The organism is Acinetobacter sp. BMW17, from assembly GCF_001592855.1.
Taxonomy (GTDB): Bacteria; Pseudomonadota; Gammaproteobacteria; order Pseudomonadales; family Moraxellaceae; genus Acinetobacter; species Acinetobacter johnsonii.
This window is the reverse complement of sequence record NZ_LSOD01000038.1, coordinates 1-56,758: the sequence shown is the minus strand read 5'-3', so window position 1 is coordinate 56,758 and position 56,758 is coordinate 1. Positions and strand designations below refer to the sequence as shown.

Here is a 56,758-nt window from a genome sequence, read left to right as displayed (position 1 = left end):
AATTGGTTGTACGATAGATTTTAGGTGTGGGCTTATTCATTTGCGAATTATATTGCCGAATAAGACTTTATCGGTAGGTTTGTGCAACAAAGCCAGTTTTAGAACATGATCTTAATCCGAAGAAAGCTTTAATAAAAAGAGACTATAAAAAATGCAATTACCATTCTTTTGGGTGGTTTCTCTATTTTCAAAGTTTGATAACGTGCTCTACCAAGCAATGCAACTGTGTGAGATGGGTCAGTATTTTTCAGTATGCCTAAATTGGAATTGGTTGTTGATTTTTACTCTTACACAGTGGTTTTGCTGATGAAAATTAAGCTTAGGGATAAGAAGAGAATGAATTATAAGACATTGAAATTATCAAAAGATTTGCAAGGTCATCTTATAGCAGCCTTCATGTTGCATGTTTAGCGGCAGCAGTCACTCGGGTTAATCCATTCAAAATACCAAATGGCTTGGGTCTTCAGCAGACGTCATGCAATGAATGGAATGAAACTCTCGAATCTCTTTTCGCAGAATGACTTGTGTACATGGTTTTGTACAGTTGTGAATTTGTGCCTGAACGCTGAAAAAAATGAGGACTCTAAAAATGCGAATGATACCAATATAAGCTGAATCTCCGCCTTTAAGAAACCTGCAAGTGCAGGGACAAACCTATCGCTATCACGTGATGATCAAACCCACTGGGGCACAGTGCAACTTAGACTGTAGTTATTGCTTCTATTTGCATAAACAAGACATGTTACAGCAACCAAAAGTTCCGCGTATGTCTGAGTCGATGCTTGAGTTACATATTAAGCAATATATCGAAGCGCAAACGGGCAATGAAGTGGTTTTCAGTTGGCAGGGTGGTGAGCCTACACTTATGGGGTTGGAGTTTTTTCAGCGGGTGGTTGAACTGCAAAAAAAATATGCGAAACCGCAGCAACGTATTGAAAACGATTTACAAACCAATGGCACCTTACTGGATGAAGACAGGTGTGTATTTTTAAAACAGCATGATTTTTTGGTGGGTTTATCCATAGATGGGCCTGCTGAGTTACATGATATCCATCGCTATAACAAAGGTGGAAAACCGACGCATGCCAAAGTCATGCAGGCTGCCGCGTTATTGCACCAGTATCAAGTCCCCTTTAATGCCTTATGTGTGGTGAACCGTGATAATTCGAAACGGCCGTTAGAGGTTTATCGTTTTATCCGAGACCAAGTTCAACCACGCATGATTCAACTGATTCCAGGAATGGAAAGTGCCCAGTTTCAGCAGACAGCACCAGGCCATTGGAATCCTCAAGATTTACCTAAATTGGGTAGTTCAGCAGCACAACCGGGAAGCTCAGATTCTGTGGTAACAGACTGGTCGATTGCTGCCGATGATTGGGGCATATTCCTTTCAACTGTGTGGAAAGAATGGTTACAGAAAGACTTTGGGCAGGTCTTTATCGACCAGTTTGAAAACATGGTTTCCATGATGTTTGGCTATGGGGCGCAGAAATGTGTGTCGGGTCAAGTTTGCGGAAAATCATTGGCGGTCGAACACAATGGCGACCTTTTCTCTTGTGATCATTTTGTTTATCCCGAATATAAATTGGGCAACATTTACGAGATTCACCAAGGCGATTTAGTTTTTTCTGAGCGACAAAAGAAATTTGCATATGCCAAATCCAAGTCATTGCCAGAATACTGCCAAAAATGTCCATATCTTCAATATTGCTGGGGCGATTGTCCAAAAGACCGTTTTCTCAAAACCCCAGATGGAGAGGCAGGTTTGCATTACCTTTGCACAGGCTTAAAACGGTTTTTTCATACGGCACTTTTATCTAAAAATGAAATTGCTAAACGGATACGGCCGCATTAGAAAGCTGTTGTCATTGGTCTTTAGAAAAACATTTTTCTAAAAACTAAATGTGTAAGGCACTGATATGGTTTTGCGTTTAGTGCCAATTGGGTTTGAAACAAGGATGAAAATTCGTTTTATACGAATTTGTTTAAGGAAAATACCATGCAAAAAACTTAATTTCTCGCTCTTTAGCCTTGGTAGGTGGAGCATTTCAACAGCACTTATGTCAAAGCGGCCTCAGAAGATGATTTATATGGCAGTGGTATGGTTACACGATATGCAAGTCGGTCAACTATTGGACGGGCAAATCAACAGAGAGTATGCGAGATAATTTTCTGTACTATCATGCATTGATTTTACGTGCAGTTCGTATTAATCAATGGAAAGTTCATTTTGAAACCAGTAAAAATTATTACGACCCATATCAAAAGCAAAAATTTCCAGTGATGTACAACCTTCGCCAAGACCCATTTGATAGTATCAGAGACCGTTCAGACATTATTCAAACCAAGCAATGGATTTCTGAACCCTTACAGGCATTACTGGGTTCACACATTAAATCTTTGATGGATTATCCACCTGTGCAAAAGGCTGCAACACTTGATTTTAGCGAGCTAATTAAGAATATGCAGACCCAAAAGCAGTAAGCTCTGGTAAAGGTGGCCGAAGTGATTCGGCTACCTTTTTGATGTTTGGATGAAATTTATGCTGTGATATTTAAATAAACAATTTAAATCATTCAGAATGTTGCGAGTGTCTATTCCAAGGATTTGGTGAGTTTAAAGTTGAACTCAGGTTGATCCAGTACTTGGCCTTTATCGCCACGCATTTCAATAAATTGCGCACCAATATAATAAATACGGCTGTCGCCTGATGAGTCGAGCTGTATCAGTTGATCAGAGCCATTCACAAATTGAAATGAGCCTTTCACTTCATTGACATAATTATTATTCGATTTGCCTAAAAATTTTTGTTTCAGCACAAAATGATGATCTAAGGTCAGTTCAAGTTCAGTGTCGATCCCAGAACAATCGTGACAGGGCAGAACCCCTTGATATGTGCCTACCCAATCTAAGGCATTTGCTGTGTCTGGTGTATCCATCACGGTTGCGCTAGCACTGTCGTCCAGAGATGCCGTGACATTGTGATCTGGTGGAGGATTGTTTTCATTTGGCTTTGAGCATGCAGTTAACATGGTGAAAGATAGGCATAGTGCTAAAACAGTCTTTTGCATATACAGCACCCGATATTATTCATTGTTTAGTTTTACCTTACAGTAGTGCTGGAGATGAAACTGTGAAGATCTGTGAGTGCGTCTGTATCTTCAATAAAGAATACTATTCACGTATTTTTACCTTTAATCTCAAAGAGCCTGTTTTTTCTTGAAATATTTGGAATTAAATAAAATATACGTTTATAGATTAATTGTTGTTTTATTGAGCGTCTCGCCGTGTATTTGATCAGCAGCATTGCTAGAATCGGCGCGGATTTTCAGTAATGTGGTATTTTTTGTGTTCGAAAAGCTTGCAGAACAAAGTTTAGCCTTAATGGGGTGGCAGATTGATAATCATTGGGATTTGAATATCGATCAATGTGTGATGATTGCAGCACCACATACCAGCAATTGGGATGCGCTGTACGCTCGTTTGGCATTAAAAGCCTTAGGTGTGCATGTCCGTATCACTATCAAAGACAGCTATATGAAGCTACCATTTGGGCCATTTGTTCGTGCAATGGGCGGGATAGGTATTGACCGTCGTCCGAAGCATGAAGGTGAACCACGTCCAAGTATGGTGCAACTCATGAGTGATCTTTTTAAAGAACACCCTAAGTTGGTGATGTTGGTCACCCCTGAAGGGACACGTGCCAAGCAGGAACAGTGGAAAACAGGTTTTTACCATGTTGCAGTTAGTGCAGGTGTTCCAATTGCGTTGGCCTATATGGACTATGCGAAGAAAAAAACTGGAGTGGGTAAAATTATTTATCCTACTGGTGACTATGAAAAAGATATGGCTGAAATTATGGCATTTTATGCGCAAATTTCTGCTAAATTTCCTCAAGATTTCAGTGTCGATACTCGCTATCACAACGACTCAACTGTGTCTTAATTTCAAATTTAAGTCATATTAAATTAAAAAAGACAGCTTTCGAGCTGTCTTTTTTATTGCTAACTGTATTCAAGGGTTTTGCTGGGGATTGGGTAAAACCCCACCTAGTGACTGGCATGCGGCCGTATAACTTTGTAGCTGTGTTTCAATCACTTCGGGCAGGGGAAGGTCAAAAATTTGATCACCGTGTTGATAGCTTTCTACATAGGATTGGGCTTTTTGTTTGCTGCTGGCAAGCACTTGTTCATGATAACTGGTCATACTGCTGTGGTCTGCCTGATCGCGCTCTATATTTTGACAGTCAAAAGATTGGAGAAGTTTTTCGGCTTGTTTTATTTCTTTGGATGAGCTTATGGAGCAAGCACTGATAAAGCAAAGACTCAGTAGTGCAAGAGGCAGTTTCATATATGGTGAGCGGCGGGTTTAAAGGTGCGCTTATTGTATAAAGATTTGTGAAGTTGGAGAAAGCCTAGTAGAGCTAAGTTGTTTAAAGATGAGCCTATTTTGACACAAAATACACAATTGCTGACCCAAGCCATTGCCAAAGTGCAGAGTCAGGTTTTATAGCACTACAGAAAGCGATAGCTGATACATAGAAAACAGCCTGAACTAAACAATAAACCCAGTACCGTATGTTTGAACTGCCGCTCAGAAATTTTATAAAACAATTGCGCGCCGAGCATGGCCGGTAGACTCACACTCAAAAGTAAGATGCCCATATAGGGTAAATGTTGCAAGTTTAAATTTCCGCGGAGCAGATAGGTGAGTAGGGTGAATAGCTGAATGGCGAAATTGAAATGCCTTAAAATTGAGCGCTGTTGCTCTTTAGGAAGGTTTTTTAACATGACCCAAGCTGAAGGCAGTGAGCCACAAAAGCCTCCTAACCCACCCAATATACCCCCAAGAAAACCAATACTGCTATCAGCATATTTTCCAGAGTTTTGAATAAGGCGAATTTGGGGATTAAGTAGCATTAATGGACACCAAAGAATCAGAAAGATCCCTAGAACCAGTTTAAAGGTATGTGCTTGAATAATGTCTAACAGATAGGTTCCCAATGGAACGCCAATCAGACCTGCAAGGATATAAGGTGCAACGAGGCTTTTATCAAGTTTAAAGGCAGATTCTGACTTTAAGGAAATCAGGTGGCTCCAGACTGAGGCAAAAACCACCAATGGCGCTGCGAGCTGAGGTGCCAAGATCCAGACCCAAAATGACATGGCGATTAAGGCAAATGCAAAGCCCGTGAGTCCCTGTACAAAACCCGCCACCATTGCACCTAAGATAAAGATCAACCAAGTCATATGCGATATATTTAAAATTTTAGCGAGTGTACGATTTTTCGTTTGGTGTACATAGTTTCTAGACGTGAAAAATGACTGAAGTCTTAGCTTGATTTTGAATATGTATATTGATCTTCATACATAGCGTAGCTCAGAACCACACTAATATGCACTAAGAGCAATTTCTTTCGTGATGGTGTAAATCAAAAGGGCGTAAAAGTGTCTAGATTATGGGGAAACCACCACTTTCTTTTGATATAAACCTGCACGTACAGTCCCAGCTTTGGTGCTCTTCACTTGCACCCACGATGCTGGAAGTTTTAATAGATTCAAATCCCGATCGGCTTCTACATAAATATAGCCATTATTTTGAATCAGTGGATCCGCCAAGAGGGCCAGTTCTTCCCATAGCTCTAGGCTGTACGGAGGGTCTAAAAAGACCAAATCAAACTGTTCATTTAAGGTGAGTAATGTTTGCTGTGCAGTCGCTACTTTTAACTGGGCACGGGACTTAGGAACTTTAAGGAGTTCCAAGTTTTGCGTTAAAAACTGTGCTTGACTGCGGTCAGGTTCAATCATTACTACCTTTGATGCACCACGAGATAAGGCTTCAAATGCCAATGCACCCGAACCTGCACAAATATCCAAAACATTGGTATTTTGCACATCCCACATGAGCCAATTAAACAAAGTTTCACGTACGCGATCGGGCGTAGGGCGTAAACCTTCAATACTGGCAAAAGGCAGTTGGCGACGTTTCCAGTCCCCTCCAATGATGCGGAGTTGATTTTTCATAATTAGTCTGACTCCACAGATGCAGAAGGTGGTGTAGCTGAACGGCTGGTATTTGCTGCCGTTGATGCGGATGCTGTATTTAAAGTACTGGTTGGTGCTGCCGTACTTGTCCCAGTTGTGGTCGCTGGTGGAGTGCTACCACTTGGTAATTCACCCGGTTTAATCCCCGCTGTCATTAGACCACCACTAATTTGATGGTTTTGTGGACGAATTGGATTTTTATGACGAGTGAGCAGCCAGTAGTCTAAGATCGGACGAGCCAGTTGTGCGGCAGAACCACCATGACGACCATTTTCCCACACCACTGCAATCGCAATTTCAGGGTTTTCCGCAGGTGCAAAGCCCACGAATAAACCGTGGTCTAACTGACGTTCGGTCAATAGGGCTTCATTGTAGCGTTTGCCTTGGGCAATACTTTTGACCTGTGCAGTACCAGTTTTACCTGCAATTTTATACATTGGGGTGCGAATACCACGTCCAGTCCCTGTTTCAATGACATCGACCATGGCATCACGCATTTGTATCCAGTCTTGATCTGTGCCATTGAACTGGATTCTACCATCAGGTGCATTTAAGTCTTTATGTGGTTTCGCACCTTTACTGGTTTGTAAAACATGCGGAATCACATGTGAACCATGGTTAGCGGTAATGGCGGTTGCCATGGCCAATTGCAGCGGTGTTGCAGTAAAAGCGCCTTGTCCAATACTCACTGAAATGGTTTCACCTTTGAGCCATTTGGCATCTCGGGTACGCATTTTCCATTCAGGGTTCGGGTAAAGGCCTGTACTTTCACTTGGTAAATCCACGCCAGTTTTTTCACCAAAGCCAAACTGCCGCATCCATGTGTTCATTTTTTCAATGCCCATACGGAATGACAGAATGTAGAAGAAGGTATCACAAGAGACCACTTGAGATTTATGCAAGTTGACTACGCCGTGGCCTGATTTTTTCCAGTCGCGGAATTTATGCGAATCGCCCGGAAGTGTGAAATAGCCGTGATCGGAAATGGCCGTGCCCCAATCAATTAAGCCATAATGAATGCCACCTAAACCAAACATCGGTTTAATGGTTGAGCCGGGCGGGTAAGCGCCTTGCACAGCACGGTTATATAGTGGTTGATCGAGGTTATCGCGTAAACCACTATAGTCGGTATGACTAATCCCCGTGACAAACAGGTTAGGGTTAAAACTTGGACTTGAGACCAAGGCCAGAATTTCACCTGTACGTGGATCCATCGCCACGATTGCACCACGACGACCTGCAAGCTGCTCTGAGGCAACCGTCTGCAAGCCATAATCGAGTGAAAGATATAAGTCATTACCACGAACGGGTTCTTTGCGACCTAAATGGCGCAACACGTTACCGTGCGCATCGGCTTCGACCGACTCATTTCCTGGCACACCATGTAGCAAATCTTCATAGGAGTTTTCTACCCCAATTTTACCAATCAGGTTAGTGCCCGCATACAAATCTTTATTGATGCTTTTTAATTCTTTATCGTTAATTCTACCCACATAACCAATCACATGGGCAAATAGTTCACCATGTGGATAGTAGCGCGTCATCTGGGTTTCAATATTGACCCCAGGGAATTGATATTTAACTTCGCTAAAGCGAGCAATATCGTTTTCATTGAGATTAAGTTTAATTGAAACGCGTTCAGTTTTACGTGAGGCTTTAATACGACTGTTAAAGCGCTCAATATCATCTGGAGTGAGTTCTAAGATTGGCGTTAAACGTTCAATTGTGGCATCAATATCCGTCACATCCGCTCGACTCATAGTTGCGGTAAAGACAGGATAGTTGTCCGCCAACAGCACACCATTGCGGTCATAAATATAACCACGCGCAGGGGCTAAAGGTTGTAGGCGGATACGGTTTTGATCGGATGCGGTTGAAAACTCATCAAATTGCACCAGCTGCAAATAGGCATAGCGAGTGACTAAAATCAGCAAGAAGAAAACCACAATACCCATGGAGATAAATGTACGATTTCGAAAAATGCGCTTTTCTTGTTGGACATTTTTTAAAGGAAAGTGCTGTTTCATACCAAATCGACTTAAACACATGGATAAAGAGGAAAATACCTGCGCGCTATTCTAACGCATGTCACACTGTTTTGATATTTGTTATCGCTGCTTCTGCTTTTCATTTTTGCCTAAATTTTGACTTTATAGACATCAAAAATATAAATTGCTGTATATAAGTGTTTTATAAATTCTGCTACAGTCAAAATCCTGTAAAAAGGGACCAATTACTAAAATAACATTACGGATAATGGTGACAATAATGACAAGAATTTATCCAGTGTTGGCACTTGTTGCCTGTGCAAACGTAGCCTACGCTCAAGATAATTCCTTTTTGCCAGATGCAAAAATTCCTGCTGGCAGTGCTCAAACGTGGAATGTAGGGGCTGGTGTAACGCAGAAATTACTGCACACCAATCTGGAATGGGTGAATCCTTATGGCATTGCATACGCAAAAGCTGGGGTGTTTATCAATAATGATTACCCTGTAGGTGGTCAACTGGGTTTTAGATTTCCAGTTCATTTTACCGGTAAAGATAAAAATGGTTATTATCTCGGTGTTTATGCGGGGCATATTGACAGTAAGAAAGTGGATGGCGAGTACGAATCTCGCCTTGGTGGTGGTGTAGATCTTGCTTATGTGTTACTGAGTCCTGAACGAATCAGCACTTTCAGTGTGGGGATTGGTGCAGGGGAAAAACTCGAAGCCAAATCGGGCTATGTGGTTGCAGAAACTGAACCGAGACTACAATTTTCCTATACTCTAAGTTTCGGTTTATAGACACAATATCTTTTTTAAAACGCTATATAATTCAGTTAATAAAATTAAATATGGAAGTTATGCATGCTTGAGTACGTCAATCAGTTGTGGCAAACCTTTTTGAATCGACCCGATTTTTGGGCTGTACTCAGCATTATTCCTGTGACTGCTTTTGTGACTTGGGCGCACGTTTGGATGGCCCTGAAAATGGTCTTTTACCCGATTACATTTTGGGGTTTTCATATTGGGCCTTTGCCTGTGGGGTGGCAGGGCATTGTGCCTAGAAAAGCGGGGCGTATTTCAGGCATCATTACGGATAACACCTTATCTAAGCTTGGTTCTTTGCGTGAATTTTTAGATGCAATGGATCCTGAGGATATGGCGCGGATCATTGGTGAGCAAGTTGGTTTTGAACTTGAGCACCTGATTGATGAAGTCATGATAGACCGCAATGCAGTACTTTGGGAAAACTTACCTTATTCGATTAAGCGTCGAATTTATGCACAGGCACACAAACAGCTTCCGGCTGTGCTCAGAGAATTAGTGACCGAACTGACCATGAACGTCGAGTCACTTGTGGATATGCGCGATATGGTGGTCAGCCAAATGGAAGGTGACCGCAGACTGATGGTGCGTATGTTCTTGAAAGTGGGTCAGAAAGAAATCAACTTTATTTGGCATATTAGTGCCCTCATCGGGATGTTCTTTGGTATCTTTCAAATGATTGTTTGGTTTGTGGTGCCATGGCATTGGACGGTCCCATTTTGGGCGGCGGTATGGGGCTTCTTAACTAACTGGATTGCAATTTGGATGGTGTTTAATCCAATTGAGCCACACTATGTTCGATATCTGCAACTGACTGAATTAACAAAAGATCGTAAGTTTCCATGGATTAAGCCTGTGATTCCACGCATTGGGACTTATAATGTGCAAGGCGCTTTCATGAAGCGCCAAGAAGAAGTGTCTGATGTGTTTGCAAGTGTAGTCACAGAAGACCTGATTACGTTAAAATCCATCATGACTGAAATGATGTATGGCAATAAAAAAGACAAGACCCGTCGTATTGTCAAACGTCATATTAATGAAATCATGGAAACACCATTGGTGAGAACGTCTTTGCAACTGTCTTTAGGTCCACGTGAATACGCAAAACTGAAGACGGACTTGATTGATCGTTCAATTGAAATTACGATGGTGCCTGTATGCGACCCAGCGTTCAATGCGAGCCGTGCACAGAAAATCTATAAAATGTTTAGAGACCGTATTCGAGAGCTAACGCCGAAAGAATTTCAAAACTTATTACGTCCTGCATTTCAGGAAGACGAATGGATTTTGATTTTATTGGGTGGGGTAACTGGCTTCATTGCGGGTACAATACATTTGTTTGTAGCTTTCTTATAATTAGATGCTAAAAATATGTCGAATTTGTCGGCATGTATAAAGTGTCAAATATATTGTTTAAATGAGGATGTTTTTTTATGCGCATTATCTTACTCGGACCACCTGGAGCAGGTAAAGGTACACAAGCTCAGTTGATCTGTAAGCGCTACAATGTCCCACAAATTTCAACCGGTGATATGCTCCGTGCTGCAATTCGTGAAGGAACTGAACTCGGTCTACAAGCTAAAAGCGTGATGGACAATGGTGGTCTTGTATCTGATGAACTGATCATTGGTTTAGTGAAAGAACGTATTGCGCAACCTGACTGTGTAAATGGCTGTATCTTTGATGGTTTCCCTCGTACCATTCCTCAAGCCGAAGCGCTTGAAAATGAAGGCATCAACATTGATCACGTGATTGAAATTGATGTACCTGACGAAGAAATCGTACAACGTCTTTCTGGTCGCCGTCAGCACCCTGCATCGGGCCGTGTTTATCACATCGTTTACAACCCACCTAAAGTGGAAGGTAAGGACGACGAAACTGGTGAAGAGCTGGTACAACGTCCTGATGACCAAGAAGCAACGATTCGTAAGCGTTTAGGTTCATACCACACTGAAACTGAACAGTTGGTTGGTTTCTACCAAGGTCGCGCAGCGTCTGGTGAAAATGCACCAACCTATGACAAGCTGAATGGCTTACGTCCAATTGACGAAGTACAAGCAGATTTGTTCGCGATTCTTGATCAAGACAAATAATTGCATGTTTTAAACATGGCAATGTTTTGACATTGAAAGAGCTCTAAGTCATATTAGGGCTCTTTTTCTTGATCCTCTAAAAATGGAGTTGCGTGTGGCACAAGTTGGAATCATTGTTTTAATTATTGTTGCTGCGGCGGTATTAGTAGGTTTGTTTTATATCAGCGTAAAAATGCTACGCGATGTCAGTAAACAAGAAAAAATGTCGAAAAAGCAGCCAGAACGTCAGTTGCATCCGAAGTTGCAGCAAGACTTAAAAGATAAATCTAGCCAAAAATAAAAAAATGAACTTTAGTGTTCAGCTTCTATCGTCTTTGTGGCAATACGTGCTGCACCAAATTCAAAACGATCTGGCCAGTTACACACATCTGAAACGATGCACTCATGGCATTTCGGTTTGCGCGCGATACAGCAGTATCGACCATGTAAAATGAGCCAATGATGCGAGTCAACAATAAATTCTTTCGGTATGACTTTCACTAAACGGTGTTCGACTTCAAGCACATTTTTGCCGACCGCTAAACCTGTACGATTGCCTAAACGAAAAATATGCGTATCGACCGCCATCGTCGGTTGTCCAAAAGCAGTATTTAACACCACATTGGCTGTTTTTCGCCCTACACCGGGTAAAGCTTCTAAATCGGCACGGTTGTTTGGCACGATGCTGTTATGTTTTTCAACCAGTATCTTACAGGCTTTAATGACATTTTCGGCCTTCGCATTATATAAGCCTATGGTTTTAATATAGGTTTTTAAACCATCTACCCCTAAGGCATAAATAGTTTCAGGTGTATTGGCAACAGGAAAGAGTTTATCCGTGGCTTTGTTGACACTCACATCCGTCGCCTGAGCAGACAAGGTCACAGCCACCAACAGCTCAAAAGGACTCGAATAATTCAATTCAGTTTTGGGGTTTGGACGTTGTGCGCGTAAACGTTCAAAAAAGATTTGGATTTGCTTTTTGGTCATGTTTTTTACGGGTTTTCCGCTTGTCGTTAGCATGTTTTAAGCTCCCTGTAACAGATTAAGCTGTTGGGTTAAATCATCTAACAACAGACGTTTTTTCGTATCTTCACGCACGCTGAGCTGCTTTTCTAGTTTTTTGATTTGTACACGTAATTTCGCCAGCTCAATGGTGGATTTTGCATCGAGCTTTGCTGCCATTTCTGGTTCTTTTTCAATGATCTGAATATCAGGTACAGCATCGTTCTGTGCTGAAAACTGGGCAAATAAAGCCGTATTAATTTCCGCACGAACCACTGGACCTTTACGGTGTAGGCGCTGTTTTTCTACACGTTGAATATGCGCGTAATAGCGTTGTCTTAAATCATCTTGCTCAGCTTTGCGTAAGATTTCCGTTGGTATGCCGTCTACATCTGGAATAAGGTCAATACAGTCGACAGGACAAGGTGGGATACACAGTTCACAGCCTGTACACAGGTCACTCAAAATGCTGTGCATAAGTTTACCCGAGCCAATAATGGCATCTACAGGACAGGCACTAATACATTTGGTACAACCAATGCATTCATCTTCACGAATGATTGCTTTCATTCTCTGTGGGCGGCCATCGGCTTGAATAGGCCAAATACTTTCTTCTGCAATTAATTCTGGCCTGTTTAGCAACTGAGCCAATGCATCGGCTACAGGCTGCCCGCCGGGTACACATTTATTGGCTGCTTCACCTTCGCTGATGGCTTGGGCATAAGGCAGACATCCATCACGATGTCCGCAGAGTCCACATTGGGTTTGGGGAAGGAGGGCATCGATATTTTGGATCAGGGAAATGTGCGAATTCATGCGTAAACCAATCCTGCAACTGAATTTGCAGAGATATTAGGAGAAATAGGTAGATCACTGAATTTTACCATGTTTTTTTTGAATAATCCTGTGTTCTAAAACGGTTCATTAACTGCATTATTTTTGAGCAAAAAATGATTTTAAACCTGTGTTTTCATTGGTGTTTTTTTATAACCAGTTTTGAGGTATGTTTTATATAAATAATTGTTATATAAATGATAAATATGTTTTTTTATAGAAATGTGTTGTGAATTGTTGGTAAAAGATATTTAATTGTTTGCGCCAAAATTTAACATTGTTTATAAAATTTGACCAATTTTGATCCATTTTCTGCTGAGGATTAAGCGTTGAAATATAACAGCCTTAATGAGTTTTTAGATTACGTGAAAACACGTGATGAACATCAACCCGAATTTCTACAAGCGGTAGAGGAAGTCATGACCAGCCTTTGGCCGTTCATTGAAAAAAATCCTCGTTATGCAGACCACGGTTTGCTGGAGCGTTTGGTTGAGCCAGAGCGTGCGATTCAATTCCGCGTTTCATGGGTGGATGATCAAGGTCAAACGCATGTAAATCGTGCTTTCCGTGTTCAATACAACTCGGCGATTGGTCCATTTAAAGGCGGTATGCGTTTTCACCCATCGGTAAATCTCTCGATCCTAAAATTTTTAGGCTTTGAGCAAACCTTTAAAAATGCGTTAACGACACTACCAATGGGTGGTGGTAAAGGCGGTTCAGACTTCGATCCTAAGGGGAAGTCTGAAGGCGAAATTATGCGTTTCTGCCAAGCGCTAATGATTGAGCTATACCGTCACCTAGGTTCAAATACGGATATCCCTGCGGGTGATATTGGTGTGGGTGGCCGTGAAGTGGGCTATATGGCTGGCATGATGAAGAAGCTGAGCAATGACACTTCATCTGTGTTTACGGGTAAAGGTTTAACCTTTGGTGGTTCTTTGGCGCGTCCTGAAGCAACGGGCTACGGCACAGTGTATTTTGCTGAAGAAATGCTGAAAACCCGTGGCGACTGCTTCCAAGGCAAAACAGTCACGATTTCTGGTTCTGGTAACGTAGCACAGTACGCAGCTGAAAAAGCAATGTACCTAGGTGCGAAAGTCGTTTCATTGTCTGACTCTGCGGGTACAGTATATGTGAAAGCAGGCTTTACCGATGCTTTACTGGCTGAAGTGATGGAACTGAAAAATGTGAAGCGTGGTCGTATTTCTGAGTTTGCGTCTAAGCATGGCTTTGAATACTTAGAGGGTCAGCGTCCATGGTCTATTCCATGTGATATCGCATTGCCATGCGCAACTCAAAATGAGTTAGATCAGGCGGATGCTGAAGTGCTCCTTGCAAATGGAGTAATTTGTGTCGCTGAAGGGGCAAACATGCCTTCTACCTTAGATGCAGTCGAAAAATTCGTTGAAGCGAAAATTTTATACGCACCAGGTAAAGCATCCAATGCGGGTGGTGTTGCGACCTCTGGCCTAGAAATGTCACAAAATGCTTTGCGTTTGGGTTGGACTTTTGAAGAAGTCGATGAGCGCTTACATGCGATCATGAAAGAAATTCACCGTAACTGTGTGAAATACGGTACACAAGCAGATGGTACTGTGAACTATGTAAATGGTGCGAACATTGCAGGCTTTGTAAAAGTTGCAGATGCAATGCTTGCTCAAGGCGTATTCTAAGTTTTGTACACTTAGAAAAATCCCAATAAAAAAAACCGAGGCTTGAGGCCTCGGTTTTTTTCTAGGTCATTGAACGATTACAATGAACCTTTTACCGCTTCACGTTCAATAATCATGTCTTGAACATAAGCATATTTTGATTGGTCAGCCGCAGGGTTGGCAATTTCAAAACGTTTAACACGCACGATTTGACGCTCTTTAGGGTTATGAGTGAAGCCATCGATATGATTATAGAATAACGTCCAGTCTTTATCGACCTGTGTTTTTACGCCATTTTCAGCATATTTAATTTCACGAACTTGTAGGCATTCCATACGGGCAACACCTGCAGAACATGTTTTGGTTTCTGGTGAAATTTCTAAGAAAACAGTTTCAGCTTGGCTTTGATATTTTGATTCAGCAGTTTGCTTACCAGTGAATACAATTTTTTCACCCTTTGCCGATACCACGGTCAGTGTTGGTGCATCAGGATCATTTAGGTTTAAAACAAACGGTGCTTTACGGTTGTCAAATAAATCTGCTGCGATGCCTTCCTGAGCCATGGCTTTTGGTTCACATGCCATTTGAGTCGCCATCAGGTTACCCGTCACGATTTGATTATTCTCAATTTTCCAACTAGTCCCCATACCGTTACAACTAGTTGAAATGCCTAAGCGACCTGCTTGTTTGTCAAAGTTTAAAACCAATGGCTTAGGCGCATCTGCGGTGTTCGCACTCCAATGGTAGTTTGCGAGTGTTTGATCTGCATTTTGTTGTTGTAGTACAGACACAGCCAAATCTCCTACTTTTTGAATATCAGATGATTGGCAAGCAGCCAGTGCGAGTGGGAAAAGGGCAATCGCTAAATATTTTAATTTCATGGGTTACAATTTCTTGATTTAAAATAACAAGATACATGATATCCGATGTTGTTTTTAAAAGAATGGATACATTCAGTTCTTTTGGGTTTCAAAATGTATCCATAAATATTTTTTTGTTAATATATAAGTAAAATTTATACATTAGTCGAAACGGTAAATGTCCATGCCCAGTGCACCCATGGTAAAACTGCTATGCACAATATTAAAACGATGCCCTGTACCCATCGCAAAGAATATTGGGGCAAAGTGTTCTAACGTTGGGTGGTTACGACGGACAAAAGGAATCGATTCCCAGTCTAAAATAGCGTCAAAGTCCTGATGGCTAAGTTTCGCGACCACATGATTACGAAACGTCGACGCCCACTCAGGTACCGCTTGTGACTGACCATGCCAAGACAACTCGGCTAAGTTATGGGTAATACTCCCTGAGCCAATGAGCAAGACCTGCTGCTCGCGTAGTGGCGCAAGGGTTTGTCCAATTTTATAAATCTCCTCTGCCGACAGATTCATCGGGAGTGAAATTTCCACCACAGGGATGTCTGCATCTGGATACATATGGAGTAAAGGCATCCAAACGCCATGATCACGCGGACGGGTACTGTTTGCATGAGCTGAAAAACCCGCTTCTGCCAATAAATGTAGAATTTCTTCGGCTAAAACAGGCTGACCGGGTGCTGGGTAGCGAATGTCATAAAGCTCAGCAGGAAAGCCTCGAAAGTCATGCCATGTCTCTGGACGTACTCCAGTACTTACTTCAAGTGAGTTACTTTCCCAGTGGGCGGACATAATCACAATTGCTTGTGGTGTCGGTAAGTTTAGGCCCAAACGATGTAACGCAGGCCCAACTTGCTCTGGATTCAACGCAAGCATGGGTGAGCCATGAGAAATGAATAAGCCGGGTAGCGTTTGTAAGTTCATTGTGAAAGCCTAATAGGAGAAGATGAAAAGAATTTTGTCAGATTCTTATCATCTGTGTAATGGGGGAAATATCAACGTATTGTTCCAAAAAAAGAACAATACTTGAGCTTAACCTGCACGATGATAAGGGTGATTATGGTTAATACTCATAGCTCGGTAGAGTTGTTCAATCAGCATCACGCGAACCATCGGGTGAGGTAAGGTCAGTTTGGATAAAGACCAATGCCAAGCAGCTGCTTTACGTACTGCTTCAGAGTGACCGTCAGGCCCACCAATTGCCAGTACAATATCATTGCCCTCAAGCATCCACCCTTTCATGGTTTCTGCCAGTTTTTCGGTGCTAAACTCACGACCACCGACTTCTAAAGCAATCAGCACTTCGTTGCCTTTCATTGCATTTAAAATGCTATCACCTTCAATTTGACGGTATTTTAAAATATCTGCTTCTGAATCATTTTTACCGCGCTTTGCCATTGGCAGTTCAATAATCTGCGTTTGCACAAAGGGTTGAATACGTTTGAAATAATCTTCAAAACCAGTCAGTACCCATGCAGGCATTTTTTGACCAATGGTCAGAATACGGATTTTCATAATGGGTCATGTATAAGGAGACGAACCATTATAACGGTGAAAGCGAGGCTTTGCAGTGAGACGAAACAAAATGCAATTGAATTCACTGAACTAATGTTGCTTAATTCAACAGATGAGAGGAATAAGAAATACTTGGAATAATAACAATGTGGCTCAAAACTTTAAAAAAACAGGCTTTTTTGTTGATTGTTGTACTGGGTACTTTCACAGGGCAGGTATTTGCAAGCAACGCCAAAATGGCTGATGAACAAAACCTACAAGTCTATTTGGAGCAAGTGATTGGTCAGGGCAAAGCACGTAACTATAAAAACCTTGATGAACTGAACCGTGTCTCTGCATGGATCAAAGAACAAATGCGCTTATTGGGCGTTCCGTGTCACTATCAAAACTTTACGGCCAATCAGCAAATTTACCGAAATGTAGTGTGTAGTTTAAACGTCGGACGGGCAGACCGCGTGATTGTTGGGGCACATTATGACGTCTTTGGCGATCAAGATGGTGCAGATGACAATGCCTCTGGCGTTGCAGGGATAATTGAAACGGCGCGTATTTTGGCAGAGCAAAAGTCTAAACTGCCTAACAATGTGGACTTCGTGTTCTATAGTTTAGAAGAACCACCGTTTTCTAAAACTGAACAAATGGGCAGCTATGTGCATGCGAAATCGGTTCAGTCACAAAAAGATAAGATTAAAGGTGTGTATATTTTAGAAATGATCGGCTTCTTTAGCGAACAACCCATCCAAAGCTATCCTGTGGGCTTAAAGTGGATTTATCCAACCCATGGTAATTTTATTGCGACAGTGAGTAACGTGAGCTCACGTGACTTAGGCGCAGGCTATTGTACAGCGATGCAGCAACTTGATCAGTTGGAATGTCAGCGTTTGGTTGCTCCAAGCTTTGCCAACGCTTTTGATTTTTCAGATCATTTGAATTATTGGGAGTTTGATATCCCCGCAGTCATGATTACCGATACCGCATTTTATCGAAATGGTCACTACCATACCAAAGCAGACCGCTTAGCGACGTTGAATTTGACCAAAATGGCGAATGTGATCGATGGGCTGGTACAGCATTTATTGAAACCTTAATGTATTTTGAGCAATAAAAAACGCAGTTCCCAAGTAGCGAGAACTGCGATAAAAGGTCATCCGTCTGGAGAATCAGATGACCATGCAATTTCAAATTATCAATAAAAAGAAACATACAGCGCGTATCTGTTCTTATTATTTATATCGGGCTTTTTATCGATTTTTCAAGTCTGATGGATGATAGAGGAAAAGGTTTTATACAAAAATTCAAACCAACTAAGCGAAAATGGGTAGATTCATTTCACCTCATGGAATGTAGGCCAATCATATTTCCTTCGCTATCAAAGGCCAGCACAATAAAACCATATTCACCAATGGCCGTTTTTGCTTCATGAATTTTTCCACCAGACTCAACAAGTCGGCTCGCTTCATTCGCACAATCGTCACATGAAAAATAGATTAAGGTACTGTTTCCTCCTGCGGATAGGCCTGGCATTTTCACCAGTGCACCTGAAGCACCATAGGCTTGCATGTCTGAGGGGAAAGCCCACATTTGCAGTGAATTATCATCTGCTGGTGGGGTTAATTCAGTTAATTGAATATTAAAAACAGATTCATAAAATTGTTTGGCACGAGATAAATCATCCACATAAATTTCAAACCAGCCAATCGGGTTTTTCATTTTAGTTGTCCTACATGTATCCCTTGATCAAATTATTGTAGGAAATAAAAGCATAAAGATGTGTGGTGTTATCTACAGTAAATTGTAATAAAAAAGAGAGCCGAAGCTCTCTTTTTTACGATGCCGAATTAGTGGCGTGCAGCTTTTTTGCCTTCATCGACCGCTTTCACTATTGGTGCTTTGACCAAAGGCTCAGGCATAGAGGTCAACGCCAGTGGTAAAATCTCATCAATCGATTTCACCGCTTTAATCTCTAAACCTTCTTTGACATTGTCAGGGATTTCAGATAAATCACGGACGTTGTCTTGAGGAATGAAGACCAGCTTAATTCCACCACGGTGTGCAGCCAGTAGTTTCTCTTTCAAGCCACCAATGCGCATTGCACGACCACCGAGACTGGTTTCACCTGTCATGGCAATATCAGGGCGAATTGGGATGCCTGTGAAAGCAGAAACCAATGCAGTTGTTAACGCTAAACCAGCAGAAGGGCCATCTTTTGGTGTTGCACCTTCTGGTAAGTGAACGTGAACATCTGTTTCTTCAAAGCGGGTCGATTCGATACCTAATTCATCTGCACGAGTACGCACGACAGTCATAGCAGCGGTAATCGATTCTTTCATTACATCACCGAGTGAACCCGTGGTAATGAATTTACCTTTACCTTTGACTGCTGCAACTTCAATGGTCAACAACTCACCACCGACTGAAGTCCACGCCAAACCGTTCACGCGACCGACTTGAGCTTCATCTTCCGCCATACCAAAGTCAAATTTATGTGGACCTAAGTAGTCTGGAAGATTGGCCGAAGTCACATCAACTTGCAGGTTTTTCGCCTTCTTGCTGACCGCTTCTTTTACCACTTTACGGGCAATTTTAGAGACTTCACGCTCTAAGCTACGCACACCGGCTTCACGTGTATAACGTTGTACGATGTCACGAATCGCTTCTTCATGAACAGTCAATTCTTTCGCACGTAAACCATTGTTCTTCATTGCTTTCGGAACAAGGTAACGCTCAGCAATATTGACTTTTTCATCTTCGGTATAACCTGGTAGACGAATCACTTCCATACGGTCAAGCAAGGCTTCTGGAATATTCATGCTGTTGGCAGTACAAATGAACATCACTTCAGACAAGTCCAGATCAAGATCTAAATAGTGATCGTTAAACTTGCTGTTCTGTGATGGATCAAGTACTTCAAGCAACGCAGAAGCAGGGTCGCCACGGTAGTCTTGTGCCATCTTGTCGATTTCGTCGAGCAAGAACAATGGGTTCTTCACGCCAACTTTCGTTAAAGACTGCACAATTTTACCCGGCATCGCACCGATATAGGTACGACGGTGACCACGGATTTCCGCTTCGTCACGTACGCCACCAAGTGCCATACGTACAAACTCGCGACCTGTCGCTTTCGCAACCGATTCACCCAGTGAAGTTTTACCTACACCTGGAGGGCCAACCAAACAAAGGATTGGGCCTTTAAGTTTTTTCACGCGAGATTGAACTGCAAGATATTCCACAATACGATCTTTCACGTCATCTAAGCCGTAATGATCGGTATCCAAAATTTCTTGCGCTTTGCTTAAGTTAATGCTGACTTTGCTGGCTTTATTCCAAGGCGTATCTAAGATAGCCTCGATATAATTGCGCACCACAGCCGCTTCACTAGACGCAGGTTGCATTGCTTTGAGTTTACGGAATTCGCTTTCAGCTTTTTTACGCACATGTTCAGGCAAATCAGCTTCGGCAAGACGTTTTTCAATTTCAGCAACGTCATCTTCCGCGCCGCCATTCATGTCAGAAAGCTCACGCTGAATGACCTTCATCTTTTCATTGAGGAAGTATTCGCGTTGATTTTTCTCCATTTGACGCTTCACTGAGTCATGTAAAGTTTGCTCAATCTGTTGTTCTTCAGATTGTTGCAATAAATACGTCATCAGTTCTTGTAGATGTGCTTCAAACTCATCGTGTTCGAGGAATTTTTGCTTCACATCAATATTCAGTGGAACACGGGTCGCTACGAAGAATAACAATTGCAGTAAATCGTCAATCTTGTTCGCAGCAGCAATCAGTTCACGTGCATTACGCAGTTTTGCTTCAGCATATTGAGCAAACAGAGCACGTAATTCTTGAACACGTGTTTCTTGCGTGGTTTCGTCAATGTGGACTGACATTGGGCTAAGCGCATGTTCTGCGGTTAGATAATCATTTTCATCAATGATTTTTTCTAGCTTTGAACGATGCAAGCCTTCAATTAATACTTTTATACAGTTTTCATCATTTTCATGATTCACAACTTGCACAATCTTCGCGACAGTACCGTATTGATATAAGTTGTCGTGATCAATTTCTTCTGAAAGAGAATCTTTTTGAGCAACTACAAATACTAGATTGTCACTGTTACGAGCCACATCAACTGCATTGATCGATTTTTCACGACCTACAAATAGCGCGATTTGCATGTGTGGATACACCACCACATCACGTAACGCTAAAAGTGGTAATACACTTGGAACCTGAGGCTCTAAGGTTTCTTGATTCATAATAATTTCAGACATGGGCACTCCTAATGAGTGACAACGGTGTTGCCATGTTTTTTATAGTGATGGGTATTTTAAAAAATACAAGGGCAGGTCAAAATAAATTGTATAAAAAATGACTAAACATGTGATTTTTAAGTATTCTCAACAGTCAAAAATGTCAATTTTAGCGCTTGAAGCGTAAATGTTGTTGAGGGGTCAGCAGTCCATCCAAAGGTTGATCCCATTTTTCTCGAATCAAGCGCTGTGGCACCAACTGGAAGTGATGGGCTAAACCCAAACGAAACGGACGGTGATAGTGCGAAGAAGCCAAGGTTTTGTCGTAAAAACCACCGCCCATGCCAATGCGTGTGCCATAAGGATCACATGCCAATAAGGGCATGAGTAGCAGATCTAAATGTGAAACGTGCTGGCCACGTGTTGCCATGGGCTCTTGCATACCCAGCGGATGGTGTGAAAAGCGTTTATTTTGAAATTGATGACGTGAAACTTTGACCCACACCAAGCGCTGATTCATATTGCAAATCATCGGTAAATACACTGCTTTTTTTTGATGAAAACAATACTCAATGATTTTACGGGTCTGAATTTCCCCAAAAGCATGTAAGTAGATCCCGACGCGAGTGGCATGTTTGAATTCGGGCGCACGTCTTAGGCGCTGTAAAATTTGAAGTTCGGATTGCTGCTGTTGATAGGCGGAAACTTGTCTGCGTTGTTTGCGAAGCTGTTTTCTGAGTTGGGCAAGTTCAATCGACATGGTGAACGCAGTCCTGAGTATCGAAATAGTGAGTGTGAAAGTGATTGCCAAATTTAAAAGATGGCATCTGTTTATGGCGTAGTCGTTGAACCTTTTTTCAGTTCTTGCAAAATTGGGCAACAACTGTCTGTTGTGGTTTTACATTCATCCACCCAAGTTGAAAGACGTTGTTTCAAAGCATTCAGCTCTTGAATCCGTTGATCAATTTTTTCCAGTCGTTGCTGAATCACATGACGGACTTTTTCGCGATCGTCCAGTTGCAAATGTAGTAGATCCTGAATTTCACTGAGGTGTAAGCCCGCATCTTTGCCTTTTTGTATAAAGCTTAAGGTTTCAATGTCTTGTTGGCTGTAATAACGATAGTTTTGCGAGGTTTCAGGAATGCGCATCAGACCGATCCGTTGATAATAACGAATGGTTTCCACATTCACCTGACAGTGTTTTGCTAGTTTGCCAATAGTGAGCATAAAATAATCTCCAAAAGGCTTGACTCAGTACCTAGGTACAGACTTTATGCTAACACAATCAAAAATAAAAGGTGAGTCAGAATGAGTGAACAACATAAGACTTCTTGCTGTTCCAAACAGAAATTAGCACCGATGGTGGTGAATATCGATCCTGTCTGTGGGATGACGGTCGCAGAGGACTCCCTTCATGTGTATGAGCATCAATCAGTTCGTTATTTGTTTTGTTGTTCGAGCTGTTTAAAGAAATTTTCGTCCAACCCAGAGGCTTATTTAACATCAGAAAAAGCGCCCAGTGCTTGTTACAGTAAACCCAAAGTGGATTTAGCTGAGGCATCTTTGCAACCTCAAGATGGGGCTATGGTTGCAGTTTCAAAGCCAGAGTTAGGCTCGGAGAAGACCAAATTTATTGATCCAGTATGCGGTATGACCGTAACGGATTTAAGCAAACCTCACACCGAGTGGCAGGGACAGGACTACTATTTTTGTAGTGAAAAATGCTTACAAAAATTTATTGCAACTCCAGAGGCTTATGCAAATGCTGAACGTTCAGATTCTGTAGTTAAAGCTTCAGGTTGTTGTGGGTCGACCCCGAAAGTAGTTGAGAAAAAAGCATCCTGTTGTGAGCCTAAGCCGCAAACAGAATCAGACAGTAAAGCAAGTTGCTGTGGTGGAGGAAAGCATGAACATACTGCTCCATCTGGATCAGCTGAGTTTATTGACCCCGTATGTGGTATGTCAGTCGATCCTAATACAGAGTTAAAAACGGATTATCAGCAACAGATTTATTATTTCTGTAATCCTTCCTGCTTAGATAAGTTTAAAGGGGATCCTGAGTTTTATCTGATTCCACCCGATCAGCGTCCTGTGCCTGAAGGGGCTGCGGATATGGACTATACCTGTCCGATGGACCCTGAAATTGTACAAAAAGGACCGGGGACGTGTCCGATTTGTGGTATGGCATTGGAGCCGATGCAACCGACTTTAGATGATGCACCCAACCCAGAGTTGGTGGACTTTAGCCATCGCTTTTGGATGACTTTACCACTGACGTTGATTGTATTTGTACTGGCGATGGGTTCGCACATTCATAGTTTTATTTCACCGCATATTCAGCCGTGGATTGAGTTAGTCCTTGCGACTCCTGTGGTGCTGTGGGCAGGTAAACCCTTTATTGAACGTTGCTGGACTTCGTATAAAACCCGCAACTTAAATATGTGGAGCCTGATTGGTGTTGGGGTGTTGGCGGCCTATATTTATAGTGTCGTGGCAACGATTTTCCCAAGTGTGATTCCAATGGAAGCCAAAACTGGGCACGGCGTTGCAGTGTACTTTGAAGCAGCCTGTATGATCGTGTCTTTAAGTTTGCTTGGGCAAATCATGGAGTTAAAAGCACGTGCCAAGACTGCAGATTCACTGAAAGCCTTACTCAAACTGCAAGCCAACACAGCTAAGTTGGTTCAAAACGATCAAGTGGTAGAAGTGGATATCGGCATGGTCAAACAAGGCGATATTTTACAGATCTCCTCGGGCGAGCAGATTCCACTAGATGGTGTGGTGGTTGAAGGCAAAACCTATGTCGATGAAGCCATGATGACGGGCGAACCTGTGCCTGTTAAAAAACAAATGCATGACACGGTGATCGGTGGTACGGTCAATCAACAAGGCAGTATTCGTATTCAAACCACGGCGGTCGGGGCGAATACCACTTTGGCGAAAATGATTCAAACGGTGGCAGAAGCACAGCGTTCAAAAGCGCCGTTACAGCGTTTGGCCGATGTGTTTGCCAAGTACTTTGTCATCATCGTGCTCTTGATTAGTGTGCTGACCTTTGCTGCTTGGATGATCTTTGGTGGTGCACAATTTGACTTGGCTCTGATGTGTGCGGTGGCGGTACTTATTATTGCTTGCCCATGTGCGCTGGGTTTAGCGACGCCAATGTCTGTGATGGCCACGACAGGGCGTGCAGCGCAGAAAGGGGTACTGTTTAAGGATGCAGAAGCGATTGAAGCTTTAAGTAAGGTCAATACGCTGATTGTCGATAAAACAGGTACTCTGACGGAAGGTAAACCGAGTCTTAAAGAAATTCAGTTGCTCAGCCCACATGTGGAACAAGCACAAGTGGAACAGTGGATTGCCTCGATTGAGCAGTATTCAAGTCATCCGATTGCCCAGACTTTGACACAGTTGGTGCCTGCACAGCAATTGCTTAAAGTTGCAGACTTTGAGGATGTGACTGGCTTTGGTGTCAAAGGTCAGATTGGCGAGCAAACCCTCTATATTGGTAGCCAAAAGCTGCTTGAGCAACTCGGCATTACTCTAGATGATACTTTGCAAAGCCAGTTGAACCAGCAGCGTGCGACAGGCAATGTGATCAGTTTCTTAAGTAATAGCCAAGAAGTGCTGGCTTATATTTCTATTCACGATGCGATTAAAGCCAATGCGCATCAAGTCATTCAACAGTTGATTGATGATGGTATTGAAGTGGTCATGGCAACAGGTGACCATGAACAAAATGCCCAGTTGGTTGCTCAGGAATTGGGTATTCAACAAGTCTATGGCAACTGTACGCCAGCTGAAAAACTGGAGATCGTGAAAAAATATCAGGCCCAAGGTAAAATTGTGGCGATGGCGGGAGATGGGATTAACGATGCACCAGCCTTAGCACAAGCCAATGTCGGAATTGCCATGGGTAATGGAACTGATATCGCGAAACAAACCGCGCAAGTGACCTTGGTTAAAGGTGATATTCGTGGCGCAGCCGATGCGCTACATATGGCGAAACTGGGTGTGCGTAATATGAAACAAAACCTTGCTTTTTCCTTTGTGTATAACGGTTTGGGTGTACCTGTGGCAGCAGGAATTTTCTATCCATTAACAGGGTTATTACTCACCCCAATGTTCGCTGCGGTGGCGATGTCATTGAGTTCATTGTCCGTAGTCTTAAATGCTTTACGTTTACAGAAGAGTAAATAAGCGCTTTTAGATTCTTGCGTTCTCTTTTTAAGTTGAGTTTAAAAAAGCATCTTTTTAACAAAGGTGCTTTTTTTATAAAAATTCATGATGGAATGAAGCGCAGCGCGAATAAACATTGATTTTTCAAGCCTCTTTTCTTGATTCAACTTGATTTAAAGAGCATTGATCAGGTTCGAGCGAGTAAGGTTGTAATAGATGCAAAATAGATGTATTTGGGTAAGGCATAGCGCTTGAATGAGCGTCATCTCGTGAGACATTTTGAAATTATATAAAACAGTAACTTAAAAAATAGTGGTAACTGCCGTACTATAAGCGGGATGGAGTAAAGGCAGGGTTCAGGGTGAATTTAAAAAATCTAGAAGCATTTTATTGGGTTGTGACTTTAAATAGTTTCAATAAGGCTGCCACAAAATTACAAACGACTCAGCCTGCCGTTTCACAAAAAATCACCTCTCTTGAAAATGATTTAGGTTTTAAAGTTCTCGATCGCAGCTTTCGACAGCTTAAACCCACTCATAAAGGCATGACCCTGTTTAAATATGCTGAAAAGTTTATGCGTTTGGAAACCGATTTGGTGGCTGAGCTGACTGAAAACCAACACCTCATAGGAACAATTCGTTTAGGTGTTTCTGAGACGATCGTTTATACGTGGTTGGTTGAATATATCGAAAAAGTACAAAAAGAGTTTCCCAAAGTTTCTGTGGAAATTGTGGTGGATTTAACCCCAAATTTGCAAGAAGGTGTGCGTACTGGGGATTTGGACATGGCTTTTTTGCTAGGCCCAACTTTGGCTTTCGAGTGTGTAGAGCAGGCGCTGTGTGACTTTGAGCTGAGTTTCTTGGCAGCGCCATCTTTTAAAGGTGGTGTGGGCCAAATGTCGTTTAAGGCATTGATGTCTCATACCATTTTAACCTATCCGAAAATTACCTATCCCTATAAAGAGCTCAAGGCCAAAATGAAAGAGCAGGCGCTGGATGAGCCGCTTTCAATTACCAGTTATTCGCTTGCGACCTTATTGCGTCTTGCGGAGCAAGGTTTGGGGATCGCCGTTGTGCCGACCTTAACGGCCTTAAAGGAAATTACCGATGGTCGCTTGGAAATTTTAAATACCCCGATCCAGCTCAAAACCTTTCATTTCACCTCGATTTATATGCAAGGAAATGATGCTGCCTTGAAAGAGAAATTAACCGATGTCGCAGTCACTGTTTCTGAAAGTGCAATGAAAAGACTGCTTGAGAAAATTAAAAAATAATTGAGGCGCACGCAGTTTTTTGACAAGCGATGTTTCTTTATCTCAAAACGTAATTTGTTTGAAAAACTATAAAAGCAGCTTATCGTGTGTGATAAGTAAAATTTATCATTAGACTTTTAATAAATAAAAAATAATAAAATACAGTTATTTAGTTTTAATCTCGGATGTAAAAAGTCGTATTGTTCATCGCGCTTGCCTATGTTCTTATTTCAAATAGAAGATTTGATCCGCCATGGCTTTGGTTGGGCAACAGGGAATCTTTGTCAGTTAAAGGGATTTAAGAACAGAATTTGCAAACAAAATGATGTTCTTGGTTCAACTTGAAAATAGCGTTATTAAGCTCAAATGGACGAGGAACGCATTAAATATGTCTTTATTAAAATCTTCTTTTTTATCAGATCGCCAATGGGCCATTGTTGCTTCAATCTTCATGATGGCAACTTCCGCAATGGGACCTGGTTTTCTAACTCAAACCGCGGTCTTTACTGTGAAATTGGGTGCGGCGTTTGGCTTTGCCATTCTGGTGTCTATTTTGATTGATTATGTGGTTCAGCAAAATATTTGGCGTGTCGTAACACTGACGCAAATGCGTGCCTCGGATATTGCCAATAAAGCCTTGCCGGGCAGTGGTTATTTACTGGCTTTTCTGGTCATTTTGGGTGGCTTCTTCTTCAGTATTGGTAATATTGCAGGCGCGGCTTTAGGTCTCAATGCATTATTTGGGTTAGACACCAAATGGGGCGGCATTTTAAGTGGTGCTTTAGCCATTTTAATTTTTGCTTCAAGAAAAGCCACGCTGGCGATGGATAAAAGCATGATCGTTTTGGGGTTGCTCAAAATCATCTTGATTATCATTGTTGCTGTCATTGTGATGCCACCTGTAGGCCAAGCTGTTCATCAAACGTTTGCACCCGACCAGATTGATTTTGCCATTATCACCACGATTGTCGGTGGAACGGTCGGCGGCTATATCTGCTATGCAGGCGCCCATCGTTTACTGGATAAAGGCGCGGTTGGCCCTGAAAATATTGATGAAGTCGCAAGAGCTGCAACCAAAGGTATTGTGGTTGTAGGCATCATGCGTTATGTGCTTTTTTTAGCTTTCTTGGGCGTAGTGGTGAGTGGTGCAAGCATTGACTTAGCCAGCCATGATGCCAATCCAGCAGCACAAGCTTTTCAATATGCCGCAGGGACTTTTGGTTATAAATTATTTGGTCTGATTTTCTGGGCAGCAGGGATCAGTAGTACCATTGGCGCGGCTTATACTTCGGTTTCATTCTTTACCGCATTTAAGAAAAACCTCAGTCCAAAACAAACCAATTACACCACCATTACATTTATCTCTTTAGCTTTATTGCTGTATGTCGTACTGGGCGCAACCCCTGCTGGATTGTTGATTTTCGTTGGTGGCTTTAATGGTTTGGTACTGCCGATTGGTTTAACTATTTTTGTTTATGTTGCCGCTTGCCGTAAAGATATGATGGGGAATTATAACTATCCAAAATGGTTACTTATTTTGGGTGTACTCACGTGTATGTTGACATGGTGGATGGGCTATATGTCTTTTACTACAGTCTTTAATTATTTAACCAAACTTTAAGCCAGACGACGGTGAAGTGATAAAGGAATTAAGCCATGTTTGTAGATTTAAATAGTGACTTAGGTGAAAGTTTTGGTTCATGGAAAATGGGCAATGATGACCAAATTCTACCCGTGGTGACGAGTGCCAATATTGCGTGTGGCTTTCATGCAGGAGATCCGCTGGGGATTTTAAAGACACTGCGTAAAGCTGTTGAATTAAAGGTCACGATTGGCGCGCATGTATCTTATCCAGACCTCGTCGGTTTTGGTCGCCGTAATATGGATGTGTCACGTGACGAGTTGATTGCTGATGTGCTGTATCAAATTTCTGCACTGGATGGTTTAGCTAAAGTGGCTGGTTCTCAAGTGCAATATGTAAAACCACATGGCGCACTGTATAACACCATTGCACACGATCAAGCTCAAGCCGCTGCGGTGATTGATGCCATTAAAATGTATAACCCCGAACTGGTTTTGGTGGCACTGGCAGGTTCCCACTTGGTTGAACAAGCACGTGCGGCAGGCTTAAAAGTTGTCTCTGAGGCATTTGTAGACCGTGCTTATAACAGTGATGGTTCATTGGTTTCACGTCGTTTGGAGGGGGCTGTTTTACATGATTCGGCCTTTGTGGCACGCCGTGTGGTGTCTATGTTGAAAAATGGTGGCGTTGAGTCGATTGATGGTGTATTTACCCCGATTCAAGCGGACACGATTTGCTTACATGGTGACACCGCGGGTGCTTTAGAGATGTCGGCTGCGATTAAAGCTGAACTGCTAAATCATCATATTGAAATTCGTCCCTTTGTCTTAAAGCATGAGGAAGTAGGCAATGTATAAGGATATCCGAGTCGACTCAGCACAGCTTGAAGCCGCTTTAGCGGCACGTTTAAAAATTCGTGCAGGCTTTGATAAACCAACGGCAGGTATGGCCGCGGGTATGACGCAGGTCAATATGATTTCGGTGCCTAAAGATTGGGCTTATGATTTTCTACTGTATGCACATCGCAATCCGCAAAGCTGTCCTGTTTTAGATGTGTTAGAGGAAGGTGTTTATGCCACAAGACTGGCAGAAAACTCAGATATACGCACCGACTTTCCACGCTATCGTATCTGGAAAGAGGGTGAAATGGTCGATGAAGTCACTGATGCGAGTGACATTTATCATGCACATCCTGACTTGGTGACGTTTCTAATTGGCTGTAGTTTCTCTTTTGAAACTGCATTGCAAGAGGCGGGCATTGAAGTTCGTCATATCCATGATCAGACCAATGTACCGATGTATTTGAGTAATATTCAATGTCAGCCTGCGGGTCGTATTTCGGGCAACATGGTGGTGTCTATGCGCCCAATTCCATCCCATCAAATCGCGGATGCCGTCAAAATTACAGCACGGATGCCGAGTGTGCATGGTGCGCCTGTGCATATTGGACATCCTGAAGGTTTAGGCATTCGTGATGTGAATCAGCCAGACTTTGGCGATGCTTCACGTATTGAGGCTGGGGAAATTCCAGTGTTTTGGGCTTGTGGTGTAACCCCACAAGCGGCGGTGATGAACTCAAAAATTCCTTTTGCCATTAGCCATGCACCCGGTCATATGTTCATTACCGACATTCCTGATCGTGCATGGATAGGTTAAGCGGGACGAAAGAACAATTAAAAAGGATAGGCACATGCGTTTTTTATCGGTAAACGCGGATTGTTTTCTCATAGAGCTTGCCAGCCTAGAGGAAACATTGGCGTTGTACAATAAATTGCACACGATGCAATTGAATGGAATTAAAGACTTAGTCCCTGCTGCAAAAACGATTTTGGTATTTTTTAATGAAATCCAGACCACCTTTAAAACACTGGTTACTTCGATTCAGACTGTAAAAATCGGTTCAGGCGTTGAGCGTAATGTCCAAGAGCTGATTATTCCTATCTGCTATACGGGCGAAGATCTTGCTCAGGTTGCAGAGTTACAAGGGCTTACAATTGCTGATGTGATTTTGAAGCATCGTCAAAGTGTTTGGAATGTGGCTTTTATCGGTTTTGCACCGGGCTTTGCTTATATGAGTAGTCCCGATCGACCTTTTACCGATATTCCTCGTTTAGCTGTGCCACGTAAAAAAATACCGTCAGGTTCTTTGGGACTGGCAGGACAATATTCAGGGATTTACCCGAAAGACAGTCCGGGGGGCTGGCAACTGATCGGTACGACTGCTGAAAAAATGTGGGATCTAGGGCGTAAAAATCCAGCGCTACTTTTACCAGGGATGGCAGTACATTTTGAAGATGTCACACATCAACCGACCACGGTTAGCGTACCACAGCAAGTCACTGGTACAGTTGAACTTAAACAATCCATGCCTTTATTTACGGTAACTGCACCGAGTCTACAGATGCTGATTCAAGATGAAGGACGTTTTAATCAGACCAAGATTGGGGTTGGTGTTGCAGGGGCGATGGATGTATCGGCGATGCACAGTGCAAATCGAATTGTCGGTAACCCAACTCCGACGCCTGTGATTGAAGTTTTAAATGGTGGTTTGAAAGCCAAAATGCATCAGTCCGCAGTCATTGCGGTTACGGGAGCGATTTCAAATATCCACGTGAAATTTAGTGATGGCCAAAAGACTGACTTTGGCAGTTATCAAGCGATTGCTCTTGATGAAGGTGATGAATTTCAGATTCAAGCACCGACGGCAGGGCTGAGAAATTATCTGGCGATTCGTGGTGGTATCGATGTGCAGTCTGTGCTGAATAGTGCCTCATTTGATAGTTTGGCCATATTAGGACCAGAACCTCTAAAAATGGGGGATACGGTTTATCAAGGACAGGTTGACGTTTCAAATATCAGTATTACTGAAATTGTGAAATTGAACTTGCCCAAAGTCGGCGATGTGGTCGAGCTCGACATTGTGATGGGCCCGCGAACGGATTGGTTCGAAGCAGAGAGCATTGAGCGCTTATGTCAGCAAGCTTGGCTTGTGACCAATGAAAGCAATCGGGTTGGACTGAGACTTTCAGGTGAACAGCCGTTGCAACGCAAAATTACCCATGAGTTGGAAAGTGAGGGAACTTGTATTGGTGCCTTACAGATTCCACCCAGTGGTCAGCCTGTACTGTTTATGAATGACCATCCTTTAACTGGTGGCTACCCCGTCATTGCGGCTGTGGCAAAGCACCATTGGGATTTGGTGGCACAGATTCCAGCAGGTTGCCAAATCAAATTTAAAAAAATGACCGAATGTACAGATTTTGAGAATGAATGATGACTACTGAAAAATTATTAATTGCAAACCGTGGTGAAATTGCCGTTCGTATTATTCATGCTTGCCGCGATATGGGTATTCGCTCAGTTGCGTTATATGCCGATGACGATATGGACAGTATGCATGTCGAACTGGCGGATGAAGCATGGGGTTTAGCGGGTGCAACTGCACGTGAAACTTATTTGAATATTCCAGCCATTCTTGAGGTTGCTAAAAAATCCAAGGCGACCATGGTGCATCCAGGTTATGGTTTTTTATCTGAACGTGCTGAATTTGCACAGGCCGTAATTGATGCAGGCTTAAAGTGGGTCGGGCCATCGCCAAGCGCCATTGAAAAATTGGGTGATAAAATTGAAGCACGTAAGATAGCTGCTTCAGTGGGTGCACCTTTAGTTCAAGGTACACAAGACCCCTTAAATAATGCTGATGAAGCACTCGAGTTTGCAAAGCAGTTTGGTTTGCCTATTGCGATTAAAGCCGCATTTGGCGGTGGTGGTCGCGGTTTAAAAGTTGTTTGGAAACTGGAAGATGTAAAAGAGCTGTATGATTCGGCTGTACGTGAAGCGCAAGCCGCTTTTGGTCGCGGTGAGTGTTTTGTTGAGCAGTACTTAGATCAACCACGCCATGTCGAAGCGCAAGTGATTGCCGATCAACATGGCAATGTAGTGGTTTTAGGTACACGAGACTGTTCGCTACAACGTCGTAATCAGAAGCTGGTTGAAGAAGCCCCAGCGCCTTTTATCAGCGATGCAATTTATAAAGAAATTTTAACTTCAGCCAAAAATATCTGTCAGGCAGCCAACTATGTCGGTGCGGGTACTGTTGAATATTTGCTGAGCCGTGATGGAAAGCTTTCATTTTTAGAGGTTAATACCCGCTTGCAGGTGGAACATCCTGTTACTGAAGAAACGGCCAAAGTCGATTTGGTGGTTGAGCAAATTCGCGTGGCTCAAGGCCATGAACTTTCAATCAAAGAAACCCCGAAAGCGCAGGGGCATGCCATTGAGTTTCGTATCAATGCTGAAGACCCCGCTCGTGGCTTCATTCCTGCTTTTGGTGTATTGAGTTTATTTGAAGCACCATTTGGTCAGGGGGTACGTGTAGACACAGGTGTTCGTACTGGTTCTTTGGTGTCGAGTCATTTTGATTCGCTTATGGCAAAACTGATTATCACAGGCCCAACCCGTGAAATTGCGATCGCTCGCGCTAAACGTGCGCTGAAGCAATTTAAAATTGAAGGGGTTGCATCGGTTTTAGACTTTCACCGTGCTGTATTAAATGAAACTGATTTTACCGACACATTCAATGTTCATACTCGTTGGATTGAAAATGATTTTAAACAGGACTTAAAGCCAACGAAACGCAGTATTCCGAATCATCAACAACCGATGTTACTCAGCTATATTGAAATTGATGGGAAATTACACCGTTTAGGCTTACCTGCGGGCATGTTTGCACAAAACCCTACAATCACTGCTCAAGACCAACCAGCTACAGAAACAGCAGTGAGTGCCGAACACTTACTTGCTCCAATCAATGGCGTAATTAGCGCTTGGAAGGTAGAAAACGGAGAGCAGGTCGCAGAGGGGCAAGTGGTTGCGATTATGGAAGCCATGAAAATGGAAGTCCCTGTACTTGCACATCAAAGCGGAATGATTCAATTGACAGCTTTGCAAGGCACAACTTGTCACGCAGAGCATATTATTGGATCGATTTGCTAAAAAATTAAATCATGTGAATGAACCTGATGCAGCATTCAGCTAAGTCAGGTTTTTGTTTTGAAACTCTTAAAAATTGAGGGCTGGTTAGCTTTGTTTTATGGATAAATGAAGTGGAAAAATGGTTCGATAAAGATTTAATAGTCCAATAAAAGCTTTATTTTAAGAGATAGAGATATTCAATAATCATTTTGTTTGGTAGCAGAGAGACAAGATGAAAATGATAAACTTGAAAAATAAAAATGAAAGAGTATTAGCGATGTATGTAATTATTATTTTTAACTAAATAAAGTACTCCGAAGATGCCGCTGCATGTGTCGTTACCCTGAATCCGATGAGTTCTGAGGGAAATATTGTTTTTGGCGAGATAAGACAATATTAAATAGAGTTTAAATATATGTAAAATTAAAATAAATGTTTGTATTTAAACAATAAAATAATACAACATTGCTCAGAAGTATAAATAATGTGCCTACCATATGCCTACTTTTTAACGTTTTCAGCCTACCATTTGCCTACTAAATTTATTTGTAAAATTTAATAAAAAAAGGTGAATTAAACTGTTTTTTGAGATGTAGAGTTTACTCATTGCCGATCAATGTAGGCAAAAACATTTGCTTTTTTATAAACAGTTTTCGATATTTAAAATTGCAGAAAGTACATCAGGGTAGTTACTTCAATATTAGAAAATTACGTATCAAAACAGCTGAATAGTTTTTTCTTTAAATTATTTACAATAAATAATTTAAAGTTATTTGATAAAAAAATTGACTGGAAAGTAGACAAGAATTATTTTGATAACAATTCTTATTGCTATTTACAAATTATGAAAAAACCCTCTTCAATATCTATGTCTAAAAAACTTTTCCCAATATTGGCAACAACAGGGGTAATTTTCATTTCTAATTCGAGTTTTGCAGAGAACTCAGAAAAGGTTTCTCCATCAGAAAATACTGTACAACAGTTAGAAACAATGACATTCACTGCCTCACGTGCTGATGAAGTCCAAGAAAAATCAAAACAAGTGACAAAGTTAGATGAAAAACAAATTGAACTTTTAAAAAATGGTTCTTCAGGGAATATTGCAACTGTTTTAGCTAAAGCTGTGCCTGGCTTATCTGATTCAAGTCGTACAATTACAGATTATGGACAAACGTTACGTGGACGAAATGCACTTATCTTAGTTGATGGTGTTCCGATGAATTTAACGCGTGATACTTCTAGAGGTCTTTCTGCTATTGATCCGGAAAGTATTCAAAATATTGAGGTTATTCGAGGAAGCAACGCCATTTACGGTAGTGGTGCAGCAGGCGGAATTATATCTATAACAACTAAAGCTGCTGGTGGAGAACCTACAGCTAAAACTGTTATTGGCTTACAAAGCCCTTTAACTAATTTCCATACAGATGCATTAAGTTGGGATATTCACCAATATTTTACGGGAAGCTTGGATAATTTGGACTATGCATTGGACTTTGGCTATCAACGTATTGGTAGTCCATATGATGCCAGTGGTGATAGAGTTGCTCCAGAACCCAGTCAAGGTGATCTTTATGATGCTGATGCCTATAGCATAGGGGGTAAAATTGGCTATCATATTGATGACAATCAATACCTACAGCTCGCGGCGAATTACTATAATGCAGAACAAGATTCTGATTATGCAGCAGATACGAGCACAAAAAAATATCCTCTTGGTAGTGTACCTGCTCAAGCAATTAAAGGTTTAAAATTAAAAGATCAAAATAAAAATGAAAATCAAATCTATAATTTGACCTATATCAATAAAGATCTATTAGGAAATAAAGTTGATGCACAACTTTACTATCGAGACTTCTTTACTCGCTTCTCACCATTTGATGCGCGCGGTAATGCCAATCGTGGAAAACAAGTAGATCAAATTTACCAAGAAAATAATGTCCTAGGTAGTCGCTTAACAGTCTCGACTCCACTTGAATTCTTGGGTGATACAACTGTAGTTTGGGGCGGTGACTTTAGTCGTGAAAAGAGCAAGATGCCCTTGGATATTTTTGACCCTCAAATTTATGATCAGTCCGGTGGTCTCGAGTTTGTTAAAATTGGGAATCTTATTTATTTGCCTGAGCTCACAACGCAAAGTCTTGGCGGATTTGTTCAATTTAAGCATCAATTTAATGACCAATGGGCTGCTGAGATTGGAACTCGTAATGAAGATAGTTACGCTGAAATCGATAGCTTCATCCCATTATCTCAGTTAGGTAAACCAAACCCTTATACAGTCCAAGGGGGTAAAGTTAAAGCTGATGCATGGTTATATAATGCAAATCTTACTTTCTCTCCAACTGATCAACATTCGATATACGGCTCTTTTAATCAAGGCTTTCAACTTCCTGATGTTGGTTTAGTTATACGTAATGCTGGAGTCGGTTTTAACCTTGCTTCATCATTTTTAGAACCTGTAAAAGTTGATAATTATGAGCTTGGCTGGAAGGGTGATTTTAAAAATATTTCATCTAGTTTTGCTGTATTCCATTCAACCTCAGACCTTGGAGGTGTTCAATCTTTTAACAATGGATTGGTTCTTGCTAGAACAAAAGAGAAAGTTTCTGGTGTTGAAGCAACTATTGACTATATTGATGATGTTAATGTTTGGGGGACTGGGGGGAGTGTAACGTGGATGAAAGGTCGTGAAACTCCACAAAACACGAATAAAGAACAAGATATGACGGGCTTCAGAATCCCACCATTAAAATTGACTGGTTACATCTCTTATAGTCCAACTGATACTTGGACGAATAGACTACAGGCAACTTACTTTGGTGCGAAGGACTACAGATTGAATGGCGTAAACGGTTTTGGTCGTTATGATGTGAAATCTTATACAACGGCCGACTTAATCAGTAGTTTTGCGCTTAACAAAAAAGATACTGTAACTATTGGTTTAGAAAATATGTTTAACCGAAAATATTACCCACTTTATAGCCAATTGCTAAGATCTGGTGACAACACAAGTCACTTAGTAGCGAATGGAGCAACGTTAAAAGTTTCTTATAGTCATAAGTGGTAGTACTTATCTTTATTTGTGGTTAAAAAAACATGGGTCATTAAAGAATGGCCCATGTTGTAACGTATAGCATTCGTTAGCTTTTAAGGCCCTCTACAGAGGGCTTTTTTTACTTTATAGCTATTTACGGATTTGCTTTTGGCAATGCAGAAATTAATTTAGTTTCATAATCATCAAGCACCCCATCAATGTTTTCTACCCATTTCGTACCATTGGCAATTTGAGCTGATTTTGTCACCTTGCTATAAATGTGGAGAGGGGCTGTATTCAAGTCTTTCGCATTCACGACATTTGTATCTATTTCTGAGTGAATTTTGATTGACACAAATCCAGGCTGGAACCATGACCAAAATTTATTAATTTTAATGGTGAGGATTAGATCGGCATTTGCTCGATTGGTTTCATTGTCTGCAATGACTTCATAACCTGATTGTTTAAGTGCATGGGTTGTACGTTTTTGTAATAACTCAGATACGGTCTCTTTTTCTAAAAGAATATCGCCTAAAGCTTTTCCGTAGCCATTTCTTTTACGCGCAACAGCTTTAGCTTTTTCTTCAGTAGTTGCTTTGGCTAAACCATCCTTTAAAGACGGAATATCAGGTGTGGTGGGTTTGTCTTGGAATGTTCTATTATCTTCGACCAGCGCGATAATTGCTTTCTTAGAACTCGCCACTTCTTGAGAGGATGCTGAAGTATTAGGCGCAGAAACTTGAATCAAACCGCGTGATGTAGCGCAGCCTGAAAGAGTGGTTATCAAGAGCCCCATAGCAAGTAACATGGAAGAGCGTTTCATTTAAGATCCCCGAGAGTGGTGGTTATTGTAAAAAAGTGCATAAAGTTAATAAGATACGTTATAACAAAGCTTAACTATTTCATTTTTAGCAGTAATTCAAAAGATTAGTTTGCAGAAGGCTGGGGGATTTTGATTGAATTTTACCAAAAAGTAAATAATAACGATTGTCAAATGAGAATAAAGACGTTGGATTGCGTTACCAATTTGATGGTTAATATTGATAATTGTAAAAAATGAAAAAGCGTTTCGAAAGTGAGTAAATTTATATTGATGCTTAAATGTCATCGGATTTAAATATCCGAAGTGTATGTTTCAGCCATCTTTAGATGGGTTGATACCATGCTCGGTTCTCTTGAAAAATTCCAATTAAAAACAATCAGCGTGGTATGTATAAGTTTCAGCGCTTTATTGCTTACCGCTTGTCAAACTACTACGATAACGCGAAATCAACAAGCCAATACAGAGCAACAGCTCCAACAAGAAAAAGTCCAACAACCGAAACGTGTGGTCTTTTTTTTGGGTGATGGTATGGGCATCACCACGCTTACCGCTTCACGTATTTATGCTGTTGGTGAAGATGGTCAGTTGGCGATTGATCGGCTGCCTGAGTCTGCTTTTGTTCGTACCTTTTCTGAAGATGCGCAAGTCACGGACAGCGCACCTTCGATGGGCGCGTACATGACCGGTGTGAAGATGAAAAACGAGGTGATCTCGATGCAGACAGGGACGATTGCGGTTGAACCTGACTCAGTAGGGAATAACCAGTGCGTTAGTAACCCACAAAACAAAAATAAGCAAAACACACAGACTTTACTTGAATTAGCCAAAGCAAAGGGCTGGGGGACAGGGGTTGTGACCACAACGCGGATCACGCATGCCACACCAGCATCGACTTATGCGCATATATGCCACCGTGATGCTGAAAATGACATTGCATCACAGTTGGTCCCGAGCTCAAAAGGCGATGATTATCAACGCTATAACCTCAAACTCAAAGATGGAGTCGATGTGGTTTTAGGTGGAGGTAAGCGTCAATTTTTGCCTAAAGATGCAGGTGGAGAACGTACTGATGGGCGCAATCTAATTACCGAGATGCAAAAGGCAGGCTACCGCGTGGTTTTTGATGAAAACCAACTGTCCCAAGTGCAACTGGCGAAAAATGAAAAATTATTGGGTTTATTTAATCACAGCCATTTAAATTACGACTTGGATCGCACCAAGAAAAACTTGGCAGAGCCGAGTCTCAAGCAAATGACGCTGTCTGCTTTAGACATCCTGACGCAAAATAAAAAAGGTTTTTTCCTGATGGTGGAGGGCGGGCGTATAGATCATGCGCTGCATGACACCAATGCCAAACGTGCTTTACAAGACACGATTGCCTTAAATGATGCTTTAGAAGCAACCATTCAAAAGCTTAAACAAAGTGATCCTGAACTTAAAAATACACTGATTGTAATCACAGCCGACCATGATCACACCTTGGTTTTAAATGGTTATGCCAAGCGCACAGGAAAATATATCGAAGGTAAGGAAACCAGTGTGCTCGGTCTGGTGAAAAATTATGACCAAGCGGGCTTTGCTCAAGATATTCATGGGCAACCTTATCCGATTATCGGTTTTGGTACTGGCAAAAAACGCCCTACTCAAAACCGTATGGATGACTTGGTACTGAACTTAAAAGACAGTGATGTCTGTCATCCTGTACAAGAGCCAAAGGCACCACAAGGCGAAAAATATAGTTTCACCTATCCTTTGGCTGAAACGGGTTGGTGTACGGGCACTGCTGCGGATGATTTCCAACAAGAAGCTGTGATTCAAACGGGCTATAAAGATAAAGAAACGCATGGCGGTGCAGATGTGTTTTTAGGTGCGATTGGTCAGGGAGCCGATCAGTTCTCAGGTAGCCTTGAAAATATTGAGGTCAATCACCTCATTCGTAAGATCACAGGCTTATAGCAGAGGGATATCACATGAAACATACTTTAAAAACCATCCCATACATGATGCTTCTGCTTACAGCGTCGATTTCTTCAAGTGCTTTGTATGCTGCTGACACCACACTTACACCGACTAAAAACCTTATATTCTTTTTAGGCGATGGCATGGGACCAACCACAGTGACGGCAAGTCGTATTTATGCTGTGGGGGAAAATGGCAAACTGGCCATGGACCGCATGAAGCACGCAGCACGGATTAAAACCTATTCTGAGGATGGTCAAACCACAGATAGCGCTCCCTCTATGGGCGCCTATATGACTGGGCAGAAAAATAAAAATGAAGTGATTGCCATGACAACAGGAACGGTTGCGGTCGAACCTCAAGAAGGAAAATTGCCGAATGGCAAAAGCTTAGCGAAAGCCATCAACCGTTGTCCAGAACAGGGCAGTAGTATGGTCGTAGGGATGCCTGCGTTAAGTATTTTAGAACTGGCAAAAAAGCAGGGTAAAGCGGTTGGCGTAGTGACGACGACCGAACTCACCCATGCCACACCTGCGGCAACCTATGCACATATCTGTCACCGTGATGCGCAATACGATATCGCGCTTCAAGCTGTTCCAAAAGGTAAAGCTTATAATCCAAACTTATTGGATGGCATTAATGTCCTTATGGGAGGCGGCTTAAATCATTGGACGCCTTATGATGCAGTCTCTAACCCCAAAGGGCGCTTGGATGGTCGTGATTTATTGGCAGAGTTTAAACAGCAGGGTTATCAAACCGTTTTAAGCCAAAGGGATTTGGCACAGACGGTCAATACTCAGAAAATTTTCGGCATATTCTCCACACAGTCGCATTTAAATTTTGATTTGGACCGACTCAAGAAGAATATAGAGACTGAACCGAGTCTGGCGGCGATGACCAGTAAAGCGATTGATGCACTGCAAGCACAGAGTCATGGACAAGGCTATTTCTTGATGGTTGAGGGTGGGCGTATTGACCATGCGCTACATGCCAATAATGCCAAACGGGCATTGCAGGAAACCAAGGCATTTAATGATGCAATTCAAACTGCACTGGATAAAGTGGATTTGAGCAATACCTTGATTGTAGTGACGGCAGACCATGACCATGTGATGACCTTTAATGGTTATGCCGCACGAACGGGTCAAACGACGGAAACTAATCCAGGTATTTTGGGGCTGAGCTATGACTATAATATTGCAAAAGAGCAAAATGCTTACAGCAAAGTGCTGGCTGATGGCCAAGTACATAATCCATACCGCGATGTAAATGGGGCAACAGGAACGACGCTTGTTTTTGGAAATGGTACGGGTAAACGTTTAGATATTCGTGACAGTATTAGCAACGAGCAAGCCTTTGCTGACGACTATAAACAAGAAGTCGGGGTACAACTGACGAAAAGCGAAACACATGGCGGCGGAGATGTGATGCTGTTTGCTGAAGGAAAGAATTCAAATCTATTCAAAGGCACACAAGAAAATACATGGGTATTTGAGCAATTGAAAAAGGCGTTTGGATTCTAATGGATACAAGATTTATACGGCCGTTCAAATTCAAAATGAAATTCTTTGCATTGTCTTTCAGTTTGCTCAGTCCATGGGTATGGTCGGCCGATGAATATCGTATTGATTATCAAATTGAACGGTTGGATGCCAATGGGGTCACGACCATTCAAAAATACAGTGAGAAAATAATTCGAGATGAGCAAAATATTTGGATTGAACGTTTAAACACACAAACGCATGCTGACGAAGCCCAGACACATAGCAACGCTCATGTGTCTGCCAAAACAGACACCCATGAGCATGTGAGTTTTGACAGTGCAATTCAGTGGATGCAGCGCAAAGATGTAGTCGGGCAAGCAAACGTAGAAAGTCCGTTTCAGCGTTTTTATATTTTGCCAGATGAAAAAATGCGGGTGCAATTGCAGGATGTCGATCAAGAAATGCTAGGGATGAAAAACTGTTGGCGCTGTGAATATAGTTTGATTCATCCTGACATTTTAAAGCGAGCACAATTGATTCAACGTGATCCGAAGTTAGCGCATTATCAAATACGCAGTGCTGGGCAAACGTTGAATATTATATGGAGTGAACAGGATCAACTGGTTCAAAAATATGAATTGCTCAAACCGACCTCAGGCTATGCCAAAACCTTTACCGTGCGCAAAATTTGCCAACATGTTGCTATACCTTGGACACAAACAGAAAAATACAGCGAACGTGACTATGCGGACTTTAGTGATTAGCCGATGAGTTTTTGACTTTTAATTTCGACGTTACAATAGAAATACCCGTGATTTTTTTGGGAAAAATAAGCGCTTAGGACTGTGCCGCTTGTACGGTTAAACCACTCCACCGCTTAAACGCACGTCGAAAATTAGTGGCATCGTTAATTTGTAAATACTGAGAAATCTGTTCAGTTTTAAAACCATGTACACGATATAAAATGATGGCAGTATGCAAACGACTTTGATCGAGTTGCGCCTGAAAATGGGTCTGATGCTTTTTCAGTTTACGTTTTAAGGTGGCAGAACTCATTTGAAAATAGTCAGCGGTTTGTTCAAGTTGAATATTATTTTGAATATTCTGCATTAAATATTGGTGCAAACTGAGCAAAAAACTCTGTTGAATATTTTGAGCTGTCATTTCTTTCAGCGCATATTGATAACTGATTGAAGCTAAGGTCGAAGAGGCATTGGGAAGTTTTTCATAAATCAAATCGCGAGGTAGGCTCATCATGTTGATCGGGCGATTAAACTCTAAAGCACTGCCTAAATGTGTCCAATATTGTTCAATATAATCCGGTTCAGAAAAATTAAACTCGAATTTCCACGCTAATTTGGCTTGGTACAGTTGACGGCTAAACGCTTGTACTGCACTCATTGCGCTTTCGATTAAAAAGCGATTTTCAAGCTTGTTTTCATCTAACCAATATATATGAATATGGCTTTGACTGTACATGAGTCGAGGGCATAACCAAGGTGAAACGGACGCGGAAAATGTTAAATAACGGCTAAGTGCCTCATCGAAGGTCGATGCATAAAGCATGGATTTAATGGCGTCATTAAAGGGGGTGGTTAGGCTGCGTTGACCAAATAAAAAACTGATGTCCTGATTGCGAAAACACTGTTCAGCATTTTTTAAAACCTGTTGTAACTGTTGTTGACTAATTAGTTTTTGCCCCGAAAAGATATCTTCTAAGAAAATACTGCTGCCACTGAGCAGGACGTGATGTTCGACTTCATGACTCGCTGCCAAATCAATTAAAATAGACAATTGATGATGCGCAGGAATGTAGCTGTAGTCGCATTCAAAGCTCATACGGTGACTCGCTTCGGTGAGTAGTACTGCTTCACTTGGAGCAATTGCTGATTTAAGGCACTCAAGAGTTGTTGGGCAGTTTGGTATTGTCCGACAGCGCAGCAGGTCGTGAGTGCTTTTAGAGGAATGTGCACGGACAGATCACGTTGATAATAAGCACTGACCATAAGCATGCGTTCAAGTTGAGCAGCCATTTTTTCAGCCTGTTGTAGCTTAGTCTCTGGTAACAACATAATAAAACGATCTCCTGCGAAGCGGCAGAGCAGGTCTTGTGGTCGTAAGTTTAAGCTAATCAATTGTGAAACATGCTGTAAAATAGATGTGCCTTCATCAAAGCCATGTGTTTGATTAATCTGATTAAAATTATGCATATCTAGCAGTATGACGGACATGTCGCTGGGTTCATGCAAGTTTTGCTCGATTGCGGCTTTGAGCTGTGTTTTAAAATAATGAGCATCGGCCAAAGGGGTGAGTGCATCGAATAAGCGATGATCCCGATAAATACGTTCTCGTTTTTGCATGTGTTTAGAAATCGCCAGTTCTTCTTGATGCCAAAAATAAATCCCGATGGTAAATAGGCACAGTCCAATTGGAAAAGGAATGGACTCAAGCCATGCATCCCACATGATTTCTTTAGGCAGGCGAATAAACTCATCTAAGCTATCCATCCACATGTGAAAAAAAATAAAACATAGTCCATAAAAAATATAGTTAGTTACACGTCCTAAAGGACGGCTTTTAATAATAAAGAAAATCCAAATACCAATAAAAACAGTTGCTCCCCCTTCACCTAAAATATCGACCCAGTTCCATTCAGCAAATGACTTGCTCTGCCCAAGTAAGATAAACAACCAAAGGGATAAGCTACAGGCAGTCGCTACACATAATAAAGGCCAGCGGTAGTAAGCAAAGTATTTAGGCATAGCATTTTTTGAAATGATTTATTTTCACCCAAGCTAAACAGATTTAGATGACAGTTTGATGGCAGAGGCTAGGGTCAAAATAGATCAGTGTATTTTTGATTTTTGAGAATAAAAATGCTGAAAAACCCTATCTTTGAGGTGAATATGCATCATTCTGTATGCTCAGTATTTTCTCTATACAGATCAAATTAGCTCACTTTTTGCTGAAAATGGCCAAAAACAAATAAAAAGAGCAGCTCGCAAAAGGGACTGTCACATCATGTTCACATTCAATTTCTATTGTGCGTTCAAACCATGCCACTTTGGCTTGAGGGGAAGAACATAATGCAAAATAATCAGAGCCGTTTCATGAAACATAAGCGTGCGGGTTTTCAGCTTAGCACACTGGTCCTGTCAATGCTGAGCATGACGCATCTACATGCCGAAGATAACACGGTGGAATATGTACAGGTCATTGGTCAAGCTGCAAGTATGGATAAAGCACTCAAAGAACAAAAACGTGCCGACCAAATCAGCAGTGTGGTACATGCCGATGGCATTGGACAATTACCCGATGACAATGCCGCAGAAGCGTTGCAACGGATACCAGGTGTATCTACAGAGCGTGACCAAGGCGAAGGACGTTTTGTTTCCGTTCGTGGTTTAGGCGCTGACTTAAATGCAGTAACCATCAATGGTACTTTGGTTCCCGCGCCTGAAAGTGACCGTCGTGGCGTCGCATTGGATGTCTTACCTTCAGAGCTGGTGCAGTCTTTGGCTGTGGTGAAAACGTTGACGCCAGACATGGATGCCAACTCATTAGGCGGCACGGTGCAGGTGGAAAGTTTATCGGCTTTTGACCATGACGGTTTGTTTTATACGGGAACGGTTGAAGGTGGTTATGATGAAAAACGGGAAAAATATAGCCCTAAAGCATCTGGTGCCATCAGTAACCGTTTCAGTATTGGTGAGGGGCAAGACAACCTTGGGGTGGCACTGGCACTGAGTTATCAAAACCGAAAATTTGGCTCGGACAATGTTGAAACGGGTGGGGCCTGGGATGGTGACGCACTTGAAGAAACCGCAATGCGTCAATATGACATCGAGCGTGAGCGTATTGGTGCGGGACTGAATTTTGATTACCGCCCCAATGACACAGGCGAATACTATTTAAGAACTTTATATAGTCGCTTTAAAGACACTGAGTCACGTCAGGAAGTGGCGGCTGAATTTTCTGATCCACAACTTGCAGGCCAGCGTGGTGATGCAGAAGTGACTCGTTCATTGAAGAGCCGTGAAGAAACACAAGAAATACAGTCTTTTGTCCTCGGTGGTAAGCAAGGTTTTGGCACGTGGACGGTGGAAGGTCAGCTCGGTTATAGCGAAGCATCGGAGGAAAATCCAGGTGGAATTTCGGGGGCAAAATACCAAGGTGATTTTAGTAACGTTGGATTTAATAGTACGCAAAAACCGGTGATTACGGCAGACCAAGATTTTTATGATGCGGCTAACTATGAGCTGGATTCAGTTTCTTGGGAAAAATCCAAAACCACAGATAAAGAATACAACGGTAAATTAGACTTTTTGAAAGACTATATGCTGGGGAATTATGCTGCTGCATTAAAGTTCGGTGGCAAAATCAGTCAACGTGAAAAAAACAACAATACCGATGAGTGGGAGTATGAAGATTTGAGTACTTCAAGCTCAGACTTCAACTCTAATAGTCACTATGAACTGGGACAGTTTGGTCCAACCATTAATGAAAATGCTATTAAAGATAAAATCAGTGGATTAAATCCAAATGATTATGTGGTTGCTGACGGTTCAATCATTAATGACTTTAAGTCGAATGAAGACATACAAGCGGCTTATGTCATGAATACGATAGATATTGATCAACTGCGTGTGATTGCAGGACTACGTTATGAAAATACCAACTTTGAAGCACGTGGTTTTGAGTTCAACGATGATGTGATCACTGCGACTAAATATGAAAATGACTATGATCATTGGTTGCCAAGCCTACATTTACGTTATCAATTGGCCGATAACGCTTACCTCCGTGCCGCTTGGACCAATAGTGTGGTACGTCCAAACTTTGCGCAAAGTGCACCAGGTGTTTATATCGATGGTGATGAAGCTGAGTTTGGTAACCCAATGTTAAAGCCTTTAGAGTCTTCTAACTTTGATTTGGGTGTAGAAAAGTATTTTGGCAAAGCCAGTATGGTGGGTTTCTACGCATTTTATAAAGATATCGATAACTTTATTTATAACACCAATATTGCAGGAACAGGGCAATGGGCTGACTTTGATGAGGCGATTACCTATAAAAATGGTAATGAAGCAAAACTGTACGGGATGGAGTTTGCCTACTCACAAAAGTTTGACCATCTAGGAGCTCCTTGGAATGGTTTCTTGCTGGGCTTTAATACGACCTTTAGTAAGTCAGAAGCAGATATTGATTCGATGAAAGATGGCGAACTTCTGAGCCGTCGTATTCATTTACCAAACCAGTCGGATGTGGTCGGTAATGCCATGATTGGTTGGGAAAATGAGCGTTTCGGCGTACGTTTGTCTGCAAACTATAAGTCCAGCTATTTATATGAGTTAGGTGATATTGATACGCCTGAAAAAGATACTTATACCGATGAGCAAGTCTTTCTCGACTTTAGTAGTCATCTGAATTTGTCAAAAAATTTACAATTAAAGTTTGATGTGCAAAACATCACCGATGAGCACTATTACAACTACGCAGGTGCGAAGGCTTACAACGCGCAGTATGAAGAATATGGCCCAGCATACAAACTTGCACTGACCTACACCCATTTTTAAATTTCACTAAATAAACGCTCAGGTTTTCTTTGTTGAGAAGAAAACCTCGAGATATGTTTGCCCAAATTTGAGTAATTTTATGAATTTTTCAAGCTTTAAATTGTCTGTTTTAACAAGTTGCATAGTGTTACTGACAGCGTGTAGTCAGCATGGTGTTTCTCCATCTCCTGTAAGCTCACAACCATTAACGGTGGATCAGCCAACAGCAGAAAAGCTCCAATTACGCGAAGTTGATACGAATGAAGCTAAAACTGAAGATGTGCAATGGTTGAACTTAAGTACATGGCCAGAAGTGACTGCTCTATTGAGCAGTAAGAATAAAGGTCTTCAGTTTTTAGATGATGAACAAAATGTATTGCATCACATTCAAGGGCAGTTTGGACGTTTTGATTACCGGATTGGTTCGGAGCGTTTATTGATTGCTGCATCGAATTTGCAACAACAGCAAATTCAACTGATGAGCATGAACTTAAAAAATAAAGTATGGGACAAACCCAGCTTTATTCCAAAGCGTTCATTTAAGTCAGAAGATGTTTGTCTATATACCGATGCTCAAGGCTTGAGTTTTGCCTTTTTAGTCGGTGAAGAAGGGATAGGTGAGCAGTGGCTTGTGGCGAATCGTGAAAAAGCATTGGCCCTGCCGCAGTTGGTACGTCGTTTAAGTTTTCCACCAGCAAGTACTGTTTGCAAGGTGAATGATACTAGTGCAGAACTCTTAATCAATGAAGAAAATGTCGGTGTTTGGGCATATCCAGCTCATTCCGAAGCAGGTATGGTGCGCCAAGCAGTCGATTTGGTAAAACCGTTTGGCTCGATTCAAGGGACACCATCCGCAATTAGCATTGTGGATGATCACATTGCGGTGCTTGATGAAGAAAAACCACTGCTTTATCGCTATCAAAAACAAGACAAGCATTGGAACATCCTAGAACCATTACAGCTGAGTGGTTTAAAGGAGGCGGAAAGTCTGAGTATTCGCGGAAATTTAACCGATAAATCTCTACTGATTTTAGATGATAAAACGGTGAAATCAGCCGATGTTGAATGGGAAACTCAGACCCAGACCAAAGCTCAAAGTATCATCACTATCCCTGCAGAAGTGCAGACGGAGGGTGTGCCAAGTACAGGTGATGCGGCTGATGATCCTGCCATTTGGCACAATGCCACACAGCCGAGTCAATCCCGTATTTTAGCGACAGATAAACAAGGTGGTCTACAGGTTAACGATTTACAGGGCAAAACCGTGCAGTATTTGCCAGTAGGGCGATTGAATAATGTCGATGTACGCCACGGTTTTAAATGGGGCAATCAGACAGTCGATTTGGCTGTGGCATCGAACCGAGATCATAACAGCCTGCATCTCTTTGCGATTCAACCCAAAACGGGCAAGGTTTCTGTGCTTGGCGAGCTAGCAACTACATTGGATGATATTTATGGCATTTGCATGTACCGCGATGCTCAAGGGGAAATCTATGCCATTCCCAACGATAAAAACGGGACTTTTGTTCAATACCACATCACGGCTGCACAGCAAAAATTACGGGCTGAAGAAGTACAACGTTTTTCAGTGAAAACCCAACCGGAAGGCTGTGTCGTAGACGATGCTACAGGGCGTATTTTCTTGGGTGAAGAAGATGTCGCAGTGTGGGTAAAAGATCTCAACCCAAAAACTCAGCTCCCTATGCAGCAGGTGATTGGCGTAGGAGAGGTGATGCATGATGACATTGAGGGAATGGGACTTTATCACGGCAAAAACCAAAGTTATTTGGTGGTTTCAAGCCAAGGCAATGACAGCTTTGTGGTGCTTGATGCCGCAGCACCTTATAAGGTTCGTGGCGCATTTCGTGTAGGCATCAATATCGACAAAGGCATTGACGCTGTGTCTGAAACAGATGGACTAGATGTGAGTTCCCTAAATTTTGGTGGCAAATGGAAGCAAGGCATGTTGGTGGTGCAAGATGGACGTAAACGTATGCCTGAAACCAATCAGAACTTTAAATATGTGCCGTGGGAAAAAATCGCTCAAGCCCTGCATTTGGACTAAATAGCGCTTTAGTACCTGAGTGAGTACATGGGCTGCTAAAGAATCACAGCCCATTTTAAAAATATATATGTACTGCACCATGCAGTAAAAAAATTGGAGTGCGTTATGCAAGCAACGATGGATCAAATGTCGGTTTGGATGTTGATTAGCCATGCCAGTGTGTTGGTAAAAGTAGTGATGTTGATTTTGGTTTTATCCTCAGTCGTAAGTTGGTATTTAATCGTGCGTCACGGTATGTTACTTCGTGGACAAGAGCAGCTTTGGAACCGCTTTTTAAAGAATTTTAGACAGCAAAAAGATCTCAATCTTTTACAGCAAGACTACCAACAGCCTGAACAACAAAAAGGAGTTGTCAGCATTTTTCAACATGGGGTTGATGAATACCATCAATTGATCAAAGATGAGCAACTTACTACAAGTGATGTAATTGATGGGGTAGAACGCCGTTTGCTCAGCAGCATCAGTGAAGAAGAAGAAAAGCTTCAGCAAAATCTGACCTTTCTTGCAACAGTTGGTTCAGTCAGCCCTTATATAGGCTTATTTGGAACGGTCTGGGGCATTATGAATGCGTTTATTGGACTGTCTGCCGTTGAACAGGCAACCCTCAATACAGTTGCGCCTGGGATTGCAGAAGCGCTGATTGCAACAGCCATTGGTTTATTTGCCGCTATTCCTGCGGTAGTGGCGTATAACCGCTTTTCGGCACGTGCTGACAAGCTTTCCAGTCGTTATTACGGTTTTGCCAATGAGTTGCAAACGCGTATTTATCGTTTGTTGGGGCACACTGAGCGCGCTTCGCGTTAAGGAGCAACAGCCATGATTAAGCGTCCTCAAAAATTAAAACTCAATGCTGAAATGAATGTGGTTCCTTATATTGATGTCATGTTGGTGCTATTGGTGATTTTTATGGTGACTGCACCGATGTTGACACAGGGCATTCAAATTGATTTGCCTAAAGTGGATGCTAATGTCATGCCCGCGTCACAACAGCAGCGTATTGTCACTCTATCTATTCAAGCCAATGGTCAGTATTACTGGAATATTGGTTCGGAAGTGAATACCGAAAAAGTCACGGATCAGGCCATTGATTTAGCCACTATGCAACAAAAGCTCGTTCCGATTATTCAAAAAGATAAAAGCTTACAGTTTTATGTACGTGCCGATCAGGATGCTGATTATCAACTGGTTGCACAGGCCATAGCATCCTTGCAAAAAAGTGGGGTAACGAACTTGGGGCTAGTGACAGAGGAACCACAATCATGATGACAACCGTTTCCAAAATTAGGTTTCGTGATCAAGGTCTAGCATTTTCGGTCACGGCTGGATTGCATATTGCGCTAATTGCATGGTTATGTACGGTTGAGATGCATGAAACATTGGCGGAACCCAAGCCGAAAACCATTCAATTACAATTTGTGAAAATACCACCTCCAGCCAAACAACAACCAGAACCTAAAAAGCCTGAACCGATAGTCGAAGAAAAGCCGCTATATGAGCCTGTCAAAAAACAGGTTGAGAAACCTGCTGAAGTCCAACCGCAAACCACCAAGAAGTTTGTAGAGTCGCAGAGCAACAAAATTGTACCTACAGCGTCTAAACCGACACAGCAAGTCGTGACGGAAAAGCAAACGGCAACAGCAGAATCTCAGAAAACAGTAGATACGCAGTCTAAGGCAGATATACCAACACAGACGAAGACCCAAAAATCTGTAGAACCCAAAGCACAAACTAATCCTGAATCATTTGATGTTAAAAATTATCAACCTGTTACAAAAATAGCACCAGCTTATCCTGAACAAGCTTTGGATCGTAAGCTGGAGGGGGATTGTACGGTGGTGTATAGCGTGAACGAAAAAGGACGGGTAGAAAATCCCAAGGCACAAGGCGACTGTCATCCGATGTTTGTACGACCTTCGATTCAGGCTGCTCTCACTTTTAAATATCAGCCTCGTCTCGTCGATGGCAAACCGACCAGTGTGTCGAATGTTAAAAATACCTTCCAATATCGTATTGAAAGTTAATTTTATGTACTAACTCAAACCAGAGCTGGCAGTTACTCATTCTTTCATATGTCTGTCTAGTTAAATTTGAACTAAATTCTTTTTAGCCTAAATCTTCTTTCTATCAAGAAACGTTTCAAATAGTGTTCGTCTACAGCACATTTTTCCTTGAAACGTTTATGGAAACTTTCACAACCTACATATATTTGAGGGTTACTGCTTTCGTTTTTATGTGATTAATATTCTTAATGGCTAAATATAGGTCTTCATCATGTTGTTCTACTTGACTGAAAAACTTCGTGTCGATATCTATCAGAAGTCGGAGTATTGGTACGTTTTACGATTGATAGAACCGGTTTATTCAACTTAATCTCATCTCGTGCCATTTTAGCTTCCAAGCATTTAGTTGCTTCTTAAATAAAGTTGTTAAGATCATGGCGAGGTGATATGAAGTGAACAGCACTTTTTGAATCAACTGCACCATTCTTGCAGAATTCATTACTGATACGATGTTGACCTACTGGATTACAAAATCGCTGATGACCTTTGATGAGTAGTGAGGGATATTTTTTTGGGTTATAAGCGTCATCTAAACTAGGGATTAATTCATCTATTTTCTTTGCTTATATGAAATTAGGTTTCAATGGCTCTTTTTGAGCAACAGGTCCAATATCTTGATCGAAATAATAAACGTTTAGCATTTGTATGTGCTTGTTCTAGGGTGGTACACACCATGGTTACCAATAGTTTTCCTTTTATTTTGGCCATTCGGCATGAGTGTTTCAATAAAGTAGATTTTAGATTGGGTAACAACACCACCAAAGCCAATGGTCAGAGAGTCACGATAAAAAACTTTTTCCCTGATATTTCTAGAGGGAGACTATCAATAAATGTTTTTATTAGCTTATGTCTTTGCCCCATTGCACTTTTTAACTGATTGAAACAATGCATAGCAATATAGCACAATAATTCTAGAGCCTACCATATGCCTACTTTTGATCATTTATGCGGATTGAAGTGAACAGAGCGAGGGAGGAGTTCAGTTATAAGCTTATTGTTATTAAAATAAAGTACTCCGAAGATGCCGCTGCATGTGTCGTTACCCTGAACCCGATGAGTTCAAAGCTGGTTGCATGAATTAAGCAACATTAAGGTGTATTTGGCAACAGAAAAAATCCCATAACAAATTAATTTTCATACATATTTTTGTTTAAGGTCTACCAAAAAACAAGTAGCAACTTTAAACAACATTCTTGCAGTATACACTGGGTATACATGGAATTTAAGAGGTATTTTTATAACAAAGGTATACACTGGGTATACATTATATGGAATAAAAAAAGGCCTTTGTGGCCTTTTAAAAGTTGCGCGTTAATTGGAATTACAGGTATTCAAATACCTATTTTTACCTAAAAATTCTATGACATCTCTTTTTATATATCCCACTTTTCTTGGCCCCACTTTAATAAAGGGAATACCATCGCCTTTACATCTTTTAGCTTGAAGCCAAGACAGTGATAGATCACATACCAAAGCTACGACTTCTGGTGAGAATACAGCATCTTCAGGAAGATTCCAAAATTGATGAATTGAGCTCAAACGTTGCTCTTCTGACATGCGAGCAATACGATCCAATCTTTTTTTCATTAATTTTACAGGTCCTATAACAACTTTTGTATTTTAGATATACCTATAGATATATCTTCTGATAGGAAGAACATAGCATATGAAATTTTTTTAAATTTCATTTCGTTTAAAACATCAAAAAATCGGTTTATTTTTTTATATGCCAGTTCTAAGTATGGGAATGAATGAAATTGATCGGAAGGGGGACTTATGTCCAAAACAATGTTTATGAAGCTAATGAGAACTATCAGATTGATGTTTATTTCTGTTGAAAGGAAGCTAGCTCATCCATTTAACTATTTTGATATACGCTGAATTATCAGGAGACTTTCCCTTGGGAGATTCTAGGCAGCCAACTTATAAAAGTCTTCGGCCATTTGATTTGGTGTCTTAAAACCCAAACCCTTTTGAATTCTTCGATGATTATAAAATAATTCAATGTATTTTATAATATCTGCTTTGGCTTCTTCTCTGGTTTGATAGTTGTAATGATGCACTAACTCATTTTTCAGTATTCCCCAAAAGCTTTCAATCGGTGCATTATCGTAACAGTCTCCGCGCTTGCTCATTGAACCTTGAAAACCATATTGCTCAAGTATATTTCGATATTCATGGCTGCAATATTGACTTCCTCTGTCTGAATGCACAATCAGTTCTTTGGTTGGTTTTTGATTGTGAATAGCCATATTTAGCGCATTACAAACAAGCTGTGCTGTCATGCGCTCATTTAAGCTATAGCCAACCACTTGCTTCGTGTAAAGGTCTTTTACCGCTGCTAAGTACAGCCATCCTTCAACAGTCCATATGTACGTAATATCACTTGACCATGCTTGATTTGGTCTAGTCATTGAGAATTGTTGCTCCAGCAGGTTTTCATAGATCGCTCGATTATGGTCACTATTCGTAGTCCTTTTAAAACGCTTGTGTCGCTTACAATACAGGTGGTTCAGCGCTTTTATCTGTCGTACAGCGTACATACTCATTTTTATGCCCTGAGCTTGTAAGTATTTGGTTAATCGAATATAACCATAGCTCTGCTTTGTCTCCTCATGGGCTATTTTCACCAATATCGTCTGTTGATTTCGTTGAATCGTTCTTTTGCTCACGCCTCTCTTGAGCCAATCATAAAAACATGAAACTGAAACATGAAGTAATCGAGCCATTAAGGTAATTGGAAAAGAATATCTTTTTTGTTTCATATAGGCGTACCTTACTGACTTTCTTTGGCAAAGTACGCTGCTGCCTTTTTTAAAAATTCACGTTCCATTTCAGCTATTTTGAGCTGTTGTTTGAGTTTTTTATTTTCTTCGAGTAGAGCGTTTAGATCAGGTGAATACTGTTTTGTACCTGCTAAAGTTCCAGCCTTTGCTTTGGTATTCCAATTTGAAAGAGTTTGCATTGAAATGCTAAGTTGTCTGGCTGTTTCTGAGACATTGCCTTGATTGGCTTCAATTAATTTTATGGCTTCAGCTTTAAATTCTGTGGTGTAAGTCTTGTGTTTCTTGCTCATGGTAAACTCCTGATGAGTGTGTTTAGTTTACCAAGTTAAAACCTCCTGTTTTTTCAGCACACATCAATTTTAATTGTATGAGCTCTGCTATTACTCTTCATAGAAACGATCAAGAAATCAGGCTAAATTCACTTGGCTATTAGAATGCTAAGAGCTTATTTATAAATAGGTAAAATCTATAATTTATTAGCCTGTATTTAGGACCTTTTAAAAAATGTGACACAGTTCAAAACTGTACGTTACACAGCAAAAAATTGTCCGTTTCATCCATTTTCTTGATTTTTTTAATTGCGTTACACAGCAAAATTTTGTGCGTTACACGGCAGAAAATAAGATGTTACATGACATAAATAAAAAACTATAAAATCAATATCTTATTTATTTTCTATTGGGTTTGAGGAGCTCTTTTAAAGAGCTATTTTATTCTTAATATCACTTTTTCATGCTTTTGACGAATAGAAGATTAAGCAAGGGCAATTTTCTAATTAGGCATCATATTTTTAGGCCTAAAAACGATTAATACATCTATTCAGTTCGATTCGTATCAATCTAATCTTTTTTTATTCTTCGATTTTCTGAGTTAGCTCAAAGCATTTTTAATAAAAATTCAGTGAAACAGGACGGTTGAAGATCTGTTTTTTCGCATTTGATTATCATCAAAAGTGTGTGGGGAGCCCTTTTAGAATTTGGACGAAGTCAAGCAAGCCTACCTGTAGCTACAAACAACGAATTCTGCGAATTCATTATTTGGTACGCAACAGGGCTTGTTAGGGGCGACCCCCTAAGACCCCAAAAAAACTTCAATTCATATGAGGTGGATGATGAAAAAATCAAAACGCGATATTACAAAAAGGTTTCGTTTAACTGATGAGCAGGCAAAACGGTTAGATAGCTATCTTGAAAAGAACAAATTTACATTTACCGATTTCACGCACTATTTAATTAAGAGTGAATTAGATCGTCGAGGTTGGTTGTGCAGTGAAAATGAGACTTTTGTTGAAACGGATGTCAGTAATATTCATGTCGATTTGCCAATTCGACGGAGGAAGCGGGAAAAATTTAATATTACTGGTCGTCCAGCTCCAGAGGTTGATCCTCAGCTATTAAAAAAATTAGGAGGAATTGGGCATAACGTGAATCAGATTGCACGTTCGCTCAATATTATTTGCGGATATCAAATGGATGTCATGCAACAGTTTTCTTTTATAGACTGTCTTGATGTACTAGTAGATATACAACAACAGATTCATAAATATTTACCTGAAATCCCTCAATATACGATTTCAGTAAAACGTGCAGCTTATAAGAGTTCAAAAGTAGAAAGCTCAATGCAAAAAGTTGAGCTTACATCATGATTATCAAATTTTTACCAGTGGGTACTGGTGATCCGAAGCTGGCAGTTTCATATTTGATTGGTGAGCTAGATCATAACGGTGATAGGCGAGCTGATGTAGAGATTTTAGCAGGCGATCCATTCACATTTTCTGCGCTTGCAGAGAGTGTTTCATTTAAATATTGCTATACATCTGTTGTTATTGCCTGGTCACCAAAGGATCTCGTGACGGATGAGCATATCAGTGAAGTTGTTTCTGAATTTCAACAGCACATTGGGGCAGGGCTTGACCCTGATCAGTATCACATGACGCTTGTCATGCATAGTGAAGAGGATGGTTCAAGACATTTACATATCTTAATACCTCGTCTAGAGCTTAGAACTGGAAAATCTTTTAATGTTGCGCCACCAGGACATAGACACTATTTTGATCCACTACGAGATTACTTTAACTATAAATACAGCTGGTCTAGACCTGACGACGTTAAAGGTTTGGATTCGAATGAGCTGAATCAGCATGTTCATTTACACAGTGTAAAAGATATCAAAGCAAATTTAGATGGAAAAACAGACCAAAAGTGGACAAAGGCTGAGCGAGTTGAATTGGTGGATCAATTTATTCATCAACAGATTACGTTGCGGAAAATTAACAATCGCCTTGAGTTGGTTGAGTGTTTAAAACAACTCGGCAATATTACTCGACTAAGTGCGAACTATATTTCTCTTCTACATAAAGGTGCGACAGATCGACTCAAAGGAAAATTTTATGGAGCAGATTTTTCATTTTTAGACTATCAACTTAAGCAAAGAAGAGCTTTGCAAAATAATAATGCAAGCGAACAACAGCTCATAACGTATGAAGAATGCTTGAAGAAGAAGGATGAGTGCTTCAAAGAAATGCATCGTGTCAGAGCAAAACGTGCTGAATACAACAAAAAATATTATCAGCCCAAACAGTCATATAAACGAGCTCTCGATCATGAGTTAGTAAATGAAGATCTTTATATAAATTCAATGATTAAAAGGCTCATTCCACAAGTCGCATTTAATCATGAACAGACTTCTCAGGCACATGATCTTCACAAGATAGATGTCGAGCAAACGAAGCAAAGCCAAAAACTATTACCGCAATCATATGGAACAAGGTTGTCATATGAAAGTGATGGCATGTTTAAGCCAGATACAGAACTCGATCCTGCGTCATTATCAAGTCCGAACTTCAGTGAAATGAAACTCAAGGCCACGAAAACAGATTTAGGGCTAAATGAAGCAGATAAAACAAATAACTACTCAATTTCAAACAGCCCACTAATTTTTTGGGAAATTGACCAAATTCAACATTCTTTAAATTATCAAGCATCTAAATCAATGACAGGAGTTAAGTATGAGAGATACACCGTTGCAAGCACAGAAAAATCAATTAATGGCACAGCAGAACACTGTGATCCGCGAATTGCAGAACTTGGTGAGTGTACTAAAAGTAGAATCCAATCATCACAAACAAGCGATTGCAGTACAACAGAGTTATATCAACTCACTCAAGCAGTCAGAGATGCAACAGAAGCAAGAACAAGAGCTTATGCGAAAAGAAAACTTGCTTTTGAGCAAGAAGTTGAAAGATATGAACTCGAAGTCAATCGAGCAAGACAAGATCATCAAACTTTATCAAGAAGAACTGCAAAAAGAGATTTCATTGAAAGAGCTCATCGAGTATTTAGAGACACTAAAGACAGAATTAGAAACACATTTCAAGATGTTATTAAAAGTCTCATATCTGAGGCCCCTGATCCAGCAGGAAATAGATGGCGTTTTAAGACCATATCTGAAGGGGCTGAAGCAATTGGAGTCGGTCGACTGGTCAACATTGCAAGACAGCGAACTGAGCGTAAACAACGTATTGAAAACGCTAAACGATTTAAACAAGAAGTAGAGTTAATAAGACAGCAGTCATCTAAAAATAGGATACAACATACAATCACTGATGCTCTAGTCCAGATGGAGAAATCATTTCCCAAGCTCGATTTAAGTGAAGCTAAGCGTCTGGCTGGTTGTGCAGAAGTCTTTTTACAAGATTTCAATTCATCTGGTACTACCAAGAATGAGCAGCATGATTTGTACCTTGATGGTTATGAGTTTCATCTTGAGCGATGCATAGAATCACTCAAGCAACAACTCAACAATAAAATTTATATAGGAAGTGACTTAGATGTGCTGATAAAGTTTGCGATGACTGTTGAAATGTCAACGGCATTCTAAAATTGACCCCTTTTACCTTACAAATGGCAAAGTAAAATTGACCCCTTTGATCTCGTATTAAGTTTCAACCTGGGGCT

General features: G+C 41.3%; 45 protein-coding genes and 1 pseudogene. 27 read left to right on the top strand and 19 right to left on the bottom strand.

Annotated features, from left to right (window positions below; all coding sequences use genetic code 11):
* Positions 1-640 precede the first annotated feature (640 nt).
* Entirely contained in the window at positions 641-1,855 is a 1,215-nt protein-coding gene (locus AXW61_RS11845; protein ID WP_240487463.1) for an anaerobic sulfatase maturase, read from the top strand.
* Positions 1,856-2,157: 302 nt separating this feature from the next.
* Complete coding sequence (locus AXW61_RS11835) at positions 2,158-2,484, top strand: hypothetical protein (protein WP_062034452.1); 327 nt, start codon at positions 2,158-2,160, stop codon at positions 2,482-2,484.
* A gap of 110 nt (positions 2,485-2,594) precedes the next feature.
* Here the strand turns inward: AXW61_RS11835 and AXW61_RS11830 are convergent, their stop codons facing one another.
* The gene (locus AXW61_RS11830) at positions 2,595-3,071 is read right to left on the bottom strand and encodes a copper resistance protein NlpE (RefSeq protein WP_062034451.1); all 477 of its coding nucleotides are present in this window, start codon (positions 3,069-3,071) and stop codon (positions 2,595-2,597) included.
* A gap of 277 nt (positions 3,072-3,348) precedes the next feature.
* Here AXW61_RS11830 and AXW61_RS11825 point away from each other — a divergent pair, with 277 nt between their 5' ends.
* Positions 3,349-3,945: a 1-acyl-sn-glycerol-3-phosphate acyltransferase gene (locus tag AXW61_RS11825; protein WP_010326291.1), complete on the top strand. Its 597-nt coding sequence runs from the start codon at positions 3,349-3,351 to the stop codon at positions 3,943-3,945.
* A gap of 69 nt (positions 3,946-4,014) precedes the next feature.
* On the opposite strand, the gene AXW61_RS11820 is transcribed toward AXW61_RS11825, so the two are convergent.
* The 4 genes from AXW61_RS11820 to mrdA form a co-directional block, all read right to left on the bottom strand.
* A complete protein-coding gene (locus AXW61_RS11820) occupies positions 4,015-4,350 on the bottom strand; it encodes a hypothetical protein (RefSeq protein WP_004980926.1) in 336 nt (111 codons plus the stop codon).
* Positions 4,351-4,514: 164 nt separating this feature from the next.
* Positions 4,515-5,249 carry a sulfite exporter TauE/SafE family protein gene (locus AXW61_RS11815; RefSeq protein ID WP_062034450.1) on the bottom strand — a complete coding sequence of 245 codons (735 nt, stop codon included), beginning with the start codon at positions 5,247-5,249 and terminating at the stop codon, positions 4,515-4,517.
* 207 nt (positions 5,250-5,456) lie between these two features.
* Positions 5,457-6,023, bottom strand: a complete 567-nt coding sequence (gene rsmD, locus AXW61_RS11810) for a 16S rRNA (guanine(966)-N(2))-methyltransferase RsmD (protein ID WP_004980922.1) — start codon at positions 6,021-6,023, stop codon at positions 5,457-5,459.
* 2 nt (positions 6,024-6,025) lie between these two features.
* Positions 6,026-8,071 (bottom strand): penicillin-binding protein 2, encoded by a 2,046-nt coding sequence (gene mrdA / locus AXW61_RS11805; protein ID WP_062034455.1) that lies wholly within the window; start codon positions 8,069-8,071, stop codon positions 6,026-6,028.
* 241 nt (positions 8,072-8,312) lie between these two features.
* Here mrdA and AXW61_RS11800 point away from each other — a divergent pair, with 241 nt between their 5' ends.
* From AXW61_RS11800 to AXW61_RS11785, 4 genes are all read left to right on the top strand, one after another.
* The gene (locus AXW61_RS11800; RefSeq protein ID WP_062034449.1) at positions 8,313-8,831 is read left to right on the top strand and encodes a hypothetical protein; all 519 of its coding nucleotides are present in this window, start codon (positions 8,313-8,315) and stop codon (positions 8,829-8,831) included.
* A gap of 63 nt (positions 8,832-8,894) precedes the next feature.
* The gene (locus AXW61_RS11795; protein ID WP_062034448.1) at positions 8,895-10,211 is read left to right on the top strand and encodes a hypothetical protein; all 1,317 of its coding nucleotides are present in this window, start codon (positions 8,895-8,897) and stop codon (positions 10,209-10,211) included.
* Between the two features lie 77 nt (positions 10,212-10,288).
* Positions 10,289-10,948, top strand: a complete 660-nt coding sequence (adk, locus tag AXW61_RS11790; RefSeq protein ID WP_004980915.1) for an adenylate kinase — start codon at positions 10,289-10,291, stop codon at positions 10,946-10,948.
* A gap of 82 nt (positions 10,949-11,030) precedes the next feature.
* Entirely contained in the window at positions 11,031-11,228 is a 198-nt protein-coding gene (locus AXW61_RS11785) for a hypothetical protein (RefSeq protein ID WP_062034447.1), read from the top strand.
* A gap of 11 nt (positions 11,229-11,239) precedes the next feature.
* Here AXW61_RS11785 and nth read toward each other — a convergent pair whose 3' ends face one another.
* Both nth and AXW61_RS11775 read right to left on the bottom strand, forming a co-directional pair.
* Positions 11,240-11,950: an endonuclease III gene (gene nth, locus AXW61_RS11780; protein WP_062034446.1), complete on the bottom strand. Its 711-nt coding sequence runs from the start codon at positions 11,948-11,950 to the stop codon at positions 11,240-11,242.
* A gap of 3 nt (positions 11,951-11,953) precedes the next feature.
* On the bottom strand, positions 11,954-12,748 hold the full coding sequence (locus AXW61_RS11775) for an RnfABCDGE type electron transport complex subunit B (protein ID WP_062034445.1): 795 nt from the start codon (positions 12,746-12,748) through the stop codon (positions 11,954-11,956).
* A gap of 347 nt (positions 12,749-13,095) precedes the next feature.
* Between AXW61_RS11775 and gdhA the strand changes: the two genes are divergently transcribed.
* Positions 13,096-14,439: an NADP-specific glutamate dehydrogenase gene (gene gdhA, locus AXW61_RS11770; RefSeq protein WP_004980905.1), complete on the top strand. Its 1,344-nt coding sequence runs from the start codon at positions 13,096-13,098 to the stop codon at positions 14,437-14,439.
* A gap of 77 nt (positions 14,440-14,516) precedes the next feature.
* Here gdhA and AXW61_RS11765 read toward each other — a convergent pair whose 3' ends face one another.
* The 3 genes from AXW61_RS11765 to rlmH all read right to left on the bottom strand — a co-directional run bounded on the left by AXW61_RS11765 (position 14,517) and on the right by rlmH (position 16,808).
* The gene (locus AXW61_RS11765; RefSeq protein ID WP_062034444.1) at positions 14,517-15,299 is read right to left on the bottom strand and encodes an META and DUF4377 domain-containing protein; all 783 of its coding nucleotides are present in this window, start codon (positions 15,297-15,299) and stop codon (positions 14,517-14,519) included.
* 141 nt (positions 15,300-15,440) lie between these two features.
* The gene (locus tag AXW61_RS11760) at positions 15,441-16,217 is read right to left on the bottom strand and encodes a class III extradiol ring-cleavage dioxygenase (protein WP_005399833.1); all 777 of its coding nucleotides are present in this window, start codon (positions 16,215-16,217) and stop codon (positions 15,441-15,443) included.
* A gap of 108 nt (positions 16,218-16,325) precedes the next feature.
* Positions 16,326-16,808, bottom strand: a complete 483-nt coding sequence (gene rlmH, locus AXW61_RS11755; RefSeq protein WP_004980899.1) for a 23S rRNA (pseudouridine(1915)-N(3))-methyltransferase RlmH — start codon at positions 16,806-16,808, stop codon at positions 16,326-16,328.
* 146 nt (positions 16,809-16,954) lie between these two features.
* Here rlmH and AXW61_RS11750 point away from each other — a divergent pair, with 146 nt between their 5' ends.
* The gene (locus AXW61_RS11750; protein WP_062034443.1) at positions 16,955-17,896 is read left to right on the top strand and encodes a M28 family peptidase; all 942 of its coding nucleotides are present in this window, start codon (positions 16,955-16,957) and stop codon (positions 17,894-17,896) included.
* Between the two features lie 241 nt (positions 17,897-18,137).
* Here the strand turns inward: AXW61_RS11750 and AXW61_RS11745 are convergent, their stop codons facing one another.
* The 4 genes from AXW61_RS11745 to AXW61_RS11730 all read right to left on the bottom strand — a co-directional run bounded on the left by AXW61_RS11745 (position 18,138) and on the right by AXW61_RS11730 (position 22,282).
* Positions 18,138-18,518, bottom strand: coding sequence for a VOC family protein (locus tag AXW61_RS11745; RefSeq protein WP_062034442.1), 381 nt, complete (start codon positions 18,516-18,518; stop codon positions 18,138-18,140).
* Positions 18,519-18,646: 128 nt separating this feature from the next.
* Positions 18,647-21,076, bottom strand: coding sequence for an endopeptidase La (lon, locus tag AXW61_RS11740; protein ID WP_010326303.1), 2,430 nt, complete (start codon positions 21,074-21,076; stop codon positions 18,647-18,649).
* 148 nt (positions 21,077-21,224) lie between these two features.
* Positions 21,225-21,815, bottom strand: coding sequence for a 5-formyltetrahydrofolate cyclo-ligase (locus AXW61_RS11735; protein ID WP_062034441.1), 591 nt, complete (start codon positions 21,813-21,815; stop codon positions 21,225-21,227).
* 71 nt (positions 21,816-21,886) lie between these two features.
* Positions 21,887-22,282: a MerR family transcriptional regulator gene (locus tag AXW61_RS11730; RefSeq protein WP_062034440.1), complete on the bottom strand. Its 396-nt coding sequence runs from the start codon at positions 22,280-22,282 to the stop codon at positions 21,887-21,889.
* Positions 22,283-22,363: 81 nt separating this feature from the next.
* Here AXW61_RS11730 and AXW61_RS11725 point away from each other — a divergent pair, with 81 nt between their 5' ends.
* From AXW61_RS11725 to AXW61_RS11690, 8 genes and pseudogenes are all read left to right on the top strand, one after another.
* Positions 22,364-25,255, top strand: coding sequence for a heavy metal translocating P-type ATPase (locus AXW61_RS11725; RefSeq protein WP_062034439.1), 2,892 nt, complete (start codon positions 22,364-22,366; stop codon positions 25,253-25,255).
* A 340-nt stretch (positions 25,256-25,595) separates the two neighbouring features.
* Positions 25,596-26,507: a LysR family transcriptional regulator MumR gene (gene mumR / locus AXW61_RS11720; RefSeq protein WP_062034438.1), complete on the top strand. Its 912-nt coding sequence runs from the start codon at positions 25,596-25,598 to the stop codon at positions 26,505-26,507.
* A gap of 345 nt (positions 26,508-26,852) precedes the next feature.
* Positions 26,853-28,107 (top strand): annotated as a pseudogene (locus AXW61_RS11715) (NRAMP family divalent metal transporter).
* Between the two features lie 35 nt (positions 28,108-28,142).
* Entirely contained in the window at positions 28,143-28,925 is a 783-nt protein-coding gene (locus tag AXW61_RS11710) for a 5-oxoprolinase subunit PxpA (RefSeq protein WP_062034437.1), read from the top strand.
* Complete coding sequence (locus AXW61_RS11705; RefSeq protein ID WP_010326309.1) at positions 28,918-29,724, top strand: putative hydro-lyase; 807 nt, start codon at positions 28,918-28,920, stop codon at positions 29,722-29,724. The genes AXW61_RS11710 and AXW61_RS11705 overlap by 8 nt, the downstream gene beginning before the upstream one ends.
* A 34-nt stretch (positions 29,725-29,758) precedes the next feature.
* Complete coding sequence (locus AXW61_RS11700; RefSeq protein ID WP_062034436.1) at positions 29,759-31,342, top strand: urea amidolyase family protein; 1,584 nt, start codon at positions 29,759-29,761, stop codon at positions 31,340-31,342.
* Positions 31,342-33,063 carry a biotin carboxylase N-terminal domain-containing protein gene (locus tag AXW61_RS11695; protein WP_155858672.1) on the top strand — a complete coding sequence of 574 codons (1,722 nt, stop codon included), beginning with the start codon at positions 31,342-31,344 and terminating at the stop codon, positions 33,061-33,063. The genes AXW61_RS11700 and AXW61_RS11695 overlap by 1 nt, the downstream gene beginning before the upstream one ends.
* A gap of 823 nt (positions 33,064-33,886) precedes the next feature.
* A complete protein-coding gene (locus AXW61_RS11690; RefSeq protein WP_171254076.1) occupies positions 33,887-36,106 on the top strand; it encodes a TonB-dependent receptor in 2,220 nt (739 codons plus the stop codon).
* A 121-nt stretch (positions 36,107-36,227) separates the two neighbouring features.
* On the opposite strand, the gene AXW61_RS11685 is transcribed toward AXW61_RS11690, so the two are convergent.
* A complete protein-coding gene (locus tag AXW61_RS11685; protein WP_062034433.1) occupies positions 36,228-36,896 on the bottom strand; it encodes a YajG family lipoprotein in 669 nt (222 codons plus the stop codon).
* 339 nt (positions 36,897-37,235) lie between these two features.
* Between AXW61_RS11685 and AXW61_RS11680 the strand changes: the two genes are divergently transcribed.
* Genes AXW61_RS11680 through AXW61_RS11670 form a run of 3 tightly spaced genes read left to right on the top strand, consistent with a single transcriptional unit; the run spans position 37,236 to position 41,103 of the window.
* The gene (locus AXW61_RS11680; RefSeq protein ID WP_062034432.1) at positions 37,236-38,852 is read left to right on the top strand and encodes an alkaline phosphatase; all 1,617 of its coding nucleotides are present in this window, start codon (positions 37,236-37,238) and stop codon (positions 38,850-38,852) included.
* A gap of 14 nt (positions 38,853-38,866) precedes the next feature.
* The gene (locus tag AXW61_RS11675) at positions 38,867-40,378 is read left to right on the top strand and encodes an alkaline phosphatase (RefSeq protein WP_062034431.1); all 1,512 of its coding nucleotides are present in this window, start codon (positions 38,867-38,869) and stop codon (positions 40,376-40,378) included.
* Positions 40,379-40,413: 35 nt separating this feature from the next.
* Positions 40,414-41,103 (top strand): hypothetical protein, encoded by a 690-nt coding sequence (locus AXW61_RS11670; RefSeq protein WP_240487462.1) that lies wholly within the window; start codon positions 40,414-40,416, stop codon positions 41,101-41,103.
* Positions 41,104-41,176: 73 nt separating this feature from the next.
* Here AXW61_RS11670 and AXW61_RS11665 read toward each other — a convergent pair whose 3' ends face one another.
* Positions 41,177-42,178 carry an AraC family transcriptional regulator ligand-binding domain-containing protein gene (locus AXW61_RS11665; RefSeq protein WP_005399817.1) on the bottom strand — a complete coding sequence of 334 codons (1,002 nt, stop codon included), beginning with the start codon at positions 42,176-42,178 and terminating at the stop codon, positions 41,177-41,179.
* Positions 42,175-43,101: a diguanylate cyclase gene (locus AXW61_RS11660; RefSeq protein WP_062034429.1), complete on the bottom strand. Its 927-nt coding sequence runs from the start codon at positions 43,099-43,101 to the stop codon at positions 42,175-42,177. The genes AXW61_RS11665 and AXW61_RS11660 overlap by 4 nt, the downstream gene beginning before the upstream one ends.
* Positions 43,102-43,425: 324 nt before the next feature.
* Between AXW61_RS11660 and AXW61_RS11655 the strand changes: the two genes are divergently transcribed.
* From AXW61_RS11655 to AXW61_RS11635, 5 genes are all read left to right on the top strand, one after another.
* A complete protein-coding gene (locus AXW61_RS11655; RefSeq protein ID WP_062034428.1) occupies positions 43,426-45,912 on the top strand; it encodes a TonB-dependent receptor in 2,487 nt (828 codons plus the stop codon).
* Positions 45,913-45,991: 79 nt separating this feature from the next.
* A complete protein-coding gene (locus tag AXW61_RS11650) occupies positions 45,992-47,956 on the top strand; it encodes a phytase (RefSeq protein WP_062034427.1) in 1,965 nt (654 codons plus the stop codon).
* Positions 47,957-48,061: 105 nt separating this feature from the next.
* Positions 48,062-48,760: a protein TolQ gene (gene tolQ, locus AXW61_RS11645; RefSeq protein WP_004694253.1), complete on the top strand. Its 699-nt coding sequence runs from the start codon at positions 48,062-48,064 to the stop codon at positions 48,758-48,760.
* Positions 48,761-48,772: 12 nt separating this feature from the next.
* Positions 48,773-49,219: a protein TolR gene (gene tolR, locus AXW61_RS11640; RefSeq protein ID WP_004694251.1), complete on the top strand. Its 447-nt coding sequence runs from the start codon at positions 48,773-48,775 to the stop codon at positions 49,217-49,219.
* On the top strand, positions 49,216-49,977 hold the full coding sequence (locus AXW61_RS11635) for an energy transducer TonB (RefSeq protein ID WP_240487461.1): 762 nt from the start codon (positions 49,216-49,218) through the stop codon (positions 49,975-49,977). Before tolR ends, AXW61_RS11635 begins: the two co-directional genes overlap by 4 nt.
* 1,350 nt (positions 49,978-51,327) lie before the next feature.
* Here the strand turns inward: AXW61_RS11635 and AXW61_RS11630 are convergent.
* Both AXW61_RS11630 and AXW61_RS11625 read right to left on the bottom strand, forming a co-directional pair.
* Positions 51,328-51,573 carry a DNA-binding protein gene (locus AXW61_RS11630; RefSeq protein WP_224466857.1) on the bottom strand — a complete coding sequence of 82 codons (246 nt, stop codon included), beginning with the start codon at positions 51,571-51,573 and terminating at the stop codon, positions 51,328-51,330.
* Positions 51,574-51,926: 353 nt separating this feature from the next.
* Positions 51,927-53,092, bottom strand: a protein-coding gene (locus tag AXW61_RS11625) for an IS3-like element ISAba22 family transposase (protein WP_107908576.1) whose coding sequence is annotated in 2 segments (ribosomal slippage) — positions 51,927-52,834 and positions 52,834-53,092 — 1,167 coding nt in all. Because the reading frame shifts where the segments join, the coding sequence is not laid out codon by codon here.
* An 821-nt stretch (positions 53,093-53,913) separates the two neighbouring features.
* Between AXW61_RS11625 and mobC the strand changes: the two genes are divergently transcribed.
* Both mobC and AXW61_RS11610 read left to right on the top strand, forming a co-directional pair.
* Positions 53,914-54,447 carry a plasmid mobilization relaxosome protein MobC gene (gene mobC, locus AXW61_RS11615; protein WP_062034424.1) on the top strand — a complete coding sequence of 178 codons (534 nt, stop codon included), beginning with the start codon at positions 53,914-53,916 and terminating at the stop codon, positions 54,445-54,447.
* The gene (locus AXW61_RS11610; RefSeq protein WP_062034423.1) at positions 54,444-56,681 is read left to right on the top strand and encodes a hypothetical protein; all 2,238 of its coding nucleotides are present in this window, start codon (positions 54,444-54,446) and stop codon (positions 56,679-56,681) included. Before mobC ends, AXW61_RS11610 begins: the two co-directional genes overlap by 4 nt.
* Positions 56,682-56,758: the final 77 nt, after the last annotated feature.

What these genes read in the sequence shown, in the direction of transcription:
- AXW61_RS11835 (WP_062034452.1), top strand. Translation starts at nt 2,158, where the DNA reads ATGCGAGATAATTTTCTGTACTATCATGCATTGATTTTACGTGCAGTT.
- AXW61_RS11830 (WP_062034451.1), bottom strand. Translation starts at nt 3,071, where the DNA reads ATGCAAAAGACTGTTTTAGCACTATGCCTATCTTTCACCATGTTAACT.
- AXW61_RS11820 (WP_004980926.1), bottom strand. Translation starts at nt 4,350, where the DNA reads ATGAAACTGCCTCTTGCACTACTGAGTCTTTGCTTTATCAGTGCTTGC.
- AXW61_RS11815 (WP_062034450.1), bottom strand. Translation starts at nt 5,249, where the DNA reads ATGACTTGGTTGATCTTTATCTTAGGTGCAATGGTGGCGGGTTTTGTA.
- rsmD (WP_004980922.1), bottom strand. Translation starts at nt 6,023, where the DNA reads ATGAAAAATCAACTCCGCATCATTGGAGGGGACTGGAAACGTCGCCAA.
- mrdA (WP_062034455.1), bottom strand. Translation starts at nt 8,071, where the DNA reads ATGAAACAGCACTTTCCTTTAAAAAATGTCCAACAAGAAAAGCGCATT.
- AXW61_RS11800 (WP_062034449.1), top strand. Translation starts at nt 8,313, where the DNA reads ATGACAAGAATTTATCCAGTGTTGGCACTTGTTGCCTGTGCAAACGTA.
- AXW61_RS11795 (WP_062034448.1), top strand. Translation starts at nt 8,895, where the DNA reads ATGCTTGAGTACGTCAATCAGTTGTGGCAAACCTTTTTGAATCGACCC.
- adk (WP_004980915.1), top strand. Translation starts at nt 10,289, where the DNA reads ATGCGCATTATCTTACTCGGACCACCTGGAGCAGGTAAAGGTACACAA.
- AXW61_RS11785 (WP_062034447.1), top strand. Translation starts at nt 11,031, where the DNA reads ATGGAGTTGCGTGTGGCACAAGTTGGAATCATTGTTTTAATTATTGTT.
- nth (WP_062034446.1), bottom strand. Translation starts at nt 11,950, where the DNA reads ATGCTAACGACAAGCGGAAAACCCGTAAAAAACATGACCAAAAAGCAA.
- AXW61_RS11775 (WP_062034445.1), bottom strand. Translation starts at nt 12,748, where the DNA reads ATGAATTCGCACATTTCCCTGATCCAAAATATCGATGCCCTCCTTCCC.
- AXW61_RS11765 (WP_062034444.1), bottom strand. Translation starts at nt 15,299, where the DNA reads ATGAAATTAAAATATTTAGCGATTGCCCTTTTCCCACTCGCACTGGCT.
- AXW61_RS11760 (WP_005399833.1), bottom strand. Translation starts at nt 16,217, where the DNA reads ATGAACTTACAAACGCTACCCGGCTTATTCATTTCTCATGGCTCACCC.
- rlmH (WP_004980899.1), bottom strand. Translation starts at nt 16,808, where the DNA reads ATGAAAATCCGTATTCTGACCATTGGTCAAAAAATGCCTGCATGGGTA.
- AXW61_RS11750 (WP_062034443.1), top strand. Translation starts at nt 16,955, where the DNA reads ATGTGGCTCAAAACTTTAAAAAAACAGGCTTTTTTGTTGATTGTTGTA.
- AXW61_RS11745 (WP_062034442.1), bottom strand. Translation starts at nt 18,518, where the DNA reads ATGAAAAACCCGATTGGCTGGTTTGAAATTTATGTGGATGATTTATCT.
- lon (WP_010326303.1), bottom strand. Translation starts at nt 21,076, where the DNA reads ATGTCTGAAATTATTATGAATCAAGAAACCTTAGAGCCTCAGGTTCCA.
- AXW61_RS11735 (WP_062034441.1), bottom strand. Translation starts at nt 21,815, where the DNA reads ATGTCGATTGAACTTGCCCAACTCAGAAAACAGCTTCGCAAACAACGC.
- AXW61_RS11730 (WP_062034440.1), bottom strand. Translation starts at nt 22,282, where the DNA reads ATGCTCACTATTGGCAAACTAGCAAAACACTGTCAGGTGAATGTGGAA.
- AXW61_RS11725 (WP_062034439.1), top strand. Translation starts at nt 22,364, where the DNA reads ATGAGTGAACAACATAAGACTTCTTGCTGTTCCAAACAGAAATTAGCA.
- AXW61_RS11710 (WP_062034437.1), top strand. Translation starts at nt 28,143, where the DNA reads ATGTTTGTAGATTTAAATAGTGACTTAGGTGAAAGTTTTGGTTCATGG.
- AXW61_RS11705 (WP_010326309.1), top strand. Translation starts at nt 28,918, where the DNA reads ATGTATAAGGATATCCGAGTCGACTCAGCACAGCTTGAAGCCGCTTTA.
- AXW61_RS11700 (WP_062034436.1), top strand. Translation starts at nt 29,759, where the DNA reads ATGCGTTTTTTATCGGTAAACGCGGATTGTTTTCTCATAGAGCTTGCC.
- AXW61_RS11695 (WP_155858672.1), top strand. Translation starts at nt 31,342, where the DNA reads ATGACTACTGAAAAATTATTAATTGCAAACCGTGGTGAAATTGCCGTT.
- AXW61_RS11690 (WP_171254076.1), top strand. Translation starts at nt 33,887, where the DNA reads ATGAAAAAACCCTCTTCAATATCTATGTCTAAAAAACTTTTCCCAATA.
- AXW61_RS11685 (WP_062034433.1), bottom strand. Translation starts at nt 36,896, where the DNA reads ATGAAACGCTCTTCCATGTTACTTGCTATGGGGCTCTTGATAACCACT.
- AXW61_RS11680 (WP_062034432.1), top strand. Translation starts at nt 37,236, where the DNA reads ATGCTCGGTTCTCTTGAAAAATTCCAATTAAAAACAATCAGCGTGGTA.
- AXW61_RS11675 (WP_062034431.1), top strand. Translation starts at nt 38,867, where the DNA reads ATGAAACATACTTTAAAAACCATCCCATACATGATGCTTCTGCTTACA.
- AXW61_RS11670 (WP_240487462.1), top strand. Translation starts at nt 40,414, where the DNA reads ATGAAATTCTTTGCATTGTCTTTCAGTTTGCTCAGTCCATGGGTATGG.
- AXW61_RS11665 (WP_005399817.1), bottom strand. Translation starts at nt 42,178, where the DNA reads ATGAGCTTTGAATGCGACTACAGCTACATTCCTGCGCATCATCAATTG.
- AXW61_RS11660 (WP_062034429.1), bottom strand. Translation starts at nt 43,101, where the DNA reads ATGCCTAAATACTTTGCTTACTACCGCTGGCCTTTATTATGTGTAGCG.
- AXW61_RS11655 (WP_062034428.1), top strand. Translation starts at nt 43,426, where the DNA reads ATGCAAAATAATCAGAGCCGTTTCATGAAACATAAGCGTGCGGGTTTT.
- AXW61_RS11650 (WP_062034427.1), top strand. Translation starts at nt 45,992, where the DNA reads ATGAATTTTTCAAGCTTTAAATTGTCTGTTTTAACAAGTTGCATAGTG.
- tolQ (WP_004694253.1), top strand. Translation starts at nt 48,062, where the DNA reads ATGCAAGCAACGATGGATCAAATGTCGGTTTGGATGTTGATTAGCCAT.
- tolR (WP_004694251.1), top strand. Translation starts at nt 48,773, where the DNA reads ATGATTAAGCGTCCTCAAAAATTAAAACTCAATGCTGAAATGAATGTG.
- AXW61_RS11635 (WP_240487461.1), top strand. Translation starts at nt 49,216, where the DNA reads ATGATGACAACCGTTTCCAAAATTAGGTTTCGTGATCAAGGTCTAGCA.
- AXW61_RS11630 (WP_224466857.1), bottom strand. Translation starts at nt 51,573, where the DNA reads ATGTCAGAAGAGCAACGTTTGAGCTCAATTCATCAATTTTGGAATCTT.
- mobC (WP_062034424.1), top strand. Translation starts at nt 53,914, where the DNA reads ATGAAAAAATCAAAACGCGATATTACAAAAAGGTTTCGTTTAACTGAT.
- AXW61_RS11610 (WP_062034423.1), top strand. Translation starts at nt 54,444, where the DNA reads ATGATTATCAAATTTTTACCAGTGGGTACTGGTGATCCGAAGCTGGCA.